This window comes from Bosea vaviloviae (assembly GCF_001741865.1).
In the GTDB taxonomy this organism is placed as follows: domain Bacteria; phylum Pseudomonadota; class Alphaproteobacteria; order Rhizobiales; family Beijerinckiaceae; genus Allobosea; species Allobosea vaviloviae.
In genome coordinates this window covers 228,653-286,323 of the sequence record NZ_CP017148.1, presented here as the reverse complement: position 1 = coordinate 286,323, position 57,671 = coordinate 228,653, and the positions used below count along the sequence as shown (strand labels likewise).

Here is a 57,671-nt window from a genome sequence, read left to right as displayed (position 1 = left end):
AGCCTGGTGCTGTTGTGCATCGGCTATTTTCAGCCGATCACCCGCGCCGAACTCGGCCAAGTGTTCGGCAAGGAGATCAGCCGCGACACTATCGGGCATCTCCGCAAGCGCGGTTTCATCGCCGCCGGACCACGGAGCCCGCAGCCGGGCGCGCCCTATAGCTACGTGACGACGCAAGAATTCCTGTCGCAGTTCGGATTCGAGACCCTGCGGGATCTGCCGGATTTCGAAAAGCTCGAGGATGCTGGGTTACTCAGCAAAGACCGATTGCTAGCTGGCGACCTTCCGATGTCGATTTTTGGTTCGGACTCCGAAACGTCGCCGTCCGAGGACGAAGACGCGGTCTAGGCTGCGCCGCCCAAGATCCTCAGGCGGGCCGCGCAACAGACTCAGGTTTGCTATTCCTTCAAGAGCTCGACGATATCGACATTAAGCGCTTTTGCGGCACGGTCTAACGTGGTGATCGTCGGGTTACGCACGCCGCGTGCGAGACCACTCACATAGGTCTGTTCAACTCCCATGCGGGTTGCGACTTCCTCCTGAGAAAGCTGTGCCGCCGTGCGGAATTTCCGCACGTTTTTTGCCATGATCCGCCGAACGTCCATGGACTGAACGAAGCGGACTGTGCATATCGTCCCTAGGCATTATAGTGTCTAAATTCGATCGTGGTGGGCAATTTAAGCGACGGTTAGCAGTGAACAGCCAACGGCACGTACTCGGAGGTTTTGCTGGCTTGTCATTCGACATTTCCATCGAGTGGCTGGCACCGCTGCCGGCACTGCTGCCGGATTACGAACGCGAAAAGCTGGACGCCCAAATGCCCATCCACAAGGCGGCCTCCGGCGCATGCTTACGAGCCTTGCACGATCACGTCGGACGGCAGGTCGCCAATCGCACCGGCCTTGTTCCCGCGCACTCGAAAATCGGGTGGCCGGAAAGCGAGTGGTAACTCAACCCACTCGTCGTCGGGCTCTCTCTGCGCCAGCCGAGCCATGGCGGCCGGCCTCAAACTGAACGGCCTCCGACAAACCCGAGGCAGTTCACTATGCGGTCCGTTCGAACGCATAAATCTCATTCATAAATGTCGGTACGTAGATAGTGCGGCGGTCCGGGCTGGCGCAGATTGCATTTGTTATTGCATCTGGAAGGGCACTGCTGCGGGCGGTCACGACCAGCGCGCCTTCGCTGTCGTCGACGCCGTCCACCGCCAGCCCAGGCGAGATCAGGGATGCAAAACCGAACCGGCCCGCCATAAGCTGCTCCAGCCGTGAGCGCCACGCCAGCTCGTCACGCAGCAGCGGAAATGGGTCAGAGTCAGCCTCGCACGCCGAATGACGTAGAGTTAATGTACCCCTCTTAGAAATTCTTCTATAAACTCCCAAGCGTGCTCTGATTCTGCTTCGTCATAATTGTGCCGATCAGGAAAAATAAACCCATGCCCCACGCTTGGGCACACCTTCACCTGAGATCCGTTCTTTGCGCGGCGGACCCTCTCCTCTATCGCAGCTACCGACGCGGGTTTGATATACTCATCAGCGCCAGCAAACACAAATAGGCTCGGAATATTCTCCGAAAACAGCCGGTCCACCGGCGATTCACCAGTCTCTCTAACCAATGAAGTGCCTATGACGGACACGCATGCCGCAACTTGCCCAGAATATTGACCGGCCGCCCAAACCGCGAAACGCCCCCCCATGCAGAAGCCCATCGTAATCCATCTGCCGATCGCTCGCCCGCCGAACTCCGTCATCGCGGCCAATATCCGTTGTGTGTCAGACAGAATTGCCCCTTCCGTTAGCGCGCTCGTATGGCGCTGAATCTCAGCAGAAGACTTAGCCGGATACCTTGCGTCAATCTCTATCGGCCCTGTTCGGTAGTAGAGATCTGGCAAAATTACCCAATGTCCGGCCCTGGCGAGTCTACGACTAAATTCCTCCAGACCAGGGCGGATCCCCACAGAATCCATATAGAGTAAAATTGGTGGCTTGTTCCCTGCTCGATCAGGGCCATATGCGACAAAGCTGAGTTCTCCATCATCCGTGACAATCTTACCAGTATCCCTCCGAAGCGCGCTTTCGGAGCCCGGCCACTTTTTTCTCTCTCGCTTGGACATTTTTCCCTGTTGCTCACAGTCCGCGCAGCATTCGATCAACAATGGGACCGACACCGGTAATGAGCGGATCACACGTGGGAAGATCGAATTCCCGCTCGAATTTATCCCTCATAATGTTCGCTTCGGCACGGCTAAGACTCGACGTATTCAAGCATATGCCAGCTGGTTTGACTTCGGGGTTGGTTAAACGGGCTCCATTCAGATGCACATCGAAGCAGGCCTTAAGATCAGGAACCGGATAGTTAGGAAGGCCACGCATATGCGCACGAGCCGGATCGTGACACATCACAAGAAAATCCGGCCGCGCTCCATGCAAGAGACCCAGAGTAACCCCTGCATACGCAGGATGGAAGAGCGAGCCCTGCCCCTCTATTACGTCCCAGCTTCCTTCCGGAATTGCAGGCGACAACCATTCGATGGCACCAGCAATGAAATCGCCTGGAACTGCGTCGATTGCGACTCCCTCTCCGGAAACAAGAATTCCCGTTTGCCCGGTCGCCCTGAAACGCGCATCTCTTCCACATGCTTGCAGCCCGCGGGCTATGTGCAGAGCCGCAAGCATTTTACCGACCGACGCGTCTGTGCCAACCGTAAGAACTCGTTTTCCAGACCGGGGCTTGCCAGTCGCAAGCGCAAACGTTTGAGTCGGATGTCGTACATCGAATAGCCGACGCCCGTACCGGGCGGCGGCTTCTGCAATTGCTGGCGACGACGCCAGTCTTGTGTGCAACCCATTCGCGATGTCCATGCCCAGTTCCATCGCCCTAATGATGACGGGTTCCCAAGACTTGGGAATTTCTCCGCCGCCTATGGCAACCCCAAGAACCATAGTCTTTGTGCCTGCTGCAGCAGCTTGCTCTAGCCCTACGTCAGCAAGCCCACAGTCCGCCCGGCAGTTCTCAAAGCGCATTTGTCCGACGCAGCGTTCACGCTGCCAGTGCGCTATCGCAAATCCCGTCTTTGCAGCAATCTGATCCCGTGCATCGCCGAGAAAGATAAGCCAGGGCAAATGTATTATCATTGCGCTAAGTTCCTTTGAACTACGGCAAGGCGGAACGCCTGGGCGTGCCCTGCTGGTCGAATTGAGGTGGCAGGACACACCGATACGGAACAAAGAGACCCAGATCCATCGTGGCGCCTGAGACATTTCCGAGAGTCAACGTCGCGTCGAGCATCTCCTCGCCGCGGTGCCCCATACCCGCCTCTATGCAGACGCGCACTTTCTGCATTAGAGCCCCCAAACACACCTCCATGGCCTGTATTTCGTGCGCGCTATTCACCATAGTAGAAGTCTCCCTCCCACGACATTCAGGGAATATTCTGTAATAATCCTGCCCCAGGGTGATAGAAATATATGGAGATGGCAGTTGGGATTCCAGGTATTCGATAGTAAATTCTAGCATACGCTCCTGTCGGCATACAGAAATGATTGCAGGAAAATTCTTTTCGCCCCAGTATGTAGGCTTCACTGCGGAGTTCCCACCAACAAGTGGCGTGACACTGCGATCCTCGAACACCAGCGTTTCAATCGCCTCGCCGCTTAATAGTCCACATAACCCGAGAGGTCTAATTAAGAGGTCGGTGACGTCATATTCTCGGCTGACAGAGAAGCCAAAGGCGACGAATAATTCGTATTCGTTTCCATTGTAGTACGGCGCTCCCAGTAATTCGAACAGCCTACGGTTCCCCGTCACTTGAGCCATAATTCTGGCGACTTGCACCATTTCGTTTCGGACCCCATGGGAATCCACATAAACGCGAAACTTGACAGGATCAAAGTCAACGTGCCCGATAAGTTCGTCTAATTCCAAGAGTTCAAACAAGCGCACCAAGGGTCGAAACCGCATCAGCGCGGGATACGCTCGCACGAAGTCGCCATACAAATGCATTGCCGTGATGAACGCGGCAAGCGCGGGTGCCGGCCGAAGAATTGGATGGCCGTCGATGTGAGGGATGTATATCGAGCCCTCTATGATTTCATCGACGCCCAGCGCGACAAGCTCCAGATTGTTGGTACGGAGATTAAGCCCGAAGGCCTGCGAGTTGATTGGAGCAGGAATGGCCCGCTCGCCTCGCGTCATACGAAAGAGTGGAAAATACTTGTGCACGTCAACTAATGTGCCTTGATATCGTATATTTATCTCCTCATGACTTGAGGCCTTCCAGGAGTGCACGTACCCGAGATCGAGCAAGTGGCTGTGCAATGCGTCAGGCTTACTGGAAATCATATCGATATCGCTTGTCTTTCGCAGACGAAACTCTCCACCCAAAAGATCGAATACGGTATTTCCCTTGATCAGTACGAACTGCCCGCCTGCTTGGCGGGCCACCGACAAGAACGACTCGGTCACCTCGCTCTGTAAGCGAGCGGCTGTTTTAATCCGGACGAACTCCTCGCTAAGAAGCTCAACCAGGGACGCGTGTCGCCGGTGCGCGTCCTCTCGTTGCAGGCAAGCTAGCGCACGCCCGACAACGCGATGCTTTTTTGCTAACTCGAAAAGCCTAGCATCATCGAGGTCACGCCAACCGATATGTGCCCCTTCCTCGCCAGAGCGAGCAATCCAAAGTAGGAATTCTGTGGCTCCGCGCTCAGTCATGACAACCTATTCAAATGATAGCCTCGAGCTCTCACTTTAGGATGGATGGAACACTGCTCAAGGTGACCTGCATATCGGACGCTCATTGGCCGACCCTCAGCTGCTGACGCTCTCTCCACGCGACCGCGCTGACCAGCCCGCAAAGTACGGACGCGGCAGCAAACGTGGATGCCATTCCATACTTAGCCGCGACGACACCGATGAAAGCTCCGCTGGCAGCAGGCCCTCCTCGGAAGATCAGCGTATAGATGCTAAGAACCCGACCACGTGAGGAGTCCTCAGCCAGCGAGGCGAGGATAGTCTGTGCGCCAACCCCTCCGATAACCGTTGACATTCCGGCGACCAGTGCCAGTAAGAGCCTTACTGGGAAGGGAGTAGGATAAAAAAGAAAAACTACCGCACATGCCAATGTGATGTTAGAGGCTATCAGAAGAACGTAACGAGCGTAATTAGTAGCCGTGTATACCGTAGGCAGTGTTCCTAGCAAGGCACCAACGGCGATCGCGGCGTTCAGATACCCGAGGAACAGTGCGTGGTCCGTCGAGGATCCATCTACGATTGCGGGCAGGAAGTCTGCGTATGAGCGAATGGTTACTGCGGTTGCGAGGTAGGCAGTCAGCGTCACCGCAATATCTCTTCTCCCTACGGCAATTTGAAATCCTCCTGCGATCCGCTGGTGGCTGCTTTGCTTGTCCACATGGGTTGAGGAAGAGGTAATCGAGCCGACGATGGCAATAGCTGCGAATAACGGAAGATAACTGAGGAAGTTCACAACGAACGCCATCTGGAGCCCGTGCGTACTCAGAATCCACCCACCCAGAAGAGGGCCACTGACGCGTGCGACATATGATCCGACGGTATTTAGTGTTAACGCCTGGCCGAGGAGCCGACGAGGAACCGAGTTGCTGATAAACGCCAAATTCGAGGGTTGGTTGATTCCGTATATCAAACTTTGGACTACGGCCAGCGCAAGGACCAAATTTATCGAGAGCATGTCAAATGGTACGGCAATCACGAGTACAAGGGCCTGGATAGTGAGAACGGCTTTAGACCAAGTAATAATTCGCATTTGGTCGACAGTGTCTGCGAGTAGTCCGCCATATAATAAGGTAATCATTGACGGACCGAAGCTTAGGAGCGCAAATAGCCCTAGAACCGCCGTTGACTTCGCTTCATTCCAGAGAAACCATAGAATGGCGATCCGCTGTATGGAGCTTCCTGTGAGCGAAATCGTATTCCCCAAAATGTAAAGCAAGAACTTAGGCAGCGCAACGAGCTCCAGTACCGCTGACAACCCATTTGTAGTGATTGTCTCGTGATCTGTGTTCGTCATCGCGGTCCCAAAGGCATTACAGATTCTCTTTCAGGTCGAGTTGCGTGCGCTAGGTAGCGGGAGATTTCGGAGACCCCATTCCAGCGCACCGCCTCCGCATGGACATGGCTCATTGACTCCAGCAGGGTTTCCGCTGACGTATCTCTTTGCTTGTAGATTTCCATCCAGTTTGGGACGGGGAGGTCGCGGTCTGCTGTGAGTAACTCTTCTTCAAGTTTCTCGCGCGTCTCCGCAGGGCTAAGGGTGCGACATTCCCATTGTGCCCCGTACTCAGGGAAGACGATCCTCTTAAGCAGGACCTTACTGTGGGAGGGCTGGGCCGCGAAGCGCCCGTAGAGAAGCCGCCACGGCACATGGAATTTCGAGTTCCTCGCCCAGAAGCGTTCAGCAGGTGAACTCTCAGATAAGTCCCGAAGCTCTGGGAACTGTGCGAGCGTTCCGGGCAGAAAATTCACCGCCTCCGGAACTCCCAAGGCCAGGATCCCCTCGTCGGTTAACTTGACTAAGGTGCGGTCGGTAGAGAGCATTCGATAAGATCGCTGTGCGAGTGCCGAGACGAAGAACGTCGTTTTACCGCTTCCACCTTGGCCGACAACGAGGGTTCCATCTCCCAATGTATTTGCAAAGGCAGCGCTATGGATGGCGAAGTATCCTTGCTGCTCCAGCCAGGGAACAAAAAGCTGGTCCCTTATGACTCGCCTCAACTCCTTTCCACCGTCGATTTCATCAGCGTGATAGACGGCAATCTTTGCAGTCTCCCGATCGTATTTGAACGTCCCGGCCTTTGTGGTTCGGATAACATATGTGCTCGACGGCGCCTCAATTTTGATACCATATCGTCGGTGTTTCGGATCCGAAGGCGCATGCATGACTAGTGGAACCCCCTTTGACCGTCGGAACGTCTTCTCGATATCGTCCCTGGCTGCGGGGTCATGATGGAATGTGACTTCACCTACGAGGTTCCCTTCGTGAGGGAGTTCTGCGCCGATTGTGAAGAATCCGCCGAGTTCTGATGCTAATAACTCGCACACAGAAGAAGTCGCTCCGTTGACGATGACGTAGCCACCGCCGTAGGCAATACAGATACGTTCTCCGTTCTTAGCGCTCATTATTGTGTCCTTCTTGGTCAGTACAGCGAAGCAGTATGCTTGAGTTTAAGTCGATGGTGTTGAGCGTTCAAAGAGTGCGTCGAGGAACGCCTCGCTGGAGGTGAGCGCGGAATTTGTTATCGAGGCTATAATCGTGTGGCCATAGTCGTATCCGAGACGGATGTGCCCCTGATCCTGCGCGATCAGGGAGGAGAATACCTTCAAAAGGCCTTCGTGTGTAACCGCGATGACAACACCGGGCGGGAGGTCAATGAGCGCGCGCAGGAAGGACAATATACGGCGCCCCACAGTTATGTAGCTCTCTCCGCCGGGAGGAGTCCATCGCCATAGATCTTCGTCACTCAAATGAGGCCCCCGAATATTGCGCACTACCTGCTTTGTTTCTCCATTATAGATACCGTAATCTTTCGCCGAAAGGCGGCTATCTATTTCGACGGGTATATTGCGACCCGATATGATGGTCGCGGTATCTTTAGCTCTCTGCTGCGGACTGCAGTATATGCGCACAGCACAATACGGTAGCAGTCTTAAGCGCATTTGTTCGGCAGTTGCGATGCCCGCAGTGCTGAGCGGAACCTCTAGGAGTCCCCAGTTGTGACCTGCGTTTGCGGTTTGGCCGTGGCGGGCCATGATGACTATAGGTGACGTATGTAGGCACTCCGACATCTGTTCCGCTCACGCCGGATTTATTTGATTGGGCAGTGGGGGCTTTGATCCATTGAAGTAATCGCGAATTGTGTCGACAACCAAAGCAACCTTCTGCGTGGTAGAGAGGATTGAACGGCTCGAGATGTGTGGCGTAACGAAACTATTGGGATAAGCTGCTAGATCGAATCCGGGGTAGGTGAAATCTGAGACCACGCCTCCCAAATGTCCTGACTCGAGTGCGACTGCCAAGGCTGCTGGGTCAACGAGACCTGCCTGGGACGTGTTGATGAAAAGAGCGCCCGCGCGCATGTGTTTGAATTGCCCGTGACCCATCAAGCCGCGCGTTTCGTCGTTTAGCGTTAGATGCACAGATACTATATCTGAATACTGCAGAACGCGCTCTAAAGTAGTTTGCGTGACTCCTAATTTGTCGCATGTTGGAGATTTATCAGATCGATTATAGATAAGAACCCGTAAGCCGAGTGCCTGCATGGTACGCGCAACACGTTCCCCGATATTTCCAAGTCCGATTACTCCGAACGATTTGTTCGAAAAGTCAGCAAATTTGAATTCCGTCAACTCACGAGAAGGTCGCTTATTTACGTGATTCAACTGCTTGATCATAAGCAAAGAAGTGGCTAGTACATACTCACTTACGGATGTGGTCGCTATCTGTGGACAGTGTGTTACAACGACGTTGTGATCTGCTGCGGCTCGCAGATCAACATTGTGAAAAGTTACGCCATATCGGACTATTATACGCAGGTTCCGGGCAGCACGGAACGACTCGCGGTCGAATGTTTCGTTCCCCAGTATTAGGGCTGAGTAGCGATCGAGGTCTGATGGTAGATGCTGCGCGGAATACTCGATGGAGTGAAAAGCAGCGAGCGGGGATAGTAGGTCGCGATCAGCACAAAGCGAGGCAGGGGTAACCAGAATGCGCTTGGGGACAATCACGGTTCGCTCTCGCAGAGAAGGGCGCAGGGGTGATCTATGGGAAGCACTTAAGCATCAGCTGACGCGAAAGGACTCAACGGTGAGATATGGCCGCATCTGCTCGATGGTGGTCTTCCCAGCCGCATGATTGTCAACCCACGCTTCTGTTTGCGATAGGAGGTCGTCATATATGTTGTCGGGAACGATCCAAAATTCCGAGTGGAGCCGCAAACGTAGATGTGTCAGCGCTTCCCCGTAGGAAATGGTCTTTTCCCAAGCAAGGCCAGATGCATCAAACGGTACTGAAATAGCACCGCAGGACTCAAACGAACCTGCCAACTCGGCGCGATTGTCAATTCCAACATAGCGCCGTTTGTAGCCGCGCTCATTGCATAGAGCCGAAAATTGCTTGCGGACAGCGTTTTTAAAAGCGTCTTTTTCGTTGATATGAAGTACGTAGCCAGAATGTTGGGTTACACGGACAAGCTCTTGGACTGCCTTCTCCCAGGAGCCTACATGCTGAAATAGTTTCGAAACGACGACCGTGAAGTACTCGCCAGATGGTAGTCCCGTCTGTCGGACGTCGAGGAGTTTAAATACAGCGTTGGGGTGCTGTTTGGTTTTTTCGCGTGCTATATCGAGCATTTTTTGGGACACATCTATCCCAAGCACTTGGTACCCTTCTTCGATTAGTGGTAAAGAGAGCTGGGCTGTTCCACAGCCCGCATCTAGGACTTTGGTCCCGGGTAATAGCATACCCGCCGCAACTGCCCGTTGATAAAGGGACTGGAGCAGCTGATGCGGCATATTCCGAGTACTGTCGTAATGCAGGGCGACCGGATCATAATTGCTGGTTTGGGCGAGAGTTTGGCTCATCGTTGCGTAGGTATCCTTCGCGCGTTAACCCAGATTTTGCTCGGCCTGAACGTTAGATTGCAGCGGGCTGCCTAGCTATATGTCATGCTGATGTCATAATACGGATATGTCAATGGGGGAATCATGATTCATACGTTATTAAGCGGAGAAATTTCGTTAATACAAAGGTAACGCGGCAAAAGAGAGCGGCTCCAAGTTGAGCGATTATTAGGTTACTGAAATTCACGATCAGTATCGATGATTTTCCGTTGTGACGTTGCTGCGCGCCATTCTCCCTCAAATCGTCGCCAAGAGACAGGGAAGTCGAATGAGGTTATAGGCTGCGGCCCGGATGGTGAACATCCACCGCACTCTTTCGCGTCCGCGATGTTTTGTTTGCCAGAAGCCTCCGGCGGCCTTCATCGAGCCGAACGGCCCCTCGATGCGCTTGCGGATGCACTGGCTGATGGCGTAGCCGGGGTGTCGGGTGGTGCGGCCGTCGATGGCGGAGCGGCGGTTAGTCTGATTTTGCACCACATGCGGCGTGACGCGCAGCGCGCGCAGGGCGGCCACATGCGCGGCTGTGTAATAGGCCTTGTCGGCCCCGAGCGTCGCGCTCCCCGTCGGCGCGGTGGTCTCGATCATCGCCTCGGCGGCGGCGCGTTCGGCCCAGCCCGTGGCTTGCGTCCGCTCGGCATCGACGATGAGGCCATTGCGGTTTCCTGAGAAACGAAAACGGTCTCAAATCCTCTGACGACGGACTGCGTCAGCCCTCTACCCGTTTTTGCCACGACGCGGGCCTTCTGCGTGCATGCGCCAGTAAGCCTCGAGCAGCGAAGATAGATCAGCTCCCTCTGGCGGGGAGCGCTTCGGTCGTGGCGAGCCCTGTTGCTTCTCTAGGGCGTCTGCGAAGCGAGCGATCAACTCTTGGTGGCCGCCCGCCGCCAGTATCATGCGACGCCAGTACGCGGCGCCAACGTCCTTGTCGGTTATCAGCCAATCATGAGGATCCGATGCGAGCCGCTCGAAACAACGAATTCGCATCGAGGCTGATAGGTTTGTGAGCGACTTCGCCGAGGTGAGATCGGCGGCAACCGGCGCGCCTAGCAGGCGCGAAATCAGGTCACCGACAGACGCCGGTCTCTTTGCCAGTTCGACCCGACATATGTCCTCGATCGAGCGTTCTAGCCGACGCGCCGCTGCTTTGATCTGCGTCTTCGAGGCAGATCGTAGGTCAAAGCCGCATCGTGCGCAGAAATGTTGGGGGATCAGTTCGCCTTGGTTGAAGGATGCGATTCCGCTGCGGCAAGACGGGCAGCGGTCTCGAAGGCCGGTAACGTGCTCGAAGCAGGAGATGCGCGATGCCAGCCGCCAGTGCCGGCGAAAATACGGCACATCATCGTCTGCGAGGCACAGGGGGCAATACTGCATCCAGCTCGAGCGGTTTCTGTCCGAGTTCTCACGCAACGGCAGCAGCAGCGCCGTCAAAGCGTCTCCAGTCATCGACATCGCTGAGATCGATTTATGCGAAACGCCAGTCTGATGGGCGAGCAAAGCGGCGACGTGGCGCGGAAGCCGGAGTTCCAGCCGTGGCGACATCCTCGGGCGCAGCCCAAGGACGTCGGCGAACGAACGTGGCGCGAGCCCGTTCGCAAGCGCAAGACGGTGTAGCCAGCTCGACAGCACCTCGTTCGGAAGCGGATCGACTGAAACGGGCCACCGATCCCGGACGACGTTGCCGTATCGCTCGCGTATCTCGATGGCGAAGCGCGGGCCGTTCATAGCAGTTCGGAGCGTATCGCTGCCCGGCGGCGCTCCGAGAGCGGGATGTAGCGCAGCTTCTGGATTCCTGATTTCGTGATCCGCTCCGCACCCGACCTGACGGCGGCAGCCGCGGCTGTCGAGACAATCGCGATGATTTCTCCGATCAAGCCCTCGGAAAGTTGGAAAACCTTTCGTGCCAACGGCTCATCCGAGAGGTCTGAGGCGTGTGCGAGCGGCAATGCGCCTTCGAGGCTGTCAAGGAGCGTCAGGAACTCCTCATCATACTGCCACCGTGGCACCGCGTGCAGTTCGAACCGGCTCGCCATCTCGCTGGTCTGGTTGATGAAGTCATAGACAGCGACTTCGCCGATCAGAACAGGGGAGATGTCAAACTGGCGGCCGATCCGCCGGAGAAATGCGAAGACTGCCTCGACATCCCGGGTCCGGCCACGCAAGGCATTGTGGAATTCGTCGAAGATCAGGATCCTGGGCCTCATGCTGTCCAGCAAATGATCGATTTGCGCCGTCGTGCGACGAACACTTCGGCTGTTGCCGATCGGAGCGCGGAAAGCCTGCAGGATACTTTCGTAGAAGTGGGCGAGGCCGGCGCCTTCACGGGTTTGTACCACCCACAACCGCTGCTGGTCGGCGTTCCTCACGTGCTCGACGGCAAAACGCTCCGCGATCATCGTCTTGCCGTTGGCATAGGGGCCGACCAGCATTAGACCTCGGGTCCGTAGCGCCGGCGGTCGGGCTAGCAGTTCGGCGAGACGATTATGCGCCTGCATCGCAACCTGATGCCCGATCCATCGCGAAGCTTGAATATAAGCGATCCGCTCCTCCACGTTGCAGTGAAGATACGGGCGAACATGGTCGAGCAGATGGTCCGCCATCTCACCAGTCCTCGACCGGCAGGCGGCGCTTCTGGCGGGCGGGATGCTCGGGTGGCGCGGGCGGCGATTCGCGCATGGCATCGTAGGGTTTGGCCGCTTCTGCCGCGAGTGTCCGGCGCACGGCGTTGCGCAACTCGCCCCTCGACGGTTTTGGCCCGCCGGCGATTTCTGCGATGCGTCGGGGGATTGCCACCTTCTCGACAGCCGTGCGGGCACCCGCGGCGCGCCGACGGAAGCGGTCGGCTTTGTGTTCCCACAACGTCATTGGCACAAGCGTTCCATCGCGTCGCTCGACCGCCCGAAACTCCCGCGTATCAGGATCGCGCACATAGACATGGCTGATGTCGCGAGGGTCGTATCGCACATCGAGCTTGCCCAGCCGATCTCGCTGCGGAACCAGGACACCTAGCCATGGAGAGTAGTACTCCAGTGCAAACATCCTCATCCCTTGCTGCGATAGACACCTTGCCTTTCCCGGAAGGAATGCCAGTAAAATGCGCGAAGGGTCATCATCGAAGCGTGGGAGATCCCGCGCCTGCCGCTCCCATTCGGCCGCTGGCACCTTCAATGTCTTCTCGTTCTGGTGAAGGTTGTGGTCAATGACGGTGAGCGCGATGCACTGTTCTAGATCGGCAAAGCTGAGACGAGCTCGCTGTTCTGCGGGATACTCATCGCGATCCGCCACCGATCGGCCTGTCGAGCCGGGCTGCGTGGCGAGAACGGCGTTGAGCTTTCCAAGCAGCCTCTCGACCACGCCGCCTTGATGGACGCGGCCTCGGTCCCGATAGCGGATGCGAATGCCATAGTCCTCGCATCCACGCTTGAAGGCATGCCCTTTAAACTCCTTGGCAGAATCTGTGACGAGCAGTCGCGGTCGGCCGAACATCGGCCACCTATGGTCAATGCCGCGCGCGGCCAACCATCCGTCTTTCGGACACATCGCCTGGGCGAGACAGAGCGCGACCGACAATGCTGACGGCTTCTCCAACGTGAGGCAGAAGCCCACGATGCAGCGGGTCGCTACGTCGATGAGAATCGTGAGAAATGCCCGACCGACAAAGGCCCCGCCGCCCTCGACGACCTCGACAAAATTGATGTCGGTCGGTGTGTGATCGATCTGGCAGACGTCAAGCGGTCGCGCCGCATGGATGTATCCCGGCCGCGGCTTGAGCCGGTTGAGATGCTTCGGGTTGGCGGATCTTTTCTTGGCGATCTCCTCAGGGCTGAACAGCACAAAAATGCGGCTGGCGATCGTGGGATAGGATGGCGGGGCCAAATTGGCTTCCTCGCATCGGGCGCGTATTTCGTCGACGACAGGTGCAAGCGGCGGCCCCTCCTGCACCAGCCACTGCTGTCGGAGAGTAGCCGCGATTATTGTCTCAACGGCCTCCTGAAGACGTTTCTTCCGGGTCCGGTCACCATCGCGCAGGAGCGACGTCACCGTCCGATCGATACGATACCGTGCCAACAGATTGTAGACTTGGCGGGTCGTCAGGCGCAGCTCCGCGGCCACACGCTCAATTGCCACCCGGCGCGGTCCCTGACCATCGATTATCTTGTCCAGTTCGCGGGCGACACGACGCGCCGTTAACCATGACTCATCAGTGTGTGAGCCGGCGGGCGCCGGTTTTCGAACATGCAATCGATTTGTCAATCGAGCGGACATTGAAATCCGTAACGATAAATCGAGGCCGTCTCTGCTGCTAAGCCCAAACAAAGCATAACTTTTCATCCATTGAAATCGTTAAGTTAAAGCGACAACCTCCGAGACCGCGGCGATCGCGCTCGCCCGTTTTGACGAGCGTTTGGCCCGCGCAAATCCCGTCCTGGCCGAAGGCGCGCGCCAGCGTGGCCACGCCTTTGAAGCCCAGGCGCTGATCGGGCTCACCGGCGGCCTGTGCCCGCTCGAGGATCTCGTCCTGCACGATGCCGGCATGGATGTGCGCAGTCCGACGCGCGAAATCGCCCGCGCCGCCGCCATGCTGGACGAGCGCCGGCGCCTGGCCCGGCGCGAGCCGGCCGAGATTTTGAGCCCAAGTGCCCTGCGACAGCGCCTCGGCATCGAAGGATTTTCGCAATCGGATCAGACGGACGGGGCGACGACCGCCTCGGGGACCGCGAAACAGGTCGCGCCATGGGACCGGATCGGACGGGACGACGACGAGGACCAGGCCGATGAGGATAGCCTGGACCTGGAGGATGAGGACGCACGCGATCATGCCGATCCGGCCTTCGCCGAAATCGACGCGCTTCTGGTGCGGACGCGAAAAAAGCTCGATGCCTGGAACGACCTGACCTCTGACGAAGGCCGCAAGAATCTGACCCTGCGCGATCCCGGCTATGACGCCGCCGGGCGGTTCGCGCGCTGGCACCAAATCCTGGAGGAGGGCAGGGGACTGCCGGCAACCCTCGCCGCCGCGCTTGCGCTCGATGCCTGGCTGTGGCTCGAGCCGTCGGAACGCGCGGGCGAGCTCGGCTTTGCCTTTGCCGCGACGCTGTTGCGGCAGCGGGGGTTGGCCGCGGCGCATTTGCCGGCGCTCGGGTTGGGGCTGAGGCGGGGGAAATTTAGGTGGAGCCCGCATTTGGCGCCCAGTGCCCGGATCACGGGGCTGCTTGGTGCCTTTGCCGAGGCGGCCGCGGTCGGCCAGGCCGATCTCGATCGGTTGACCTTGGCCCGGGCTGTGATGTTGCGGAGGTGTGAAAAGAGAAGGGGGAATTCGAAATTGGCGGAGCTGGTCGATCTGTTCATCACGTCGCCGCTGGTGACGGTGCAACTGGCCGCGGCGCGGCTGCAGGTCTCGCCCCAAGCGGTCGAGGCCATGCTGAGAGAACTCGGCGGCAGCCTGCCGCGCGAACTGACGGGCCGGAAGCGGTATCGCGCCTGGGGGATCATGTGACCAGGCAGATATATGCACTTGACGGCATAATGCCATTCAGGGCATATCAGCTCCATGGCTTGGGCTGTTCAATCGGTTGCTGAGTTCGAGCGCTGGTTCCTGACTCTCGAACGCGGCGTCCGGGTCGAGATCGCAGCCAAAATCAGCCTGTTGCAAGAGGTCGGGCCGACGCTCGGGCGGCCGCATGCCGATACGCTGAAGGGTTCGGTCTATCCGAACATGAAAGAGCTGCGGGTCCAGATCGGCGGCGACCCCTGGCGAATCTTCTTCGCCTTCGACCCAAGACGGTCAGCCATCTTGCTCGTCGGCGGCAACAAGGGCGGCGATAGCCGCTTCTACGAAGTCAATCTGCCGATCGCCGACGAGCGGTATCGCGACCATCTTGCGACGCTGATCGTGCCACCGCAATCGAAGAGAGGGCCGAAACGATGACCACCTCCTGGAACGAGACGCTGGCCAAACTCCCAGTCGCGGAGCAGGCCGCGATCGCAAAGCGTAGCCGCGAGGTGATGGCCGAGTATGTCGGCCTCAAGGAGCTCCGCAAGGCGCGCCGCCTGAGCCAGGCGGCCTTGGCCGCGAGACTGCATACCGATCAGGCCGGGGTCTCAAAACTTGAGAAGCGCGCCGACCTGCTGCTCAGCACGCTCAAGGGCTACGTCGAGGCCGCCGGCGGCAGCCTCGAGATCGTGGCACGGTTTCCGGACGGTCCGACCTTGCGCATCGACCGACTCGGAGATGTCGGGCGGCCAAAGAAGGCTGATGCAGCATAGAACGCGACTTCCCATCGAGGCCCTTTCGCGACGTCTGGAACATCCGCTTTCGGGCAGTCTGGTTGGCGCCGGCCGATGGCAAGAAGGGCCCATGGCTAACTCTGCCAGCTTTCGCTTTTCAGGGCTCCATAGTCCTAGGCCGCGGCCATCGTCACTGCGATGATCTCGCTGCGGTCAATGTCTCGGTCAGCTCCAAAATCATAAATGCGACCGATCCGGCGGCCATCCCATCGAAACCGGTAGTGGGCACCCTGAACACCCTTTTCGACCAGGGTGCCCACGTTGAAGACGCTGATGAACTCGTAACCAGGCAACTCCGTCATCCTGAAAAGAACACCATGCGTGCCGTCCTCATAGAGACGTTGCCCAAGCATTCGCCGGGTCGACAGAGGGGTGTCAGGAGACAGGCCACGCAAGTCGATAAAGCTTCCGACAACCCTGTTGGTGATCATCCTCAGGTCGACGCCGCAAACCGGCTCGTCGGTTTGAGAAAGAAATTCCTCACGGCGAAGAATAGCTTTGGCGAGTGCGCCATGCTCGTCTGTTGCGAGCTCCATGACCGAATAGGGAGGCGGCAGAAAACATGTGCCTTCTGGCATTGGGTAAGCGAATGGAGCATGGTTCCAGTGCTGTAGCCTGACAGAACTCGTATCTGCCGAAATGTCTCCTCCGGTGATACGTGACTTGGCGGCGAGGCGCGGGTTCGTCACTACCTCGAGCTCGGCAGCAAAAGCTTGCATGTCCCGAGATCCGAATTTCTCGTAGATATCGATCGTTGGGAACTTTGACGGGATCAACCGGCGATAGTGCCCGTCGATTTCGATCTGCGGGTACACCGAACTTATCCTCCGCGTTGGGCGTCGACGTACTGTCGCACCCTTATGATGTCGCTCAGGTTCCCAGTGAGCATGACGTCAAGGGCGGACGCTCCCTCGAAGTATCGATTTGGTCGGCGAATCCACCGCACGGCGGCCTCGGGTGAGTCGAGCAGGATCATAAGGGCCTTATAGATCGAGCCCAGATGTGAGATTCGCTCGAGCGTATCCGCAGAAACGTCGCCGCCATCCTTGCGCCAGCGAAAGTACGTCGAGCGAGCCGGCGCCCCGAGCAACTTGATCTGCTGATCGGTGCTCAAGTCCCAGATTTCCGCGAGTTTGAAGAAGAAGTCGAGGGAGGAGGGGTATGCCCCTTGGGGCTGCTCTGCGGCCTGTGTCCGTTTGCTCGTGTCCATAGGTCTCCTCGGATTGTGTCAAATCGGACTTGATTTGCAATTCAAGTCCGATTAGGTACTGTCTCATAACGGACTGGAACAAACTTATCTGTCCCTTTCGGGATTCCGTCAAGCCTTGGCGCGCCCATCCGACGCGCATGGAAATGGAGAGAACTTTATGGAAGCGGTTCTGATGAACACCGACGGAAACCGGAAGCAGGGCAACGGCACATTCGAAGTCCAGATCGGTGACAAGGATTTCGACTTTGTCACGGTCACGTTCGACGATGCCGAGGTTACCGGCGCCCAGGTTGCCATGTCCGTCGGCAAACACCCCGTCGAAAACTACGTGGTGTTGCGGCATCTTAACACGGGCGAGCTGGAAAGCCTCCGCCCCACTGAGACCTCCGAGCTCGATAAGAACAAAGTCAGTCGCTTCTTCGTCGTCGAGGGTGGCGATACGCATCGCTTTTTCGTCGACGGCCTGGCGATGGAGTGGCCCCGCAAGAAGCCCATCGTCTGGCAGATCAAGTTCCTCGCAGGCGCCGGCGACGAGCAGATGCTGACCCTGGAGCGTCGTGGCGTCGACTTGGTCTTCGACGATGACGACGAGGTCGATATCGGCGGTGGCGACGCCGAGCGCTTCAAGCTGCGCAAGCGGAAGAAGACGGTGACGGTGATCTACGGCGGCGACACCGAGTTCGAGCTCGAGCGTCGCGTCTACACTACCGAGGAGTTGATGACGGAGTTCGGCGTTCCCGCCGGCTACAAGCTGGACGTCATCGGTTCCGACGGCGTCTTCCGCGAGATGGCGCCGGGCGAGCGCCTCAAGGTCAGGGACGGCATGGAGTTCGCCTCCCATCCGCCGGTGGGTCAGTCGTCATGACCGCGCAGATCGAGCTTGCCGCCTTGCGGCGGATCAACCGTGTTGCCGAACTCTGGGACGAGGCGGGTCAACCTCTCGTCTTCCTGCCTGGCATGAAGATTCGACACAACGCAGGCACTGTGACGGTAGATGGCCTGCTCTGTCCCAGCAACCATTCCGGCTACACGACGCGGCTCTTCCTGTCACAGCCTTTTCCTAACCGCGGTCAGAACTGGACCGTGCATCACATCATGGGCCGCGCGTGGCACGCCATGTCCTTCAATAATGTGCCGTCGTCGCTGTCCTGGACTGAGATTCTCGCCAACCACTTGGGGCAGCTCAAATGAAGGTGGCGCTCAAGATCACCGGTTCTCTGCTCGACCAGATCCGGCGCGACCTGGCGAGGCCGCACCTCTTCGCCCACGAGCGCGTCGGTTTCCTTATGGCCGGCGCTGCTGCGGCGCCGGATGGCGTGATGCTGCTGGCTCGCGGCTACATGGCGGTCGCCGATGAGGACTACGAAGTCGCGTCCGGCATCGGTGCACAGATCGGCTCTAACGCCATGCGCAAAGCCGCGCAGGCGGCCTATCGACCGGCGTCGACCCTCTTGCATGTCCATACGCATGGCGGTCGCGGGGTTCCTCGTTTCAGCGGGGTGGACCTCAATAGCGGCAAGACGTTCGTGCCGGGCTTTTTTCAGTCCTGTCCGAAGATGCCGCATGGACTGCTGGTGCTGAGCAACGACGCGGCAACGGGCATTCTTTGGCTCAAGCCCGGCAGGCCTTCCGTCCCGATCGACCGATTCATTCGGGTCGACCAACCGATCGTCGAGCAGTGGAGTTCGAAATATGAACTGGCTTGATCGACAGAGCTTTCTGGGCGCGCACAGCGAACGGCGTCTAGCCGAGGTCACCGTCGGCCTAGTGGGAGTCGGCGGCGGCAACTCGCACGTCGCTCAGCAACTAGCGCATGTTGGCATCGGCAACTTCGTCCTGGTGGATGAGGACCGGATTTCGCTGACCAATCTCAATAGACTGATCGGAGGCACCTGGTGGTACGTCCTGAAGCGGACGGTCAAGGTCGAAATCATGAAACGGATGATCAAGGCGATCAATCCGAAGGCGCGGGTCGAGATCCATCGCGAGAAATGGCAGCTCGTGGGCGACACGCTCAAGCGCTGCAACGTCATCGTGGGGGGCCTCGACAACGTACGGGGCAAGGACGAACTCGATGCTTTCTGCAGACGCTTTCTTATCCCGTACATCGACCAGGGTATGGACGTGCATAAGCTGGAGGCTGGGCATGGTCATCTGGTCGCTGGCCAGGTCGTCCTTTCCCAGCCGGGTAGCCCATGCCTGCGCTGCATGGGGGTTGTCACTGACGAGGCATTGGCCGAAGAAGCCCGCAAGTATGGCGCTGCTGGCGGGCGTCCGCAGGTCGTGTGGTCAAACGGCGTGCTTGCGTCACTGGCCGTTGGGTTGGTCGTACAGATGGTCACGCCATGGAGTCGTCGGGCCAGGGCTGGCGCCTATCTCTCCTATGACGGTAATTCCGGCGTCGTTATCGAAGCCGAACGATTTCGGCGCATGGCATCCGCTCCCTGTCCGCACTACCCGCAGGCCGCGGTCGGCGACATGAGCTTCGATGTCCGCAAGCTCGCAGCGGGAGACACGAAAGCCGAGCACCCGCCGTCACGGTGGATGGGAGCGATTTCGGAACGAGTCCGCAAGTGGATGACCGGCAGCTAGAGATGCTCCGGCGAGCGGCGGCGCTGTCGGCGTTATCATGATTTTGTGGTCTGGTTGGCACCTAACGTCGTCAGTGAGATGCGGCTGATCGAGTGCCTTGGCCTACAGCCAGTTCTGTCGGTGCAATCTTGCCGGACTGGCGATCAGCGCTCCTCTCATCAGCGAGGATGATTGCAATGCCCAGCTTCAAGGTCGGAATGATCTCGACGCTCGCTGTCCTTGCGAATGCTGGGTCTTCGCGGCGACGCGCAATCCGAGGAATCACTCCGTTAGCTCAATGCGTGTCATTACCGCGGCGATCGGCTGATGGATCCAATACTCAATGCGCTTTCTGCCAGTGATCCGTTCGATCGCACGAGCGTACTGCGAGACCTGGCCCGCGAACTCGCGCAGCCGATCCTGGTCGATCGTCACCGAGCCGGGGAAGCTTTTGTGGTCGACGATAGCATAGCCGTCGCCCAGGTCGACCAGAAGGTCGAGGCGGCCTACCACGACCTGAAGGCCGTCTTCGGCATGAACCGGCCACTCCTTCAGTTTGGCTGCGCCGTCAAACCTGGTGTCGACGAAACTGCGCAGCCGATCCGAGATCTCGACGAGGTCTGCCGGCGCCACCTGCGGCACGGTCCAGCGGGCGAGGGTTGCGGCCGCACGTGATGTGCGCGTGGTCGTGCCCGTATTAGGATCGTCCGCAGCCAGGAAGCGGTGGATGGCCTCTCCGAGCAACTGTGGGTCGGGATCGCCCACCAGGGGTATGCGGTCGCCGAGCCTCTCGGTGGCCGCAACGACCACGTCCGCCTCTAGTAGGATTGCGTCGCTAGGTCGGATCCGGAGCGGCGGGTGGGCGATCGGCGCCGATGCAGGACGCATATATTCCTGTACTGGATCGCTGGTCGCCTCTGCCGGGTCCAATGCATCCGGGGACGACCGACTTGCGAATGCCTCTGCGCCCACGTTGATCGTCGTCCCGGCGTTCGAAATCAAGGGCGCGCCGCTGTCGGCTTGCAGCTCTTCGAGCCAGGTCTGCGATCCACCGGTAGTGGCGAGAGCCAGGTGGTCCCGGGCGCGCGTCAGCCCCACGTAGAGCAAGCGCGTACGCTCCAGGCGTTCTTCAGCGAGGGCCGCGATGCCTTCCGGACTTGCTGGCGCGGAAACGTCGAGGCCGACGTCCTTTTGCTGTTCGCCGTACGGCCAGGGCCAGAAGCGCAGGACCCGGGCGGCGAGGGGCGAACCCCAGTCCGGTGCCGCCTCGTCCTCGGCGATCATGCCAAAGGGTGAACCCTTCGCGGGCGCGTCGAGCTCGGTCAGAATCACAATCGGCCACTCGAGACCCTTGGCCGCGTGGTAGGTCATGATATTCACCGCATCGGGATGGCGGCTCTGTGGCTGTCGCGCGTTATCGCGCGAGGCGATCCACTCGCACGCCCCAGTTAGGGTCGCGGCCTGTCGCTCGGCATGCTGCTCGTCCTGATATGCCTCGACCATGCCTCGCAGCGCCTCTAGGTTCTGCAGGCGCTGTTCGGCGTTACCCCAGCCTAGCAACGTGGCGAAGACTGTCTCGGCGTGCAGGAGGGCGTCTAATATCTCCGCGGGCGTGAGTTGGTGTGCCCGGTCGCGGATCGCAGCCAGCGCGTCGGCGAACGGCACGCGGGCGATCAGGCCGGCCTTGGCGTCCTCGTCGAACACGGCGGCGAACCATTCGTCGGTCTCCGTCGCAAGGCGTGCCAGCTCGGCGAGCGCGAGCGTGTCGCTCGCGTCGGCAATCCACCTGAATGCGGCGAGCGCGAACTCAATCTCGGGCTGGAAGAGGAGCCCTGACCGCTCAACCGCGACGCGGATGCCGTGCTGGGACAGCGCGAAGGCCAGATCGCCCACCTGGGCATTGCCTCGACACAGCACGGCGATGTCACAGCCGCGCGCCTCTCGGGTGCCGCCGCCCTTCATCGCCACTGTCCACCCGGCCGGATCGGAAAGCAGGCCGGCGATGCGGCCTGCGAGTATCGCGGTTCGAGCTACCTTGTTCTTGCCCGACATGTCCCAAAAGGAGAGGCCCGGCTGTCCGTCCGGATCCTCGGTGCGTTCGCAGCCGTCGAACATGATCTCTTCCGCCGACATGCCAACCCTCAGCATGTTGGGGGCGATCGCTGCATTGACGAAGCCGGCTAGCTGGGGGCGAGCGCGGTACGAGCGGCGAAGGTAGCCCGTCATGCCGCCGGTCGCCGCCGTGATGGCCGCGGACGCGGCGCTGGTGAGAGCCGGATCGGCATCGCGGAACCCATAGATCGACTGCTTGGGGTCGCCGACCCACAGGTTCCGGCCAGCGATGCGCGACAGCGCGGTGAAGATCGCGATTTGGATGGGACTCGAATCTTGGAACTCGTCGACGAATACCGCCCCGATGAGTTCGCGCAGGCGTTCCGTGTTTGCTGGATTGCTGATGATGTCGAGGGCGAGCATTTCCTGATCAACGAAGTCGAGGAGGCCGCGAGCGCGCTTGTACTCCCCGTATGCGGTCATGCAACTGGCGGCACAGTCGAAGATGAGCTCGATGTACCGCTGGAGGTCAGACTTGAGGCCGGGATGCCTCGGATGGGCTGCAGCGGCCGCGACCACGTGGGTAAAGAGCGCTTCGTCCGCTTTCGTCGCGCCGAGCTTCGCGAGTCGAGCCCAGTCTGGCCACGAGATTCGATCGCCGCCGCGGAGCGTCCGCACGGCCTTGTCGACTGTCGGCACGTCCTTGTTGAGCGTTCCGGCCTTGAGCCCGCTCTTGTTTCGGTCAAGCTCCACGGTGCAGGCTTCCAACGCCGATGCCAACGCCGCGTCGAATGCTTCGGCGGCCTGGCCCGTAGCGGCGGGAAGGAGTCCTAGCAACCCAGCGGCCGAACGACCTGCGCAATGCGCGAGACGCTCAGGCGGGATGCCGTTCGAACGAGCGAGATCAACGGCGCGCCTGACGTCGTCCTGCCACCCCCGGACCGTTCGACCGTGCACGGAGTAGCTGCGGGCCTGGACACCGAAGCGCTCAGCGATCTCCGAGATAGCGGGTCCGAATTCCTCGATCACCGGACCTGCCGCGCGGCTGAACACGGACGCCTGCCGGTCCTCGGCGATGACCTCGGCCACTGGTGATCGCCCCAACTCGAAAGCGAACTCTGAGATCAGCGATCCACATACGGAGTTCACCGTGCCAATGCGCGCCGAAAGCATGGCCGCACTGAGGTCCGGTCGACCGGCCTCGATCAGCCTCGCCCTGATGCGGCCGACAAGTTCGGCCGCCGCCTTCTTAGTGAACGTGGTTGCGAGGATACGGTGCGGCGGCAGGCCTGCGCCAACCTCGGCCACGATCTCCTCGACCAGCCGGTACGTCTTGCCCGTACCGGCGCTCGCGATGGTCGTGTCGACCCGGTTCTGCATGGTGCTCGCTTCCGTCATGCCAGCCCCCTGACCCGGCACAACGTTGAGTAGTCGCATCGCTCGCAGTGCACGTCGCGATCGATTGTGAGTTCAGGTGGTAGATGGTCCCCGACGCCCTCGATGCCGGTGGCAAGAATCTGACCCGCCTCCGCCGATGTCCGCCATATCGACCAAGCGGCGACGATAGCTGCCCAAGTGTCGGGGAATGAACGATCCCCGTCGATGAGACGCCCGACGAGACCGCTGCCTTCGAGTGTTGCGAACTGCCTCTGGTTCAGCAGGAAGTAACCCGCCCTATACGGCTGTTCCCCGGAAAAGAGCGCACCGTAGGTGGCTAGCTGCACGGCCCGCCCTTTGGAGAGCTCTTCCATCCGGGCCTTCTCGCTGCGCGTCCATTTGAGGTCGATGATGACCGCATTCCCCGATCTGTCGCGGGCAACTAGGTCGATGGCGCCACGCAGGGCGAGAAGCGGTTCGAATGTCCCACTGACCTGCTGCTCGGTCGACTCCACCGTGAGATGGTTGTCGGAGAGGCAGCGTGCCAGGCTTGCCATCGCACCGGGCAGCCGGCGGCGTGCGAAGTTTAGCTCCTCGGCGAATTCGGGATGCCGCAGCGGCGCAGCGAGCTGATCGATCCGACCTTCTAGCAGGTCCGTCGCGCTTTGCGCGGCCATGTCGGGCTCAGGGGGCGTGCCCGGTGTGAACACCTCGCGCGCGATGGCGTGCGCCAGGTTTCCCAACAGTTGGTTAGCATCGGGGATCGACCGGACGCGACCCGGTCTCAGCCGGGCGACGTGCCGGAGCGCCCACATGAGCTGGCACGACAGAAGGTTCTCGAGCGACGTGGCCGACTCGGTGATCTGCGCGAGCCTCGGCGAGAAACCCGCCGGAGTCTCCCACGAAAAGCGTGCCGTGGGCAGCGACCGCGGTGCGATGGCCTGCCGCTCAATCGTCGTCCCCGCGATCGTGAGCGCGGGTGTGCTGAGCGCAGCCTCCAGCCCGATCCGTGTGCCGACAACGTCCAGCGCCGGCTTCAGCCGGTGCGCAAGCGGATGGAGGCTGTCGTCGGCTTCGCAGTCTAGCCCACCTGCGACCAGCAGAACCTTCCCGCGCGCGTTCAGGATCACGCGCTCCCAGGCGGCGCTAGCTGCGCGCGCGCACACCGTCACCTCGTCTGCGGGGCAGTCGGCTGCCGCCAGCTCCCTCCGCTCTCCATCGGACCATGGCGACCGGGCTGTGCCCTCACGTGTCGTGCCGAAGTTCCACCAGACGACGGAAGTCGTGGGCGCCCAGACCGAACCAGGATGAGGCACGCTTCGCCAGCTCGCGGCTTCAGCCCGCGAGCTGGGGTTCGACTGCCCGAGATCGAGCGCCTGATCGATTACGCGTTCCACCAGCAGCCGCGGAAGCCGGTCACGCCCAATAGCCGCGATTGCTGTCCTCACTTCGCCGGCGAGGGTGGACGTCGCCGCGTAGAGGAGGTCGCTGGTCACGGCGTATCGACGCGCAGCCCACGTTGTGACGCGATCGCATATCTGCAGCGACTGTTCGAGGGGCATGCCCACGATCGGGTTGGCCGTTTCCTGCTCCGCCCATTCCCGCCAGCGAGCCAATCGTGGACCGACCGCTGCAAGCTCGTCCGCATCGTTTCCAGCTCGCTCGCGCTCCTTCTCGGTGATCCTCGCCCATGCCTGCTCCCATTCCGGCCCGCCTCGGCCGGGAGCTTTCTCCAGAGCGGAGGCGAGATGCCATGCCGCGCGGGGCGCCACCGGCGAGTTTGGAAATACCAGGAGCTCCATGAGTGCGTGAGGATCGAAGGGAGCCCACGCGCTTTTGAAGGCGAGCAACAGCAGTTGGAGCGAACCTCGGTGGATAGATGAGCGGCTACGACCAGCCCGTGGCTGTCCGAACCCGCTAAGCCCGTGGTCGAGGAGGTCGGTGTCACCATCCTGCGCAACGAGTGCGATCCCACCGGCGGTCTGCCCCGCGAACCACTGCCCGACGATTTCGGCCGCGAGCGGTTCGCTCACCGAGGACACCACCGTCACGGTTCCGTCCGAACCCTCCAACGCCTCGGGAGCACCGAGCATCCACCTCTGAAGCTTGCCGAGGGATGTTTCGGGAGGGGCCGCAGGCCGAATTTCGATTGTCTCCAGCGCGCTGCCGAGATCCCGAAGACCAACGACGAGACGGCGGATCGGGGAAGGGTGCAAATCTATCGAATCTATGAGCCGGATGCGTTCGATAGGCGGCGCGTTGGTCTCCTCAAACTCTTTCAACACCGCGGCGATGCGGTCGGACAGCCCGGGCGGCAGTTGGCTCGCGGCGCGGCATGCGACCGCAAGGTCAGCAAGCCGAGGCTCGTGCCAGGGCAGATCTTGCCGCCATCCGAGCCCAATCAGCTCGTCGCGCCAGGCGAGTAGCGTGCGGGCTGTGGACCACGGGTCCATTCCGAGCGATCCCGACCAGAAGAACTCGCCCTCGAGACCTTCCAGTGTTGACTGAAATGACGCGATACGCACGACCTGCGGCTTGCGCGGGCCGCCAATACCGAGTGACACCTCAAGGAGGTCGACGAGCCCTGCCGGACCGACGACCGGCTGGCCCATCGAACCGCCCGCGCCGCCGCCGTGGTCGGGGCTAGCGCCACCGTCAGCCCAAAGTCCGAAAACGATGTTCATAGCCCCCCCCCTGATCAGGATGTCAGGGTCCGAGGGGTAATTCAACCTGAGGATGTATGACTTCTCCCATGTCGCGATCGCCGCGCCCTCAGAGTCGGATATGCGGGCTTCAACGCTCCCCAAATCGTCGCCATCGGTAAACGCAAGGATCGCCGACCATCTGTTCGCGACGCTGCAGGGGCAGAACAACCTGGTCTTTGCCCCCGCTCGCAATCTCGTCGAGACGCTCGCGGACGGCCTGCGATCACGCTCCGAAGATGCCGGCCTGCCCAACGAGTTCTTTCCCCATCACGGAAGCCTGTCGAAGGATCTGCGGGAGCCTCTGGAAATCCGCCTCAAGGACGAACATTTGCCAACGACGGCGGTCTGCACATCGACGCTGGAGCTCGGCATCGATATCGGCTCGATCGCGTCATGGACGAGCGATGAGCGAGGGTAGGAGCATGACAGTCTGATCGATCTATCGAGCCGTCACACATAGATTATTCGGTCAGATGGATGCGTAACTCGACCTCGGTCAAGCAGGGCAGGAACACTCTTATGGTTACGGGCTCGAGCGCGCTCTTCGGAAAAAAGTTGAACTCTGCCAGAATTGGCAGCGCGTCGAGACGACGGAAGTAGATCGGCCGGCCGCTGTCAATTTCAAGTTCCGTCGCCAGCCCGAAATGCAGCACGGTCGGGTCATCCAGAGTCACCGCATGGACGAGTGCGCCGATCGCGAGGGGTTCGATGTTTCGCACGAAGAGAGGAAGCCAACCGTCCCGCTCGTACTCTGAGCGACGGTTCCTCAGCTTCGGTTGGCCCTCGGTATTGAAAGGGGAGTATTTTTTCGACGCGTCGGTGCATGGATGCTTCGTCCACGGCGGGCCGAACTGTTCGAAATAAGCTCCTCCGCCACTGCGCGGTGCCACGAAGAAAACGCGGGCGTAGCAATGGGGACAACTCGCGTTCGGCCCGGAAGCTCGCCGTCGAGCGACTGTCGGGCTCCATCGCCTCCATTGTGGCACACGACCGGAAGCCAAGCGGCCGCCTTTGAAGCCGCACTGGCAGTTGAGAGGATGGTTGTGGCCATTGCAAGCCATGGCGGCTTTCTCTGCCGGAAGTGCAACGTGAGACTTATCTGCGAGAGCGTCGCAGCTTTTTGGATCGCGTCATCCCAGCGTTCGAGATGCGCCTACAGAATGCTACGCCGGCCTATAATTTGCCTGGAATGTGTCGACTGTCTGTACGTCCGCAAGCCTCTCCGTGGGATTCGGGGCGGGATCATCGCCTTAAAAATCGGGCTGTGGCTCCGGCTATCGCCTCGTGCTCACGACAATGCCGCGTTCAGGCCGAATCTACCTTCGCCCGCCGTCCGGATTTCCCGAGCCATCTCTGTAACCGGGCCCCTAATCGCGGCAGATCAAATTTGGCTTGCACGAACCTCCATTTCGGTGCCGGGTGTATAATAATTGCGTTGGGAGCATCTTAACAACAATGCACGACTGCGACCCGCCGTCCAAGGCGCTGGACCGATGGCTAACGTCTTATCCAACGGTCAAAGGTACCTATGGTCATCTTCTTCTTGAAGAAAATGACGTCAGAGATCCGAACCTCGCCTCCGCTCTTGCTCCATATTTTGAGTCAGCCCATCGCGACGCCCGCGAGCATTTTGCAGAACAGATTGGGATAGATCTGCATCCTGATGCAGACGAGGACGACGACGCGGCAATGCTATATCCGGGTTGTCTGCCAACGACCGCGAAGCGCGGCCTTTTTGGCGAGGTCATAGCGGGACTTGTCACTGAACAATACGAATTTATTGGCAATCACAAATGGTCGATCCCGGTTTTTCTGTTTCGCTATCATGCCGACGTGGAGAAGTATCTGTTCGATCTTGCCCGTGATGAGACGCGAGCCAGAACTGTCTTTGGGCGTTTCGGTTCTGATTTTCTGGGCATTTCTCTGGGCGACGACGGTGCAGTTGTCCGACTAATCGTGGGAGAAGCGAAATGGCGCGAAACGCTAAATCCGAGCACTATCGACAATCTGATGCTCGGCGAGTGGAAAGTGCGAAGGTCAACTGGAGAGAGACTCCGCAAGGGTGGCGTCTGGTTTGAAATCAACCGCGATCTTCCCGTTCCCCATGGGGTGCGCCAGCTTCAGCGCCTTCTCTCTGAACGCGACCGGGATGGTCATGCAACGGCAATTGTTTCTCTCGACAGGGCATTGGTATTGCGCAACCCAGTGCCCATTCCGCGGACGAACCTGGTTGTGATTGTCGGTGATGGTGCTGCGGCCAGGGAGGCTCGGACGGCTTTGATCGGGTGGGAAGAAACGCCCGCAGAATACACGTCGCCCAATGACCTTCAGGTCGTTGAGTTGATCCTAAACGGCGGTGCTGCGTTGATCGACGAAATTTATGGCCTCCTCTGGGCAGAGGATTGATCGGTGGCCGAACGAGACGAAGAGCGACTCGGCATAGCCAACGAGGTGCGGCTCGAGATTGGCATCGAAAATGCGCTCTCCACCAGGCAGGCACGCTCATTTGTACGCTGTCTCCAGACGGCTTGGCAGGTCCCCGTGAACCAATGGGGTAATCAGGAATCCCGCCTGGAGCTTGCCGACGCCCGACGGTTACTGCATGTCGCTGAAATCTATCGACAAATAGAAGGCAGCGCTTCCGCCGGGGCAATAGAATGCTACCGGCGGGCTGGCGAGCTTCTCGAATGGCTCGCCCGGTCGAATGACAGAACCCGGACTGTGGCGCCTATCGGGCTTTTTGCCGCTGCCGCCTATCAGCTTGGGGGTCTTCCCGCGATGGCGAACGGCCTGCTTGCACAAACAGAGGCCGAGGATGAGGGAACCCGCCTCTATGGTAGCTTCTTGCGCGCTGACTTTGATGACGTCCTGGCTATCGCGGCCTCATTCTGGCAGCGAAATTTCGAACTAACAGACCGCGAGGCGCCTCGAAGACTGCTCGAAGACGAAGGGGAAGGGGAAGGGCGGATCACCTGGTATTTCACTGTCGAACTCGTTCGAACTCTTGGCCTTATTGCCAATGCATTGCGGCGAGGACAGACCGAGCGTCTCGCCCGTGCGATCCAGAAGCTTGACGCGTTGGAAAAAATGTCTACGCGAACCTTCAGCGAGGACACGTCGCTACTGATAACGCTCATGCGCGCGGTCGCCCAGAGCTACGCCGAGGCGTCAATTTACCTGCCGGTCAGTGAGCTCGCCGCGCTTAATCCCGCAACGGCACCGCGACTGGCTCGCTTTGCTCGCGGGCAGTATAGCCGTCGACGCGGAATACTGTGGTCGTCGCAGCGTGCCGGCCTCTCCCGGCTATTAAGCGATTCATCTTTCGCGCTGTGTACGCCAACAGGCTCCGGCAAGACGCTTGTCGCCAACCTTGCGCTCGTAAAAGAGCTCCTTATTCCAACGGGCCTCGCCTCCTCGCCGCTCGCCCTCTACATTGTGCCATCAAGGGCTTTGGCGGGAGAAGTGGAAGCGAAGCTTAAGAGCGAACTTGGTGATGACATGATCATCACAGGTCTCTATGGCGGCACCGACTGGGGAATTACCGACTACTGGCTGGAGGCTGAAACCCCCACCGTCCTCGTTGCGACGGTCGAAAAAGCGGAGGCCCTGATGAGATATGTCGGGCCGCTTTTGGTCGCGCGGCTGCGACTTTTGATCATCGACGAGGCCCATCAAGTCGTTGCCGAAAACGATGCCCGGACGAAAGCAGACCTCGCGGAGCATAGCAATCGCGCGATTCGACTCGAGAGCTTCGTTTCCCGGCTATTGGCACGGGCTCCCGATATTGTTCGTATCGCCCTTACCGCTGTTGCCGGCGGCGCGGCTCTTCCGGTGGCCAAATGGATCGAAAAAAGGAACGATGCCACCGCAATCGGCACACGCTATCGCAGCACGCGTCAGCTGATTGGCGTTCTAGAGACGACCCCGAATGCCTCGGATCGGATATTGCTCGATGTGATGAACGGAAAACCCCTGTTCGTCCGTGGACGAGATGAACCCGTCTATTTGCCTCTGCGCACGCCGGTCATGCCCGAACTCCCCAGGCTGATGCGACAAAGCCTCTACCGCTTCAATCAAACCAGTGTTCTGTGGACCGCCTTGCATCTATTGGACAGGGACCGTCGCTTCCTGATCTCCGTTATGCAGGAGCCAGAGCTGACCATGCGTTGGTATGTCGAGGCATTCCAACTTCCCGAGTGGGCGAATATTCCCGCCTTCACGCCACCCGAAGGTCGAGCTGGCGAGCTTTTTCAGGAGGCGCGCGCGGCAGCCGCCGACTATTGCGGTGCCGAATCCTACGAGGTCGCATTGCTAGACAAAGGTATCGCGACAAGCCACGGGCAGATGCCGCAGCGCCTTAGGCGGTTGATGGTCGAGCTGATCGATAAGCGCATTTGTCCTATTACCGTCGCGACGGCTACGCTGACGGAAGGGGTCAACCTTCCATTCGATATTATTTTTCTGACCTCTCTGAAGAGGCGGTCTTTCGACCCCGTGACAAATCAACCAGTCGTGGCACCACTTCCAACCGCAGAATTTCGTAACTTGGCAGGCCGGGCTGGCAGGCCCGGCGCCTCTAGCGGGATGGAAGGCATGACCCTCATTGCCATCCCCCAGTTTAATTCCAGTAAGACGGCATCGGAGCAACAGTTACAGAGACGGCAACGGCGGGAACTGCAAGACGACTATGATGCCCTGTTGGTCAATGTCTTGCGGGACGAGCAAGAAGCAGCGGCTGTGCAAAGTCCTCTTGCTCTGTTATTGACCGCAATCGCCGAGCGGGCTGCGGCGATTGGGATCGACGAGGACGAATTTCTCGATTGGCTCGACGCGATAACCCCAGACACCATAAGCTCCAACGCCGGCGTCGCGGCGTCTACGTCGCGGGCCCGATTGGCGGACAGCGTGGATGAGCTCGACGGCTTTCTCCTGACAGCGCTGGAAGAACTTGGCCATGGGGGCGTAGACGATATGGATGGACCAGAGGCCGAGGCATATTTGATCGCCCTATGGCAGCGGACTTTCACCAGCGTTGCCGCTGTCCAGGAAGCCTGGATGGAGGATGCCTTTATACGTCGAGGCCGGGCAATTATCGAGACCATCTATCCAGACCCCGATGAACGCGAGCGCCTATATCAATATGGTTTCACGCCTTATGTAGGCCGCCGTTTCGAGGTGATAGCCGGCCGAATTAGGCAGCTTTTGGCCGATGCTACCGAATACGGCGCCGCCGCCGCCGCCGATCGTCTGCAAGTTTTCGAAGAGATAGGGCAACTCATTGCTAACGATCGTGGATACGGCTTCAGGGTCCGTCAGACTCAAACAGACCTGCGCCTGCTGGCAGGCTGGACGGACGTCCTCGCGTGGTGGCTGCAAGGCCCCGCCGCCCCGGCGCCCGATCCTGTCGCCCTTCGTAGCTGGCAGCGATTTGTTGCCGACAACCTCGAATTCCGTCTCGGGACTGCCATCGGCGCCGTTGTCGCTCAAGCATGGTCAAGTGGTGCGGACGACTCTACCGCTGTTCCCTCGCTTGAAGCCTGGCGAGCAACAACCGGCCTACCTTGGTTTGCCTTTTGGGTCCGCGAGTTGCTCCGCTGGGGTACGCTAGATCCATTCGTCGCGTTTGCGCTGGCACAGGGTTTAGCTAAAACCCGTGACGCAGCGGTCGCCCGACGGGTTGAGTTTGATGAGTGGCTGGAAGTTGCAGGCTACGGCGTCGACTCTGAAAACAAGATTGATCCGCAGCTATTCTTGGAATGGCAAAATAGTATTCAGCGCGACGAAAACGACCTCTTTGACGAAGAGCCAGAAGCAGCCACGCTGGTCGGAACTGACGGGAGGAACAGGCGCTACTCAGTCATCCCTGTCCACTCAGATGACGCAATCAATTGGTTGGATCCGGCTGGTTTTGTCCTCGCGAGAACGGAAGGAAGAGACGAAGGCCTGTCCGCCGGTTCCAGCCGCGACGATTTTGAGCTTCTTGTTCGTCCCAAGAAAGTGGCGGTCGTCTCCCGTATCTTCGCCTCGCCGCAGTGACGTCTGAATTTAACACATCGTATTGGGGTCAGAGCGAGAGTTGCTTGGAATCGCACGCTAAGAGCTGGCAGCCCGGGCGATCTGAAGCGTTCGGGCGCCGGTGCTCAGACGCCCAAGTGTAGACGCTCAACTTGATATCTAGCCGGCCCGGGCATCGACCTGCTTTACTCGCAGAATGAGGAGCCTCGATTCACCTCGACCAACGGGCGCGGGTCGAGAGCGGCACCCTGAACGCGCAAAGAGCGGAGCGGGAGTAAGCCTGCCGCCGTCGCATCGTGAAGCTGCTCCACGCCGTTTTTAGGTTATGATCGATGTGGCCCGAGCATCTAGTTTCCGAGCTGGATTCCCCAATGCTGCTCAATCAACTTTCGTCATTTTTCGGCTTTCAGCATTTGCTGAAAATGGACAAACCAATGAAATCGATTTGACATATTTCACTGCGCGGCGCATTTTCAGCAGATGCTGAAGGCCAACGTAAAAGTGAAAAATCTCGAGAATGAGGCAGCCGAGACCATCGGCGCGTTGCTGCGTAGTGTCCCGTTCGTCCAGACGGCAAAGGTCGAACTGAGGCCGCCTGGCTCGAGCTTCGATATCCTCGCAGAATTTAGCTTGGAGGGGGTCCGCCGTCTCCTCGCTTGCGAAGTCAAATCCGTCGGTCAGCCGCGCCATGTGCGTGCAGCGCTTCTTCAACTTCGGAAGGCGGCTGAGAAGTTTGATCCGCCAGCGATGCCGATCTTCATCGCGCCGTACCTGTCTCAGGAAGCGCAGGCGCTTTGCCGCGAGTTCGATGTGGGATACCTCGACTTCGTGGGAAACGCACGGATCACCTTCGATACCGTCTTCATTGAACGGCAGGTCGATACCAAGCCGTCTGCCGTTCAGCGAAACCTGAAATCGATCTTCAAGCCAAAATCCGCGCAGGTGTTGCGGGTACTCCTCCGCGATCCTGATCGCGCATGGCGTGTCGCGGATCTCTCGCAAGCTTCCGACGTGAGCCTCGGCCATGTCAGCAACGTCCGCAGCGAGCTGGTGGATCGTGAATGGGCCGAGGTCACGGATGACGGCCTGCGACTGTCGCAGCCCGCGGCGCTGCTGGACGCCTGGCGTGACGCCTACGAATCGCCGGCCAGCGAACGCATCAGCTTTTACACGACGCTCCACGGCAAATCCCTGGAGGACTCCGCGCGCGGTGCCCTAAGCGCCCAGCGGGAAACACCAAACGCCGTGTTCGCGTCGTTTTCGGCGGCGCATTGGTTGGCGCCATACGGTCGGGTGCCCACTACATATTTCTACGCGGATTCGGCTGGACTTGTGACCCTGCGGGAGGCTCTGAAACTGTCGCCCGCCACATCAGGGGCGAACGTTGTGGTCATGGTGCCGAAGGACCACGGCCTATTCAACGATACCACCGAACCTGCCCCGGGGGTGGTCTGCACGAGCCCCGTCCAGACCTATCTCGACCTAGCTGTCGCCGGAGAACGCGGAGCGGAAGCTGCGGAGCATCTAAGACAGGAACTGCTATCATGGCAAAAATAGTCCCGCCCGAACCTCAGTCCGCAGCCGATTACGAGGACCGGACCACAAAAGCCGTGAAGGGTGTCCTGGTCGAAATCGGGCAGATCCTCGGCAGCTTCAAGGGCAAGTTCGCCGTGATCGGTGGCGCGGTTCCCTGGTTGCTTCTTGATAACGAAGACATGCCTCACGTCGGAACGCTCGACGTCGATCTCGGCCTGGATGCCGAAGCTCTGGGTGACGGTGAGTATGTAACCTTGGTCGAGGCCCTCATGGGCCAAGGCTACAAGCAGCGTGAGGAGCTGCGGCGCTTCCAGCTCGTCCGGGAGGTACCGATTGATGATGGAGGCGCCCCCATCGACATTGTAGTCGATTTCCTCATGCCACGTGATGCGGAAATCGTAAAAAACCGTCCGCCGATCCTGAGTGATTTCGCCGTGCAACGGGCCGATGGCGCGGATCTCGCGCTACGCTTTTATCAACTGGTTGCGATCACCGGCGATATGCCGGATGGCGGCACCAATCGCGTCGAGATTGCTGTCTGCTCGATCCCAGCATTGCTCGCCATGAAAGGCCACGCCCTCAACGGCCGGCATAAGCAGAAAGATTCCTACGACATCTACTACAGTATTCGAAACTATCCTGATGGGATCGAAGCCTTGGCCGAGGCTTGCAGACCCTTGCTCGAACATGAGAGCGGCGCTCAAGGCTATCAATACATCGCGGAAAAGTTCGACGCACTTGAAGGCTATGGCGCGACGAGCGTTCGCAAGTTCGTTGCCGAGACGGACATTCTCGATGGCCGCACGCCGGAACAATGGCAGCAGGACGCGTTCGGCCAGATCGATGCATGGCTGCGGGCGCTCGGCCTGCGAGGATGACGCGGCAGCGATGCGCGTCTCCGCCGGATAGCAATCGACGATTGGGGGGTATGTGGGAAATTCAGGATCGCGTTGGCTTCGATGGGAGCCTCATATTCATGCCCCGGGCACAGTGCTGAACGACCAGTTCAACGGAGCGGATCCCGGCCTATAATCATCGACTCTGGACCCCTGCATGCTGTCGTAAATGCCACGCCTGCTGCAGGTGCCTTTGAAGGAGGCGAGCCATCCATGGGCGTCGAAGACTATCCTTGGCCCTTGCGCCGATAAACGGCCAGTATCGTCGCAGTGTTTGCGTCGATAGTGACATGATTTGCATTGGAGTTCGTATGGCCGAGTATCAGCAATATTACTGGGGGTAACTTGGCAAAACGATCCATCCGGGAGCGGGAAGACAAACCCAAACGTATCATCGAAGCAGCGTTGTTTGAGGGCAACATAGGCCCAGTGACTGCGCGCGAGCTGGTTGCGATGCCATCCGCCGAATGGGGCATGCTGCGCGACCGCATTACGGACTACAGGCAAGGGCGCCCTGTGGGACTGCTTTGTCGATGCGCTATGTGCGGCGATCCGGTGTTCATCCGCGCTCGCAAAAAGAATAACGTGCCGCTCCCCCTTTTTTCCCATTTTCAAGGCGGCGGCTTGCACTGCCCGTGGCATAGCGGATCCAATGCGGACCCGAATGAGCTGCGAGAAGCGCAGTATCAGGGCAAGCAGGAATCGCAAGCTCATCGGCTTTTATGCGAGCAGATCGAGGCGATGGCGAAGCTCGACGAGCGCTACCTTGCCAGCAGTGTAAATGCCTATCGCCCGCCGACCGAAAGCGAATACGGGAGGTTCCCGGATGTCGCGGTCACCTGGCGGGACTTCCCAGAATGCGTCTTCGAGGTGCAGCTATCTCGGACGTTCCAAACCGAGATTTCGGCGCGTTGCACTCACTATGAACGCGAAGGGGTTGCACTGGTCTGGGTGCTGTTCGGTTTCGACCCCCAGCACGACGCCGTTCCTCAGAATTTCATCGACGTAATACGGCGCCATCGCGGCAACGCTTTTATAATCGACCGCGACTCCGTTGCAGCGGCACATGACCAACGCACCCTCGTCCTGAAATGCTACCCCCAGAACGCACATGGCCGGTTTGATCCACCACGGCTCGTTCGGCTCGATGAGCTGGTCTTCCCGAAGGACTCGCTTCCTTACATGGAGGATCGGATATCCAAGGCGCTCTTTGAGCGCATCGACGCAGCTCGCCGCCCGTGTTTCGCGTTCCTGAAGACCATAAACGGGGTTGGCTACGGCGTGGAACGCGACAGTGAGGAGAGGGACGCGCTCATATCCGCTTTGAGAGCCATCGCGCCCCAGTTATCGTATTGGGAGTCCGCGCGAGAGAACGAAGAAAACGCGGTCCTGCGCCTTGTCGCTTGTGTTTTCTCTCTCATTGCGGAAGCCAATGGCAAACGGCGTATCTACGGCACCAAGCAGCCGAATGTCGTGGCCATGCTCAACACTTGGCTTCATACGCGTGAGGACATCCAGCGCTGTGCATTGATCTTTGAGTATCTGCTGCAAAGGAGCCCACTGACTCATCTGCTTGCGGCGACATTAGGCGAGCATATAGCCCGAGCGAAGGGTATCATGGAAGGCAATTTGGTGTTGGAACATGAGCCCGAATGGTCGGTGCTGAGCCATCTGGTGCCCGAAATTTTCCATCCGCTTATTCGCGATGAGCTGCGCTACCTGTCCGCATTGCCGCCTTGGGCGCAAAGCATCGACGGCGTGAGTTAGGTGGTTGCTTGATACCGGGTCACCAAAAAATATAGATCTGCATTTAGCATGTAAACTGGCGACGGAATGCCGATGATTGAAATAGAAACCAGCATATCTCTCGCCTGAATTTTCTCCTGCGCAGTCACCGAACTATCAATTCGAACGATATTTATCCTCTAAACCTTTCTGGCAGCGACTTCGCTTTCAGAGTAAGCGGTGTTCTCAGGCCACGGCCTTGAGCGGCTGAGGCGCATAGGCCCATGGCAGCAGGTCGTCGATCTGGCTCTGCGGATGTCCGGCAACGATGCGGGCGACGACGTCGGCGAGGTAATATTGTGGGTCGACACCGTTGAGCTTGCAGGTTTCGACGAGCGAGGCGATGAGCGCCCAGTGCTCGCCGCCGCCGTCGCTGCCGGCGAAGAGCGCATTCTTGCGGTTCAAGGCGATCGGTCGGATGGCGCGTTCGACGACGTTGGAGTCGATTTCGACGCGGCCGTCGTCGAGGAAGCGACTGAGGCCCGCCCATCGCGAGAGTGCGTAGCGGATGGCCTCGGCGAGTTTGCTCTTCTGGCTGACCAGGCCAAGCTTCGCCTTCAACCACGGTTCGAGCGCATCGACGATCGCGCGGCTTCTCGCCTGGCGGATGTCGCGGCGTTCCTCGGCCGAACGGCCGTGGATCTCACCCTCGATGCGGTAGAGTTCGGCGATCCGCGTGAGCGCTTCCGTGGCGATCGGCGCGGGACCGCCCTGCGCGAGATCGTAGAACTTCCGCCGGACGTGAGACCAGCAGAAGGCCAGGCTCACGGCATTGCGGTCGGCCAGGATCTTGTAGCCAGCGTAGCCGTCGACCTGAAGCGTGCCCATGAAGCCTTGAAGATGCCGGACCGTCTGCTCGGCCTTGCGGTCGGGCGCATAGAGATAGGCCACGCCGGGCGGATCCGATCCGCCCCAGGGACGGTCGTCGCGAGCGTAGGCGAAGAGCTGGCCTGTCTTGGTTCGGCCGCGGCCCGGATCGAGCACCGGCGCCGTGGTCTCGTCTGCGAAGAGCTTGGTCGACGCCTTCAGTCGCTCGAACAGACGTTCATGCACGGGCCGCAGGAGGAAGGCTGCCTTGCCGACCCAGTCAGCGAGGGTCGATCGGTCCAGGTTCACGCCCTGCCGGGCATAGATCTGGGCTTGGCGGTAAAGCGGAAGGTGGTCGGCGTATTTCGAGACGAGGACGTGGGCGACCGTGGCCTCCGTCGGGATCCGCGGCAATCATGACGCGCTGTCGCGGATCAGCAAGGAGCTGACCCTGCCGGAGTCGGTGAAGCTGTTCGGCGGCCGCGCCGAGGCGATTGCGATCGAGCGGAGCAACGGCCAGTTTCCTGTCGCAGTCCACGGTCTTAGTTTCGCGCAGCCCCATGCTCCCGAAAGCCTGTGTCACTGGGCAGGCAATTACAAGAATACGGCCGTTTTGGCCATGGCGGGCACTTAAATACGAGAATGGAACAGTTATGATTCTCAAATTAACTGCTATCGTATCGTCTATAATATGTTGGATTCGTTGAATATCCTGCGCCATCGTCTGCAATGCGATGTCATTACGTTGTTTTACACGAATATTAAATTAAGTGTCTATATTTGAACTTGATTCTCAATTTAATTGTACATTCTCAAATTAAGTGAACGGCTAAGTTACGGAAATCGTTGAAGAGCGATTCTCATATTTAACTGCAAAGCGACAGATCGATCGAGAGGCGACCGATCTCGCTGTAGAACGGACGCAGATGCGCGCGGATATCTGAAGATCAACGAACCGATCGATGGCTCGGCCCCAATGATCGTCCGGCACGTGGCGCTCCAGGCTGAATTCGTAGAACAGCGCCTCCTGCGCCACCCGCCGTTCGCCCATCATCGCGCCGCCCTCCATCCACGAGCACGACTGAATCAGGACTTCACTCCCGCAGCAACAACGACATTTTCAACATGGAGTAACGGTCTGGCTGCTCTTCTTCGGAGGCCGATAGGATTGTCTCCGCTGCAACAGAGGAGATCGATCATGGAGTATTTTGCTGGGCTGGACGTCTCGATGGAGGAGACGCACATCTGCCTCGTTGATCGCGACGGCGCGGTTGTGCACGAGGTCAAAGCCCTCTCGTCCGCGGTGGCGATAGCGGCGGCCCTGGCGCAAGCGCCGCCCTGCACACGGGTGGTGTTCGAGACAGGCCGGATGGCGCCGATGCTCTACCACGGCTTGGCCGAGCTTGGTGTTCCGGTCGTCTGCATCGAGAGCCGACAAGCCTATCAGGCGCTCAAGACCCTGGCGACGCACAAGACCGACCGCAACGATGCGCGTGGGCTGGCGCAGCTGGCGAGAACCGGCTTCTACAAGGCCGTGCATGTGAAGTCGCTGCCGGCCCATGCGATCCGCGCGCTGATCGTCGCCCGCAAGAAGCTCGTCGGCCAACGCGTCACGCTGGAGAACCAGATCCGGGGTCTGGCCGTGGTGTTCGGCATCCGGCTGCCGCGTGGGCTCAGCCCGGCCTTCGTCGACGAGGTCGTGCGGATGAGCGACGGCATCACCGGCCTGGCCGGCGCCATGCGCGGCCTCGTCGCTGCCCGGGACGCGGTTCTTGGCGCGGTCGCTGCCATCGACGCGGATATGAAGCGCCTCGTTCGCGCCTCCGATGCCTGCCGTCGGTTGATGACTATCCCCGGCGTTGGGCAGCTCACCGCGCTGGCCTTCACGGCGGCCGTCGATGATCCTGCACGCTTCCGGCGCTCGCGCGATCTCGGCGCCTATCTCGGCCTTGTGCCTCGTCGCTATCAGTCCGGTGAGACCGACTATGTCGGCAGCATCTCTAAGGTGGGCGACCAGCGCATGCGGACGCTACCTCTACGAGGCCGCCAACGTCATGCTGACCCGCTACAAGGGCGAGCTGAAACTGAAGGACTGGGCACTCGCCATCGCCCGGCGCTCGACAATGCGCAAGGCGCGGATCGCGCTCGCCCGCCGTCTCGCCATCATCATGCACGCCATGTTGCGACATGGCACCGAGTTCCGGCCCGCCTGACAATCAGAGCCAGGCAGAAGCAGACGAGACAGGAGGCCGCAACGAGCTCCCAAGCGGGAGCGACGCCCGAGGGAGGGAGCAGGTGATGGCGCCGATTCCGTAGCATGCCGCCGACCATGTCGGCCGACTGCGCTTTCAACCAAGCCACTTTGCACCCAGCTGACCCCATCAAGTGCCGATGAGCACGTAGAGAACGCAGGCACCCAATGGCATCAACCGCTCAGGACCATGCAGCCAGACCTTGACCCGTTAGAGAACGAAATCGGCGCTAGTCAGCCGGGGTGAATGCGCGACCGGCCGCGTTAACAGCTTTCAATCCCGAGGTGCATTCCGGCATAGCCCCGAGCCACTGGATACTGGCGTCCACCCTCGGCCTGCGTGCGTGGTTATCGGCTTACAACGGACATCAATCAAACTCCTTGCGGAATTTATCGCTGACGACAGCTTCACTTCGGAAGCGCCCGATCGAGAAAGGCTCGAGCGGCGTTGGCGTCGCGCCGTCGATGATCATCTCGCTCAGGCAGAGGCCCACGCCCGGCCCGATCTGGAAGCCGTGGCCACAGAAGCCGAAGGCGTGGAACAGGCCAGGCGCGGTCAGGCTCGGCCCGATCACCGGGATCATGTCCGGCAGATAGCCCTCGATGCCGGACCAGACGCGGATTACATGGGCATGCGCCAAAGCGGGCACGAGCCGCGCCAGCGCTCGCATCGCAGACAGCGTTTTGACCGGCGGTACTGGCGCGCGGTTCGCGACGGCATCGGCTGCCGTGCGCGGATAGCCGGCGAGGATGACGTTGCCGCGCTCGGTCTGCCGGGCGATGACCGAGCCGTCGATGGTCTGGAGCGAGGGCGCGAACAGACAGGGCAGGGGCTCGGTGACGAATTGCGGCGGCCCGGCCGCGAAGATCGGAGCGGTCTCGCCGAAGCACTCCGCCATCTCGACCGCCCATGCGCCGGCCGCGTTGACGAGCGCTCCGCAGCTCAGTTGCCCGCCATCGGCCGTCTGGACGATGAAGCCGTCGCCCTGCCGCGTGAGCGCCGTGACGCGCGTGTTTTCCCGGATCGTGGCGCCGTGGCGTTCGGCGGCGCGCGCCACGGCCGGCGTCACCAGCCTTGGATTGGCGGTCGCGTCGCGCGCCGAGAAGGTCGCGGCCACTGCGGTCTCGCTCAGCCAGGGCCAGCGACGGCGCAACTCCGAGGGGCCGAGCCGCTCGATGGCGAGCCCATAGGATTCCGAAACCTGCGCATAGCCCTCGAGCTTCGCCTGCTCCTCCGCGTTGAAGGCGAGGTAGAGATGGCCGGTCTGCGCGAACTCGCAATCATCGCCGATCAGCGAGCCCATCTCTTCCCACAGCGCCTGCGAGTGCAGTGACAGCGGATATTGCGCGGGAAAGCGGCCCTGGAGCCGCAGATTGCCGAAATTCGTACCGCTCGACTGGGCCCCGACCGCGCCCTTCTCGAACATCACGACGCGCTGCCCGCGCCTTGCCAGGAAGAAGGCGGTCCAGGCCGCGATCAGCCCGCCGCCGATGATGGCGACGTCGGCGCTCCCCGCCGTCATGGCGCGACATCTCTTGCGGCGGACAGCACGATCGGCTTGACCGGGGCCTGGCCGCGCAGGCGGCCCGCTGTCGCGCCGTCCGCCCCGGAAACACCGGCGACGATCTCCTGCAGGGCCGGGCCGCAGACCCGCCCCTGGCAGCGCCCCATGCCGCAGCGGGTCATCGCCTTGACGCGGTTGACCTCGGCTGGACCGAGCGCCCGCGCCATCGCCTGACGCACCGCGCCGATCGTGACGTTCTCGCAGCGGCAGAGGATGGTCTCGTCGGGTTGAGCCCTGATCTGCGCGACCGGCCAGGCGAAGGCGTGCGCGAGGCCGCGCTGGAAGGCGCGTAAGCGCGCGACGCGGCGTGCCAGCGGCCTGATGGCGCTGATGTCCTGCGGCGTGCCGAGATCGGACGCGATCGCATGGGCAGCCAGCGCGCCACTCGACTCGGCCGCATCCGCGCCGCCGATCGTGGCGCCGTCGCCGGCCAGATAGAGCCCCGGACGACTGCGGCCGAAGGCATCCGTCTTCGGCAGGAACAGCCGGAAATCCGCGTCATAGGCGAAGGCGGCACCGGCGAGATCGGCAAGCTGGGTCTCGGGCTTCAGCCCATGGCCGAGCGCGATCGCGTCGCAGGCGAAGCGCCGCTCGCGGCCCTTGCCGTCGCGCAGCCGCAGCGCCTCGACATGGCCGTCGCCCTCGATCGCGAGCGGCGTCACTCCGTGCAGCAGCGGCGTGCCTGCCCGCATCGCCCCAGTCATGTAGGCAAGGCCGCGCAGCAGCGTGCGCGGGGAGCGTGCCAGGGCGGGAAGCGCCGCCGCCTTGGCGTAAAGCGGTGTCGTGTCGGCGATGACAGCCACCTCCGCCCCCATCTCGCGATACTGCTTGGCGGCCAAGGCCAGCAGCGGGGAGGAGCCGAGAAAGGCGACGCGGTGGCCGATCAGGCAGCCCTGGTCCTTGAGTGCGACCTGCGCGCCGCCGAGCGTGAAGACGCCAGGCAGCGTCCAGCCCGGCACCGGCGCGACGCGGTCCATCGCGCCTGTCGCCAGAAGCAGGGTGTCGGCCTCGACGATGTCGGCCTCGCCGTCGCAGACGAGGTACAGCATCTTGCCGTCGATGGCCCAGACCAGCGTGCGCGGGCGATAATCGATCTGCCCCTGGAGCCGGGCGAAGCGCGCATGCAGGGCCTCGTATTTGCCGGCCTCGCTGCCCATCAGCCGGGGCATGTCGAGAGCCAGCCCCTCGGAGGGCCGGCGATAGCCCTGGCCGCCGGCCCGCTGCCCTTCGTCGATCAGGATCGGCCGATGACCGGCGGCGCACAGCACCTCAGCGGCGCTGATTCCGGCCGGGCCGGCTCCGACGATGACGATCCTACCCATGCGAGGGCAACAGCGGCTGCGGCTCGGCGAAGAGGGCCATGCCGTCGCTGACCGGCGTCGTGCAGGCCCGCAGCCTGCCGCCATGGCCGCTCCAGACCCAGCAGTCCTGGCAGGCGCCCATCAGGCAGAAGCCAGCGCGTGGTTCGCCGCCGCATTCATGCCGACGCACCACCAGGCCATGGCTCAGCAGCGCCGCGAGGATGCTGTCGCCCGCTATGGCGGTCAGCGGCGCGCCGTCGAAGCTCAGCGTCACGACCGGCCCGGACCGTGCGGCCACGCGCTTGAACTGGCTGCCGGCAGGGCTCATGCGGCACTCTCAAATATATCGCAATGCGATAGAAGAATTCGGATATTGATAGATTGCGCCGAGGCGCTGTCAAGCCTCGGCCGCCCTGCGCCGTGCGCGGCTCAGACCCTCGAGATGGCGTGGGCGGCGGCGATGATCAGGGCGGAGAAGCGCGTCACGACCTCCTCGCGGGTGTAGCGCGAGCAGGAGGCCGCGACATTGACCGCACCTTCCGGCCGGCCGCGATGGTCGAGGATGGGAGCGGCGATCGAGGCGTCGCCGAGATAGAACTCCTCGAACGCCGTGGCATATCCCTGCGCCGCCGCCTGCCGGATCTTTTCGCGTAGCGCCTCGCGCTGCCAGGTGGTCGAAGGCGTATGGGCCTTGAGATCGGAGGCGTCGATCACCGCCATCGCCTCATCCTCCGGCAGTCGCGACAGCATGGCGATGCCGGGAGCCGTGCAATAGGCCGGCATGCGCGTGCCGATGATGACGTCGGTGTTGAGGACGTGCCGACTGAGAAAACGCGAGACGAAGATGATCTCCGGCCCCTCGCGCATCGTCAGGTTGACCGTCTCCTCGGTCTCCTTGCTGAGATGCATCAGATAGGGCATCGCCCGGTCGACGAGCCGGCTGCTGCGGATGAAGTGGTAGCCGAGATCCAGCGTCTTCGCCGTCAGTTCGAAGCGCTTGGTCTCGGCGTCTTTGTGCAGATAGCCCAACCGCGTCAGCGTATGAGTGAAGCGCTGCGCGGCGCTTAGATCCATGCCGGTCTCCGAGGCGACCTGCGACAGGTTGAGCGTCTGGTGCTGCCGTCCGAAAGCCGAGAGCACCCGAAAGGCCTTCTCGACCGAGTTGACCATCAGCGCGCCGTTCTTGCCGCGCGCTGGCTGGGCGCTGTCGGGCCTGGCGCTGCTGCGCCCGCTCGTCTCGGACATGGACATTGATGGTTCTCCTGCGCCGATCAATGGCTGCGGCCTGCGGCCTTGACAAGGTGATGGATTCCCGATGATCATTCAATAGAATTTATCGCATAACGATAAAAGTGCATCGGAGAGTGCCATGAAGGACTTCATCCTCAGCGAGGTGCGCGGCCCGGTCGGGATCCTGACCCTGAACCGCCCCGACAAGCTGAACGCCTGGAACGCGCCGATGCGGTCGCGCCTGATCGAGGCGCTGGAGGAACTGGAGGCCAACAAGGCCGTGCGGGCGATCATCCTGACCGGCGCGGGTGACCGTGCCTTCGGGGCCGGGCAGGATCTCAACGAGACCAAGACCTTCGACGCCGACAGGGCCGAGGAGTGGATGGGCGAGTGGGAGCGCCTCTATGACCGGCTGCGTTCGCTCTCGAAGCCGATCATCGCGGCGTTGAACGGCGTGGCGGCAGGGTCCGCTTTCCAGGTTTCCCTGCTCTGCGACCTGCGTATCGGCCATGACGGGGTCACCATGGGCCAGCCGGAGATCAATTCCGGCATCGCCTCGGTGACCGGCCCCTGGATCATGCGCGAGATGATCGGCATTGCTCGCACCATCGACCTGACCCTGACCGGGCGGATGATGGATGCCGAGGAGTGCTTCCGGATCGGCCTGATCAACCGGATCGTTGCGAAGGAGAAGGTGATGGAGGCCGCGCTGGCGCTCGCCACCGAACTCGCCGCAAAGCCGCCCGTCGCGATGCGTCTCAACAAGGCCCGCTTCCGCGAGGTCACGGAGGAGAGCTTCCGCGAGTGCCTCAAGGCCGGCATCCGCAACCAGCGCGAGGCCTACGCCACCGGCGAGCCGGCCCGGATGATGGAAGAGTTCCTCGCCAAGCGCGCCGCCAGGAAGACTGCATAGGCGAGAAGAGCACACAGGCGCCCGGCCCAAAGCCGAACAGGATCACCCACGGGGAAATGCGGAAAACCGCTTGAACGGGAGACGATGATGACCAGCAGCAACACGAGACAGCCAAACCGGCGCCAGCTTCTGCAATTGGCAGGCGGCGTGGCCGCCGGCGCGATGTTCGGGCCCGCTTTGATCGGGCGCGCCAGCGCCGCGACGCAGATCATCGTCGCCGATCCCGGCGGCCCCTTCGGGCCCGCCTTCCGCAAGGCCTTCTACGACCCCTTCGAGAAGGCGACCGGCAACAAGGTCGTCAATGTCGCGCGCGAGGCCGAGCCGACGGCGCAGTTCAAGGCGATGGTCGAGACCAAATCCTACACCTGGGACGTCTGCACGCTGACGCTCTCGGCCCGCGATATCCTCGCCGGCCAGGGCTTGCTCGACCCGATCGGCTTCACGCATGCCGACGTGCCGAAGCTGATGCCGGAGGCGATCTCGCCGCTCTATATGGGCACGGATGTCTATTCGACCGTCTTCGCCTACCGCACGGATCGCGTAAAGAACGCCCCTGCGAGCTGGGCCGATTTCTTCAATGTCGAGAAGTTCCCCGGCCGCCGCGCGTTGCGCAAGAACCCGATCGACACGATCGAGCAGGCGCTGCTCGCCGACGGCGTGCCGCTCGACAAGCTCTACCCACTCGATGTCGACCGCGCCTTCAAGGGTCTCGACAAGATCAAGCCGCATGTCGCGGTCTGGTGGACTGGCGGCGCCCAGTCGACGCAGCTGCTCCAGAGCGGCGAGGTCGACATGCTGCCGGGCTGGAACGCCCGCCTGCAGGCGGCGATCGACGGCGGCACGCCGGCCAAGATCGTCTGGAACCAGGGGCTCTACTCGATCGAGGGCTGGGGCCTGCCCAAGGGCGGACCGAAGGCCGATGTCGCGCGCCAGTTCGTCCGTTTCTGCTCGGACCCGAAGGCACAGGCGCTCTTCACCGAAATCCTGGCCTATGGCCCGACCAATCTCGACGCCTACCAGACGATTCCGGCCGAACGCGCCAGGGTGCTGCCGACCTCGCCGGAGAACCTGAAGCAGATGGCGATCGCAGACGAAGCCTGGTGGAGCGCCAACCGCGCCAAGGTCTCCGAGCGCTTCAACGCCTGGCTGCTGACCTGATCGCGATGGCGACGAAGTCCGATACTGCGGCGGCGAAGGCGAAGCTCGTCGTCGAGGGCAAGCTCGTCATTGAGGGATTGTGCAAGCGCTACGGCGCGACCACGGCCCTCGAACCGAGCTCGCTCAGCGTCACTGAGGGCGAATTCCTGACCTTGCTGGGGCCTTCGGGCTCCGGCAAGACGACGCTGCTGCAATTGATCTGCGGCCTCGTTGAGGCGAGCGAGGGCAGGGTGGTGATCGATGGGCGCGACCAGTCGCGCATGCCGGTCCACCAGCGCGACATCGGCCTCGTCTTCCAGCATTACGCGCTGTTTCCGCATCTCACCGTCGCCGAAAACATCGCCTTTCCGCTGAAGATGCGCAGGCGGCCGGCAGCCGAGATCGCCAGGCGCGTCGAAGACGCGCTGGCGATGGTCCATCTCGGTCCTCTCGCCAAGCGCTTCCCGCGCGAACTCTCCGGTGGACAGCAGCAGCGTGTCGCGCTGGCCCGTTGCTTCGTCTACCAGCCCTCGATCATCCTGATGGACGAACCGCTCGGCGCACTCGACAAGAAGCTGCGCGAGCACATGCAGATCGAGATCAAGCGGCTGCATCGCGAGAGCGGCGCCACCATCGTCTATGTCACGCATGACCAGGAGGAGGCGCTGGCGCTGTCCGACCGGATCTGCCTGATGAACCACGCCAGGATCGAGCAGCTCGGCACGCCGCGCGAGATCTACGAGCGGCCGCGCACCGCTTTCGCCGCCGATTTCATCGGCATTTCCAACATCTTCCGCGGCCGCTGGGACGGCAATGGCTCCATCGAGACCGCCCATGGCCGCTTTGCCCTGCCGCAGGGCGCACACAGCCCCGGCGCCGAGCCTGCGCTGGTCATCCGCCCCGAACATCTGCGGCTGGGCTCGGCCGAAAGCAATGCCGTCACGGGCCGCGTCGGCGAGATCGTCTATGCCGGTTCCGAGACCCGCGTGATTGCGACCCTCGCCGACGGCGCCCAGCTCGTGCTGCGGCTCGGCCCCGACGACGCGGTCCCCGTGATCGGAGAGACGATCGTTGCCGGCTGGGCCCGCGAGCGGGCGGTCCTTGTCGCATGAGCGCGGTCGCGACATCGCGTGTAACCGCGCGAAGGGCAGGCGGCTTCCGCTTCGGAGCGCTCTGGCTTGCCGTGCCCGGCCTGCTCTTCCTGGCCGTATTCTTCGTCTGGCCGGTTGCGCAGCTGCTCGGCCTGAGCCTGTTCGATCCCGACAGCGGCAGGCCGTCGCTCGCCACCTACCAGCGGATCGCGGCGACCGATGTCTATCTGCGGGTGCTCGGCATCACCTTCCGCATCGCCGGCTACACCGCGCTGTATTCGCTGCTGATCGGCTATCCGCTGGCCTACTGGCTGGCGCGCCTGCCCGATATCTATCGCGGCCGCATGCTGCTCTTCGTCATGGTGCCGTTCTGGACGAGCTATCTCGTCAAGACCTTCGCCTGGATGATCGTGCTCGGCCGCAGCGGCATCATCAATTCGCTGGCGATCGGTGCTGGCGTCGTCGACCAGCCGCTGCCGCTGCTGCACAACGAATTCGGCGTCATGGTCGGCATGGTCCACGCCATGGTCCCGCTCGCGGTGATGACGATGCTGCCGGTGATGGCCGGGATCGACCGCAGGCTCGTCCAGGCGGCACAGACGCTCGGAGCCTCGCCGGCGCATGCCTTCTGGTTGATCTACTTCAAGCTGTCCCTGCCGGGCGTCGCGGCGGCGGGCCTGCTGGTCTTCATCTCCTCGCTCGGCTTCTTCATCGTGCCGGCCTTCCTAGGAGGGCGCCGCGAGACGATGCTGGCGCAACTCATCATCACCCAGGTGCAGGAACTGCTGAACTGGCCCTTTGCCGGAGCGCTGGCGGCGATGATGCTGGCGGCCGCGCTGGTCTCATGCTGGGTCTACGACCGGGTCTTCGGCCTCTCGACCGTCGCCGGGGGCTCCGCGCAGGTCGGCACTGGCCGCATCCGCGATCTCGGCCTCGCCATCCTCGCGCAGGTAGCAAGGCTCGCGGGCGGACTTTCGGCGCTGACGCAGGGTTTGATCGGGCGGCGCGGCAGCGCGCTTATCCTCCCGGTGTTCTCCTGGCTCGCGATCGGCTTCCTCGTCCTGCCGACGCTGCTCGTTATCCCGCTCGCCTTTACCTCCTCGCAGTTCCTCGAATTCCCGCCGCCCGGCTACGGGTTGTCCTGGTTCAGAACCTATTTCGAATCCCCGCTCTGGATCCAGGCGACCATCCGTTCCTTCCTCGTCGCCTTCGCGACCGCGGTCGCGGCGACCGCCATCGGCGGCTTCACGGCGCTTGCCCTGGCCAACAGCCGCACGCGCTGGAGCGGACTGATCTTCGCCTTCTTCCTTGCGCCGATGATCGTGCCGCGCATCATCATCGCGGTCGGGCTGTTTTACCTCTTCGCGCGGATCGGGCTGGTCGCGACCGATCTCGGCCTCGTCATCGGCCACACCGTGCTCGCCATCCCCTTCACGCTGGTGACGATGGCGGCGGTCCTGAAGGGCTATGACCAAAGGCTGGATCAGGCAGCCGCGACGCTCGGCGCAAACCGGCTGCGGACGCTGACGGGCGTCACGGTTCCGCTGGTCAAGGGCGGCCTCGTCGCCGCCTTCCTGTTCGCCTTCATCACCTCCTTCGACGAACTCTCCATCGCGATCTTCGTCAGCGGCGGTGTGAAGACCACTTTGCCGAAGCAGATGTGGGACGACATGATCCTGCAGCTCAACCCGACGCTGGCGGCGGTCTCCGTCGTCGTCTTCATCGTGGTGACGCTGATGCTGCTCGTGGCGGAACGCTTCCGCTCATCCCCCTCTTCCTGAACCGCGAGCCGAACGACCCGACATGATGCCTACCGACGAAGCCGGCTTTGTTGGCCTCCTGACCGATCGTGCCGCGCGCGAGCCTGAGCGGATCTATGCGCGCTATTGCGGCGAGCCGCTGAGCTATCGCGAGATCGAGGCCCGCTCGGCCGCCTTCTCCGTGCATCTGCGCGAACGCGGCCTGAACGGCGGCGACCGCGTCGCGGTGATGATGCGCAACTCGGTCGCGACGATCGCGGTGGTCTTCGGCCTGGCGCGCGCCGGCATCGCCTGGGTGCCCATCAATGCGCAGCAGCGCGGTGAGGGATTGCGCTATCTCCTGACCCATCCGCGGCCCAAGCTGATCGTCGTCGATGCCGATCTGGCCGCGACGGTCGACGAGGCGCTGGCGGGCAGCTCGGCGCCGCCGATCCTGCGGCAAGGCGTGGAACTCGACGCGATCCTCGCCGGCTCCGCGCCTTTCGACGAGCCCGCGCCTTCGCCCGACGCCGTCTTCGCGATCATGTACACCTCCGGCACGACCGGGCGTCCCAAGGGTGTCGTCGTTTCGCACCGGATGCTGCGCCTGGCCGCCGAAGGGGTCGGCCGCGTCTCGGCCGCCAAGCCCGGCGAGGCGCTGTTCGTCTGGGAGCCGCTCTACCATATCGGCGGCGCTCAGCTCCTGGCCCTGCCGATGATCCGCGACGTCACGCTCGCCATGGTCGACCGCTTCAGCGCCAGCCGCTTCTGGAACCAGGTCAAGGCGGAGGGCGCGAGCCATATCCATTATCTCGGCGGCATCCTGCAGATCCTGCTGAAGCAGCCGGCCAGTCCGCTCGATCGCGAGCATGGCGTACGCATCGCCTGGGGCGGCGGCTGCCCGCCCGACATCTGGCCGCAGTTCCGCGACCGCTTCGGCGTCGAAATCCGGGAATGCTACGGCATGACGGAGGCGTCCAGCATCACCACCTGCAACGATTCAGGCGTGGTCGGCTCGGTCGGCCGTCCGATGCCCTGGTTCGGCCTCCAGCTGCTGGGCGCGGATGGCGCGCCTGTCGCGATCGGGGAACGCGGCGAGATCGTCGTCGATACCGATGTCGAGGGCGCGATCTTCCCGGGCTATCTCGACAATCCCGAGGCGACGGCGAAAGCGCTGCGCAATGGTGCGCTCCATACAGGCGATCTCGGTTCCTTCGACGCGGACGGCAATCTCTATTTCCATGGCCGCATGACCGACAGCGTGCGCTGCAAGGGCGAGAATGTCTCGGCCTGGGAGGTCGAGCATGTCGCTGCCGAGCACGAGGATGTCGAGGACTGCGCCATGATCGGCGTCGCCTCGGATGTCGGCGAGCAGGACATCAAGCTCTTCGTCAAGCCGCGCGAGGGCGCTGCCATCGACGCGGCCGCCCTGTCCGACTGGCTGGCCGCGCGCCTCGCCCCTTACCAGAACCCGCGCTACATCGCCTTCGTCGCGGATTTCGAGCGCACGGCGAGCCAGCGCATCATGAAGCACAAGCTCTCAGCCCAACTCGACGATGCCTGGGATCGGGCAGCTCCGGCGATGGCCCGCTGAGATGGGCTCCTGCGACATCCTGATCTCGGGCACTGGCTCGTTTGCAGCCCGCATCGCCTTCGATATCGCCGCGGTGGCGGCCGAGCCGGTCGAAGTGATCATCGCCGGCCGCAACCGCGACCGTCTCGGCTGGCTGCGCACGGCGGCGAATGCGCGTGTGGCCATGTTCGGCAGCAAGGCGCGCTTCACTGCCCATGCCGTCGACCTGCTGGCTCCCGATGCCTCCGACGCGCTGCTGGCGGCGACGAACCCGCGCATTCTCGTCCAGGCCGCCTCGATTCAGACCTCGCAGATCATCGCCCAGACCGGCAATGCCTGGACGCGGCTGGTGGCCGAGGGGGGCTTGAGCGCCACCGCAATCTTCCAGGCGCTGATCAGCTCGCGCGTGGCGGCGGCGATCAGCCGGCGGGGCCAGCCCGTCACCTTGCTGAACTGCAGCTTTCCCGACGTGGTCGATGGCATGATCACGGCGCAGGGCCACCGGGTCGCCTGCGGCATGGGCAATGTCGCGATCCTGTCGAACGTCTTCGCCGGCTCGGCCTCCGTGCCCCGCGGAGCTGAGGTCAAGGTCATCGCCCACTACCAGAACCTCGCCGCCTGGCGTCAGGCTCCTTCCGCGCGCGGCGGCCGGCCACCGCGTGTCTGGATCGACGGGCAGGAGGTCGAGGACGTCTTCGCGCGCTTCGCCGACATCCAGCTCACGCCCGAGCCGGTCATCGAGATTTCCGGCGCCAGCGGCGTGCCGATGCTGCTCGCTATGGCCAGTGGCCGCGACTGGCTAGGCCATGTGCCGGGGCCCAACGGGCTGCCGGGCGGCTATCCGGTCAGGCTTTCCAAAGGCGAGCTTGCGCTCGACCTGCCGCCGGGCCTTGGCGAGGATGAGGCGGTGCGCTGGAACGCCGCCTTCGAGGCGCAAAATGGCCTGGTCGTCGGCAGCGAGGGAAGGGTCAGCTTCACCGGCGCTCTTTACGACCGCCTCGTCGCATACAGACCGGAGCTTAAAACTGGTTTCCCGGTCTCCGATCTCGAGGCCGTCTGCGACGACCTGCTGGCGCTGCGGGATCAGCTGATTGCTGCGCCGTAATTAATAACCGGTGACCGACTGCGGAGAGAACGGGCGGTTGTTGACATCGTTTCAACCAGCGCCGCGCACGTCAAACTCCTCCCCAACGGACCGCAAGTCAGGCCCGCATAAGAGGGAGAAGCCCGATCGGCCAAATCCAAAACGCGCCGGCGCCGCTCTCAAAGCCGACTTTTTCAACATGGGGTAACGGTCTGGCTGCTCTTCGCGGGATGCCGATAGGGTGTCTCCACAACTGAAGAGGAGAGCACGCCATGGAGTATTTTGCTGGGCTGGACGTGTCGATGGAGGAGACGCATATCTGCGTCGTCGATCGCGACGGCGCGATCGTCTTCGAGACCCAGGCCATTTCATCCGCCGCTGCGATCGCCGAAGCGCTGGGGGCCGCGCCGACTTGCAGGCGCGTCGTGTTCGAGACGGGCCGGATGGCGCCAATGCTCTTTCACGGCCTGGCTGAGCTGAAGGTCCCCGTCATCTGCATCGAGAGCCGTCAGGCCTATCAGGCACTCAAGACGCTGACGACCCACAAGACCGATCGCAACGACGCGCGCGGTTTGGCACAACTGGCCCGGACCGGGTTCTACAAGGCGGTGCATGTGAAGTCGCTGCCCGCCCATGCGGTTCGCGCGCTGATCGTCGCTCGCAAGAAGCTCGTCGGTCAACGTGTCACGCTGGAGAACCAGATCCGAGGCCTGGCGATGGTGTTCGGCGTCCGGTTGCCGCGCGGGCTCAGCCCGGCCTTCGTCGACCAGGTCGTGCAGATGAGCGCCAGTATCCCGGGCCTGTCCGGCGCCATGCGTGGTCTCGTTGCTGCCAGGGCAGCCGTGCTTGAAGCCGTCTCTGCGATCGATGCCGATGTAAAGCGTCTCGTGCGCGTATCCGACGCCTGCCAGCGGCTCATGACCATCCCCGGAGTGGGCCAGCTCACCGCGCTGGCCTTCGCCGCTGCGGTCGATGACCCGTCACGCTTCCGGCGCTCAAGGGATCTCGGAGCCTATCTCGGCCTCGTACCGCGGCGCTATCAATCCGGCGAGATCGACTATGTCGGCAGTATCTCCAAGGTCGGTGACAAGCGCGTGCGAACACTGCTCTACGAAGCTGCCAACGTCATGCTGACCCGTTACAAGGGCGAGCTGAAACTGAAGGACTGGGCACTCGCCATCGCAAGGCGATCGACAATGCGCAAGGCGCGCATCGCACTCGCCCGCCGCCTCGCCATCATCATGCACGCCATGCTGCGCCACGGCACCGAGTTCCGGCCGGCCTGACATCCACGACAGTTACGCGAAGGCAAGACAGGAGGCCGTAACGAGCTCCCGAGCGGGAGCGACGCCCGAGGGAGGGAGCAGGTGATGGCGCCGATTCTGTAGCATGCCGCCGACCAGATCGGCCGACTGCGGTTTCAACCAAGCCACCCCGCACCCAGCTGACCCCATCAAGTGCCCATGAGCACGCAGAGAACGCAGGCACCCAACGGCATTTTCCGCTCAGGATCATGCAGCCAGACCTTGACCCGTTAGAGAACGACATCGGCCCATTGCCGACCTTTGGAAGGTCAGGTTTCGGGCGGTCTGTCTGGATTCGACCAAGGGCCGACGCGCATTCTCGCCCGCTGCTGCGGGGAAGCTTTCACCGGCAAGCCACACTTCGCTGCCATTCCGGCGTACGGCCAAGATCGCGCCCTGATATGACGTCAAGCGACTGATCGGCGGACGGTCAGGTCCGCGCGCTCGAACACAGCGGGCAGGAGTTCGACGCCGAGGCCGACGCCTTCCATCGGCAGGACATAGCCGTCCTTGATGGTCGGCATGGTGTCGACGAGCTCCTTGTACCAGCCGGTGTAGAAGGCCCGCACCGATTCCTGGATCAGCGTGTTGGGCTGGCTGAAGGAGGCGTGGATCGCGGCGATGAAGCCGACCGGGCCGATGCAGTCATGCGGCGCGAAGGGGCGGTGATAGGTCTCCGCCATCGCGGCGATCTTGCGGCCTTCGGTCAGGCCGCCGGTCCAGCACAGATCGGCCATGACGATCTGCATGGCGTCGCGGTCGAGCATCTCCTTGTAGGGGAAACGCGAGCCCAGCGTCTCGCTGGCGCAGACCGGGACCGTGGTCGAGCGCGCGAACTCCGCCAGCGCCTGGGGAGAGTTCATCCGGATCGGGTCCTCGTACCAGCTCGGCTCGTACTGCTCGAGCACGCGCGCGATCTTGATCGCGGTCGGGAGGTTCCAGAGCGAATGGAGCTCGACCATGATCTCCATCTTGTCGCCGACGGCCTTGCGGATCTTCTCGAAGGGCTCGCAGGCCTTGCGCATCTGCTCGGGCGTGATGTGGAGGCCCTGGTTCTCGATCGCGGCGGGATCGAACGGCCAGATCTTCATCGCGGTGATGCCGCTTTCGAGCAGGCTTTCGGCCAAGGCGTCGGCGCGGTTCATGAAACCGTCGAGGTCTTCATAGGGACCTGCGGATTCGCCGAGATTCCAGGTCGAGACCGGCTTGATGTTGTGCGAACGCACATATTTGTAGCCGGCGCAGGTGTTGTAGATGCGCTGTTTGTCGCGGCAAAGGCCGCCCAGCATCTGGTGCACCGGTTGCCCGCAGACCTTGCCGAAGATATCCCAGAGCGCGATGTCGACGGCCGAGGTGGCGCGCGATTCCACGCCGGTCGACGCCTGGGCCATCGGCAGGTTCGACATCTCGCGATGCAGCGCCTCGATATGCAGCGGGTTCTTGCCGAGCAGGCGCATCGATAGCGTGTCGTGCAGGTGCGACTCGACCGCCCCGGCGCCATAAAAGGTCTCGCCCAGGCCGATGATGCCGGCATCGGTGTGGACGCGCACCCACAGCACGTTGGCGAACTCCTCGGTCCGCAGGGTTTCGATGGCCGTGATCTTCATGACGCTCATTCCTGTTCAGTCGGTCGGGGCCTGCGCCGCGGGAGGCGCGTCACCGCTCATTCGCGTTTCTCGGCTCACAGCATCGAGATCATGCCGCCGTCGACATAGATGATCTGGCCGCTGACATAGTCGGACGCTGCCGAGGCGAGGTAGACGCAGGTGCCGGCGAGCTCGTCCGGCCGCCCCCAGCGGCGCGCCGGCGTGCGGCCCTTGACCCAGGCATCGAAGGTCGGATTGTCGATCAGCGCCTGATTCATGTCGGTCAGCATGTAGCCGGGGCCGATCGCGTTGGCCTGGATGCCGAGCTCGCCCCATTCGGCAGCCATCGCCTTGGTCAGCATCTTGATGCCGCCTTTCGCCACCGTGTAGGGCGCCACGGTGGCGCGGGCGAGTTCGCTGGTCAGCGAACCGATATTGATGACCTTGCCCCGGCCGCGCCTGGCCATCCGGCGCGCCGCCTCGCGGCCAATGACGAAGGCGCTGGTCAGGTTCGTGTCGATCACGCGGCGCCAGTCGCTCGTCTCGAGGTCGAGCATCGGCCTGCGGAACTGAATCCCGGCATTGTTGACGAGGATGTCGACCTCGACGCCTTCCGCATCGAGCATCTCGAACGCGGCGATGACGGCCGCCTCGTCGGTCACGTCGAAGCGCAGGCCGCGCGCGTTGTACCCCGCTGCCGTCAGTGCGGCGACGGCCTCGTCGAGCCGGCCCTTGTCGGCGCCGTTGAGGATGATCACAGCTCCCGCGGCGGCGAGCCCTTCAGCCATGGCGCGACCGAGTCCGCGCGACGAGCCGGTCACGAGCGCGGTGCGCCCGGAAAGATCGAACAGGTGATTCACGTTCAGCGCTCCTGGGTCGCCGCCGCCTGAAGCGCGGGATGGATCGGCTTCGGCCCGCCTGTGGTGACCTGCGCGGCGTAGCGGCGATAGGACTCGCCGATATGCTTGCGCATCGCCTCCCCGGCCCCTGCCGGATCGCGCGCACGGATGCGGTCGAGGATTGCGGCGTGATCGGCGCGGCGAATGGCGATGTTCGACGCTTCGCCGAGATCCTTGGCGCGCATGCTCTTGATCGAGTTGAGCAGCGGGCTCGATACGAACTGCAGAACGTTCAGGAACAGCGGGTTCTGCGCAGCGGCGGCAATGGCGAGGTGCAGCGCCAGATCGTGCTGAGAGCTCTCTTCGCCGATGTCGTCCGCAGCGTTCAGCGCGGCATCGGCTGCCTCCATTCGCATGAGGTCCTCAGGCGTGTGGCGCAGGGAAGCGAGTTGCGCCGCCTCGACCTCGAGCCCGAGGCGGAATTCGAGGAACTGCAGGATCGACTGCTCGGACACTTCGATCTCGGCCCGCCGCAGGCGCAGCGAATCCTGCTGGTTGACGAACAGGCCAAGGCCGCGCCGGCTTTCGACGATGCCGTCGGCCTTGAGATAGGCGATGGCCTCGCGAACGACAGGTCGGCTGACACCGAGCTGGCGGGCCAGTTCGGTCTCGGAAGGCAGGCGCGCGCCCGGCTGCAGCGCGCCGGTCCTGATCGATCCAGCCATCGCGGCTGCTGCGTCGGCGGCAAGGTTCGGTCGCGATCCGATTGATGACAGCAGCATGCGGCTCCTCCGAGGTCGCAAGTTTGTCATGCTGTCAGTTGTTTGACAAGCTGACATCCGTGCCGTTATCTAACTGCCGACGGCGCCGCCACCAGAGCGAACAAGGCGCCTCGACAATGGAGGAAGGCATGATCGACGGAACCCGCAGGACAATGCTGCGCGCCATCACTGTGGCGGCTGCGGCCATGGCCGTTATTGGCTCGCCAGCGATCGCTCAGGACGTCAAGACGGCCAAGCTCGGCCACTCATTCACCGACGCTCATCCTCGCGCGGCCGCGATGAAGCGTTTCGCCGAAGAGGTCGCAAAGGCGACCAACGGCAGCGTCAAGGTCGATGTCTTCGGCAATTCGACGCTCGGCTCCGAGGAGAAAATACTCATCGCCGTGCAGTCGGGCACGGTCGATTTCTACATGGGCGCGCTTTCTCCCATCGCGACCCGCAAGAAAGAGCTGCAGATCTTCGACTTTCCGTTCCTGTTCGGAAGCGATGCGGAGGCCGCTGCGGTCCTCGACGGACCGTCCGGGCGACGCCTGCTCGACAGCCTCTCCGACATGAACATGCAGGGCCTGGTCTGGGCGGGCGGCGCCTTCCGCAACCTGTCGAACAGCAAGCGCCCGATTGCGTCGCTGGCCGACATGAAGGGCCTGAAGGTCCGCGTGATGCAAAGCCCGATGGCTCTGGCGAGCTTCAATGCGATGGGTATGAACGCGGTGCCGATGGCCTTCACCGAGGTCTATACCGCTCTGGAGACCAAGGCGCTGGACGGATACGAGCATCCCTTCGTCGATATGTACGCCAACAAGATGTTCGAGGTTCAAAAGCACCTCACCGTCACCAACCATGTCTACACGCCGGTGGCGCTGCTGGCCTCGAAGAAGTTCTGGACGTCCCTGACGCCGCAGCAGCAGGCCGCGGTGCAGGCCGCCGCGGAGACGACCCGTGCCTTCCAGCGCGAGGCCGAGCTGCGCGAGGCGGTCGATGTCCTCAAGGAGCTCAAATCCAAGGGTATGGTCGCGACCGAGATGCCGGCTGCTGAACTGGACGCAATCCGCAAGGCGATCCAGCCGGTCATCGAGAAGAACACCGAGGTGATCGGCGCCTCCTTCGTCAACGACTTCTACGGCGAGATCAAAAAGCACCGGAAATGAGGGGCCTCCGCAGGTAGGCCAGGGGATGCGCTGTATAGCGCTCGCCCATCAAGCAGCGAACTGGGAGATGAACCCGTGAATGACACGACTGTGACGCGATCCGGCTTCATTGCCGCGCTGACCGCTGCCTTGCTCGGCTCCACCGTCGCCTTTGCTCAGGTCAAGGCCAAGATCGGGCATGCGATGCCCGATACCCATCCGCAGTCCGCCGCAGTGAACAAGTTCACCGAGCTGGCGAGCACCTACACGAACGGCAATGTGAAGATCCAGCCGTTCCACTCGGCCATGCTCGGCAGCGACGAAAAGCAGCTCCAGGCCGTCCAGGCCGGCAGCCAGGAATTCTATATCGGCACGCTCGCCCCGCTTTCGACGCGCGTGAAGGAGGTCCAGGTCTGGGATCTTCCGTTCCTCTTCCAGAACGTCAAGGAGGTCTACGCGGTCCTCGATGGCCCGTCGTCCAAGGCGATCTTCGACAAGATCGAGCCGAGCGGACTGGTCGGCCTGACCTGGACCGGCATGGGCTTCCGCAACCTCTCCAACAGCCGTCGCTCGGTGAAGACGGCCGAGGACATCAGCGGGCTGAAGCTGCGCGTGATGGCCAACCCGGTCGCTCTCGACACCTGGAAGACGATCGGCGCGAACGCGGTTCCGATGGCCTTCTCCGAAGTGTTCACCGCTCTCGAGGTGAAGGCGCTCGACGGCCAGGAGAACCCACTGCAGCATATGTGGGCCAACAAGATGCAGGAGGTGCAGAAATACATCTCCGTGACGAACCACGTCTACACGCCGGTCGCCCTCGTCGCCTCGAAGAAATTCTGGGGCACGCTCTCGGCCAGCGACAAGGCCGGCGTCCAGAAGGCGGCCGTCGAGGCCGGCCTGCTGCAGCGCACCTTGCTCGATGCAGGCGACCGCGACGTCATCACCAAGTTCAAGGATGCCGGCGTCACCGTCGATCAGGTCTCGACCGAGGACCTGAAAAAGGTCCAGGACAAGGTCAAGCCGGTGGTGGAGAAGTTCAAGGCCCAGATCGGCGACGAATTCGTCACCGGCTTCATGGCCGAGATCGCCAAGGCCCGCACGGCCAGCACCAACTGATCGCCCAAGACCGCGACGGCCGGCTTTTTGCCGGCCGATCCTGCCGCATGTCCAGCAAGGTCAAGCCAGATGAGCGATTTGCTCGATAGCGCCGTGAGGGGATTTTACCGCCTCATCGAGATCATCCTCGTGCTCTGCATGAG

At 61.7% G+C, this 57,671-nt stretch carries 49 protein-coding genes and 6 pseudogenes (2 of these 55 running past the window's edge); 27 read left to right on the top strand and 28 right to left on the bottom strand.

Annotation, left to right across the window (positions count from 1 at the left end; translation table 11 throughout):
- Positions 1–348 carry the 3' portion of an SMC-Scp complex subunit ScpB gene (gene scpB, locus BHK69_RS30905; RefSeq protein ID WP_069694290.1) on the top strand. The gene continues 336 nt to the left of window position 1, outside the view, so 348 of the gene's 684 nt are visible here — the last part of the coding sequence; the start codon falls outside the window, past its left edge; the stop codon is at positions 346–348.
- A 50-nt stretch (positions 349–398) separates the two neighbouring features.
- On the opposite strand, the gene BHK69_RS30900 is transcribed toward scpB, so the two are convergent.
- Positions 399–587 (bottom strand): helix-turn-helix domain-containing protein, encoded by a 189-nt coding sequence (locus BHK69_RS30900; RefSeq protein ID WP_244548581.1) that lies wholly within the window; start codon positions 585–587, stop codon positions 399–401.
- A gap of 146 nt (positions 588–733) precedes the next feature.
- Between BHK69_RS30900 and BHK69_RS32485 the strand changes: the two genes are divergently transcribed.
- Positions 734–949: a hypothetical protein gene (locus BHK69_RS32485; RefSeq protein ID WP_148663741.1), complete on the top strand. Its 216-nt coding sequence runs from the start codon at positions 734–736 to the stop codon at positions 947–949.
- A 94-nt stretch (positions 950–1,043) separates the two neighbouring features.
- On the opposite strand, the gene BHK69_RS30895 is transcribed toward BHK69_RS32485, so the two are convergent.
- The 13 genes and pseudogenes from BHK69_RS30895 to BHK69_RS30850 form a co-directional block, all read right to left on the bottom strand.
- A complete protein-coding gene (locus BHK69_RS30895; protein WP_069694288.1) occupies positions 1,044–1,253 on the bottom strand; it encodes a hypothetical protein in 210 nt (69 codons plus the stop codon).
- 89 nt (positions 1,254–1,342) lie between these two features.
- The gene (locus BHK69_RS31795) at positions 1,343–2,113 is read right to left on the bottom strand and encodes a dienelactone hydrolase family protein (RefSeq protein WP_083269963.1); all 771 of its coding nucleotides are present in this window, start codon (positions 2,111–2,113) and stop codon (positions 1,343–1,345) included.
- A gap of 13 nt (positions 2,114–2,126) precedes the next feature.
- Complete coding sequence (locus BHK69_RS31790) at positions 2,127–3,134, bottom strand: N-acetyltransferase DgcN family protein (protein WP_083269962.1); 1,008 nt, start codon at positions 3,132–3,134, stop codon at positions 2,127–2,129.
- A gap of 19 nt (positions 3,135–3,153) precedes the next feature.
- Positions 3,154–4,710, bottom strand: coding sequence for a nucleotidyltransferase family protein (locus BHK69_RS30890; RefSeq protein ID WP_069694287.1), 1,557 nt, complete (start codon positions 4,708–4,710; stop codon positions 3,154–3,156).
- A gap of 82 nt (positions 4,711–4,792) precedes the next feature.
- The gene (locus BHK69_RS30885; protein WP_069694286.1) at positions 4,793–6,043 is read right to left on the bottom strand and encodes an MFS transporter; all 1,251 of its coding nucleotides are present in this window, start codon (positions 6,041–6,043) and stop codon (positions 4,793–4,795) included.
- A complete protein-coding gene (locus BHK69_RS32480; RefSeq protein ID WP_148663740.1) occupies positions 6,040–7,152 on the bottom strand; it encodes an ATP-binding protein in 1,113 nt (370 codons plus the stop codon). The genes BHK69_RS30885 and BHK69_RS32480 overlap by 4 nt, the downstream gene beginning before the upstream one ends.
- Before the next feature lie 45 nt (positions 7,153–7,197).
- Positions 7,198–7,782, bottom strand: a complete 585-nt coding sequence (locus BHK69_RS33685) for a histidine phosphatase family protein (RefSeq protein ID WP_158516314.1) — start codon at positions 7,780–7,782, stop codon at positions 7,198–7,200.
- 45 nt (positions 7,783–7,827) lie between these two features.
- Positions 7,828–8,757, bottom strand: coding sequence for an NAD(P)-dependent oxidoreductase (locus BHK69_RS31780; protein WP_158516313.1), 930 nt, complete (start codon positions 8,755–8,757; stop codon positions 7,828–7,830).
- Positions 8,758–8,811: 54 nt separating this feature from the next.
- Positions 8,812–9,612: a class I SAM-dependent methyltransferase gene (locus BHK69_RS30870; RefSeq protein WP_069694283.1), complete on the bottom strand. Its 801-nt coding sequence runs from the start codon at positions 9,610–9,612 to the stop codon at positions 8,812–8,814.
- Between the two features lie 276 nt (positions 9,613–9,888).
- Positions 9,889–10,311: pseudogene (locus tag BHK69_RS30865) on the bottom strand (transposase); the annotation flags it as partial.
- Positions 10,312–10,365: 54 nt separating this feature from the next.
- Positions 10,366–11,373 carry a TniQ family protein gene (locus BHK69_RS30860; protein ID WP_069694281.1) on the bottom strand — a complete coding sequence of 336 codons (1,008 nt, stop codon included), beginning with the start codon at positions 11,371–11,373 and terminating at the stop codon, positions 10,366–10,368.
- Positions 11,370–12,248: a TniB family NTP-binding protein gene (locus BHK69_RS30855; RefSeq protein WP_069694280.1), complete on the bottom strand. Its 879-nt coding sequence runs from the start codon at positions 12,246–12,248 to the stop codon at positions 11,370–11,372. Before BHK69_RS30855 ends, BHK69_RS30860 begins: the two co-directional genes overlap by 4 nt.
- Before the next feature lies 1 nt (position 12,249).
- A complete protein-coding gene (locus BHK69_RS30850; protein WP_069694366.1) occupies positions 12,250–13,914 on the bottom strand; it encodes a TnsB C-terminal domain-containing protein in 1,665 nt (554 codons plus the stop codon).
- 139 nt (positions 13,915–14,053) lie between these two features.
- Here BHK69_RS30850 and BHK69_RS30845 point away from each other — a divergent pair, with 139 nt between their 5' ends.
- From BHK69_RS30845 to BHK69_RS30835, 3 genes are read left to right on the top strand one after another with little or no spacing between them, the layout of a single operon-like run.
- The gene (locus tag BHK69_RS30845; RefSeq protein ID WP_083269958.1) at positions 14,054–15,145 is read left to right on the top strand and encodes an RHE_PE00001 family protein; all 1,092 of its coding nucleotides are present in this window, start codon (positions 14,054–14,056) and stop codon (positions 15,143–15,145) included.
- Between the two features lie 54 nt (positions 15,146–15,199).
- Complete coding sequence (locus tag BHK69_RS30840) at positions 15,200–15,577, top strand: type II toxin-antitoxin system RelE/ParE family toxin (RefSeq protein ID WP_069694279.1); 378 nt, start codon at positions 15,200–15,202, stop codon at positions 15,575–15,577.
- Complete coding sequence (locus BHK69_RS30835) at positions 15,574–15,915, top strand: helix-turn-helix domain-containing protein (protein WP_069694278.1); 342 nt, start codon at positions 15,574–15,576, stop codon at positions 15,913–15,915. The genes BHK69_RS30840 and BHK69_RS30835 overlap by 4 nt, the downstream gene beginning before the upstream one ends.
- A 134-nt stretch (positions 15,916–16,049) precedes the next feature.
- On the opposite strand, the gene BHK69_RS30830 is transcribed toward BHK69_RS30835, so the two are convergent.
- Together BHK69_RS30830 and BHK69_RS30825 are read right to left on the bottom strand one after the other, a co-directional pair.
- A complete protein-coding gene (locus tag BHK69_RS30830; protein ID WP_069694277.1) occupies positions 16,050–16,751 on the bottom strand; it encodes an RES family NAD+ phosphorylase in 702 nt (233 codons plus the stop codon).
- Positions 16,752–16,756: 5 nt separating this feature from the next.
- Positions 16,757–17,146: an antitoxin Xre/MbcA/ParS toxin-binding domain-containing protein gene (locus tag BHK69_RS30825; RefSeq protein ID WP_069694276.1), complete on the bottom strand. Its 390-nt coding sequence runs from the start codon at positions 17,144–17,146 to the stop codon at positions 16,757–16,759.
- 157 nt (positions 17,147–17,303) lie between these two features.
- Here BHK69_RS30825 and BHK69_RS30820 point away from each other — a divergent pair, with 157 nt between their 5' ends.
- The 4 genes from BHK69_RS30820 to BHK69_RS30805 are packed head-to-tail and all read left to right on the top strand — an operon-like array spanning position 17,304 to position 19,738.
- On the top strand, positions 17,304–18,011 hold the full coding sequence (locus BHK69_RS30820) for a multiubiquitin domain-containing protein (protein ID WP_069694275.1): 708 nt from the start codon (positions 17,304–17,306) through the stop codon (positions 18,009–18,011).
- The gene (locus BHK69_RS30815) at positions 18,008–18,337 is read left to right on the top strand and encodes a hypothetical protein (RefSeq protein WP_069694274.1); all 330 of its coding nucleotides are present in this window, start codon (positions 18,008–18,010) and stop codon (positions 18,335–18,337) included. Before BHK69_RS30820 ends, BHK69_RS30815 begins: the two co-directional genes overlap by 4 nt.
- Entirely contained in the window at positions 18,334–18,852 is a 519-nt protein-coding gene (locus BHK69_RS30810) for a hypothetical protein (RefSeq protein WP_069694273.1), read from the top strand. The genes BHK69_RS30815 and BHK69_RS30810 overlap by 4 nt, the downstream gene beginning before the upstream one ends.
- On the top strand, positions 18,839–19,738 hold the full coding sequence (locus BHK69_RS30805; RefSeq protein ID WP_069694272.1) for a HesA/MoeB/ThiF family protein: 900 nt from the start codon (positions 18,839–18,841) through the stop codon (positions 19,736–19,738). Before BHK69_RS30810 ends, BHK69_RS30805 begins: the two co-directional genes overlap by 14 nt.
- Positions 19,739–19,999: 261 nt before the next feature.
- On the opposite strand, the gene BHK69_RS30800 is transcribed toward BHK69_RS30805, so the two are convergent.
- Both BHK69_RS30800 and BHK69_RS30795 read right to left on the bottom strand, forming a co-directional pair.
- Positions 20,000–23,167 carry a UvrD-helicase domain-containing protein gene (locus BHK69_RS30800; RefSeq protein WP_158516312.1) on the bottom strand — a complete coding sequence of 1,056 codons (3,168 nt, stop codon included), beginning with the start codon at positions 23,165–23,167 and terminating at the stop codon, positions 20,000–20,002.
- Complete coding sequence (locus BHK69_RS30795; protein ID WP_148663739.1) at positions 23,164–25,830, bottom strand: PD-(D/E)XK nuclease family protein; 2,667 nt, start codon at positions 25,828–25,830, stop codon at positions 23,164–23,166. Before BHK69_RS30795 ends, BHK69_RS30800 begins: the two co-directional genes overlap by 4 nt.
- Before the next feature lie 148 nt (positions 25,831–25,978).
- On the opposite strand from BHK69_RS30795, the pseudogene BHK69_RS30790 reads away from it, so the two are divergent.
- Positions 25,979–26,245: pseudogene (locus BHK69_RS30790) on the top strand (helicase-related protein); the annotation flags it as partial.
- Positions 26,246–26,312: 67 nt separating this feature from the next.
- On the opposite strand, the gene BHK69_RS32475 reads toward BHK69_RS30790, so the two are convergent.
- Entirely contained in the window at positions 26,313–26,741 is a 429-nt protein-coding gene (locus BHK69_RS32475) for a hypothetical protein (RefSeq protein WP_148663738.1), read from the bottom strand.
- Between the two features lie 565 nt (positions 26,742–27,306).
- Between BHK69_RS32475 and BHK69_RS30780 the strand changes: the two genes are divergently transcribed.
- From BHK69_RS30780 to BHK69_RS30760, 5 genes are all read left to right on the top strand, one after another.
- Entirely contained in the window at positions 27,307–28,257 is a 951-nt protein-coding gene (locus BHK69_RS30780) for an aminotransferase (protein WP_069694268.1), read from the top strand.
- Positions 28,258–28,260: 3 nt separating this feature from the next.
- Positions 28,261–31,887, top strand: a complete 3,627-nt coding sequence (locus BHK69_RS30775) for a DEAD/DEAH box helicase (protein ID WP_069694267.1) — start codon at positions 28,261–28,263, stop codon at positions 31,885–31,887.
- Positions 31,888–32,346: 459 nt separating this feature from the next.
- Positions 32,347–33,423, top strand: coding sequence for a type IV toxin-antitoxin system AbiEi family antitoxin (locus BHK69_RS30770; RefSeq protein WP_069694266.1), 1,077 nt, complete (start codon positions 32,347–32,349; stop codon positions 33,421–33,423).
- The gene (locus tag BHK69_RS30765) at positions 33,411–34,280 is read left to right on the top strand and encodes a nucleotidyl transferase AbiEii/AbiGii toxin family protein (protein ID WP_083269956.1); all 870 of its coding nucleotides are present in this window, start codon (positions 33,411–33,413) and stop codon (positions 34,278–34,280) included. Before BHK69_RS30770 ends, BHK69_RS30765 begins: the two co-directional genes overlap by 13 nt.
- Positions 34,281–34,643: 363 nt before the next feature.
- The gene (locus BHK69_RS30760; protein ID WP_148663737.1) at positions 34,644–36,065 is read left to right on the top strand and encodes a DUF6035 family protein; all 1,422 of its coding nucleotides are present in this window, start codon (positions 34,644–34,646) and stop codon (positions 36,063–36,065) included.
- 204 nt (positions 36,066–36,269) lie between these two features.
- Here BHK69_RS30760 and tnpC read toward each other — a convergent pair.
- Positions 36,270–37,295: pseudogene (tnpC, locus tag BHK69_RS30755) on the bottom strand (IS66 family transposase); the annotation flags it as partial.
- Between tnpC and BHK69_RS31775 the strand changes: the two are divergent.
- Positions 37,294–37,467: pseudogene (locus BHK69_RS31775) on the top strand (DNA repair exonuclease); the annotation flags it as partial. The pseudogenes tnpC and BHK69_RS31775 sit on opposite strands and share 2 nt — an antisense overlap.
- Before the next feature lie 298 nt (positions 37,468–37,765).
- Here the strand turns inward: BHK69_RS31775 and BHK69_RS32470 are convergent.
- Positions 37,766–37,944 (bottom strand): annotated as a pseudogene (locus BHK69_RS32470) (transposase); the annotation flags it as partial.
- Between the two features lie 144 nt (positions 37,945–38,088).
- Between BHK69_RS32470 and BHK69_RS30750 the strand changes: the two are divergent.
- Positions 38,089–39,103 (top strand): annotated as a pseudogene (locus tag BHK69_RS30750) (IS110 family RNA-guided transposase).
- A gap of 406 nt (positions 39,104–39,509) precedes the next feature.
- On the opposite strand, the gene BHK69_RS30745 reads toward BHK69_RS30750, so the two are convergent.
- The 4 genes from BHK69_RS30745 to BHK69_RS30730 all read right to left on the bottom strand — a co-directional run bounded on the left by BHK69_RS30745 (position 39,510) and on the right by BHK69_RS30730 (position 43,258).
- A complete protein-coding gene (locus BHK69_RS30745) occupies positions 39,510–40,664 on the bottom strand; it encodes an NAD(P)/FAD-dependent oxidoreductase (protein WP_069694264.1) in 1,155 nt (384 codons plus the stop codon).
- Positions 40,661–42,028: an FAD/NAD(P)-dependent oxidoreductase gene (locus BHK69_RS30740; protein ID WP_069694263.1), complete on the bottom strand. Its 1,368-nt coding sequence runs from the start codon at positions 42,026–42,028 to the stop codon at positions 40,661–40,663. Before BHK69_RS30740 ends, BHK69_RS30745 begins: the two co-directional genes overlap by 4 nt.
- Positions 42,021–42,335: a (2Fe-2S)-binding protein gene (locus BHK69_RS30735; RefSeq protein WP_069694262.1), complete on the bottom strand. Its 315-nt coding sequence runs from the start codon at positions 42,333–42,335 to the stop codon at positions 42,021–42,023. The genes BHK69_RS30740 and BHK69_RS30735 overlap by 8 nt, the downstream gene beginning before the upstream one ends.
- Positions 42,336–42,436: 101 nt before the next feature.
- Positions 42,437–43,258, bottom strand: a complete 822-nt coding sequence (locus tag BHK69_RS30730; protein ID WP_342029758.1) for an IclR family transcriptional regulator — start codon at positions 43,256–43,258, stop codon at positions 42,437–42,439.
- A gap of 118 nt (positions 43,259–43,376) precedes the next feature.
- Here BHK69_RS30730 and BHK69_RS30725 point away from each other — a divergent pair, with 118 nt between their 5' ends.
- The 7 genes from BHK69_RS30725 (at position 43,377) to BHK69_RS30695 (ending at position 52,060) form a co-directional block, all read left to right on the top strand.
- Positions 43,377–44,150 (top strand): enoyl-CoA hydratase/isomerase family protein, encoded by a 774-nt coding sequence (locus tag BHK69_RS30725; protein ID WP_069694261.1) that lies wholly within the window; start codon positions 43,377–43,379, stop codon positions 44,148–44,150.
- 87 nt (positions 44,151–44,237) lie between these two features.
- Positions 44,238–45,308, top strand: coding sequence for an ABC transporter substrate-binding protein (locus tag BHK69_RS30720; protein ID WP_069694361.1), 1,071 nt, complete (start codon positions 44,238–44,240; stop codon positions 45,306–45,308).
- 5 nt (positions 45,309–45,313) lie between these two features.
- Positions 45,314–46,399 (top strand): ABC transporter ATP-binding protein, encoded by a 1,086-nt coding sequence (locus BHK69_RS30715; protein ID WP_069694260.1) that lies wholly within the window; start codon positions 45,314–45,316, stop codon positions 46,397–46,399.
- The gene (locus BHK69_RS30710) at positions 46,396–48,159 is read left to right on the top strand and encodes an ABC transporter permease subunit (RefSeq protein ID WP_069694259.1); all 1,764 of its coding nucleotides are present in this window, start codon (positions 46,396–46,398) and stop codon (positions 48,157–48,159) included. The genes BHK69_RS30715 and BHK69_RS30710 overlap by 4 nt, the downstream gene beginning before the upstream one ends.
- A 25-nt stretch (positions 48,160–48,184) precedes the next feature.
- Positions 48,185–49,711: a class I adenylate-forming enzyme family protein gene (locus BHK69_RS30705; protein ID WP_069694360.1), complete on the top strand. Its 1,527-nt coding sequence runs from the start codon at positions 48,185–48,187 to the stop codon at positions 49,709–49,711.
- 1 nt (position 49,712) lies between these two features.
- Positions 49,713–50,795: a hypothetical protein gene (locus BHK69_RS30700; protein WP_083269953.1), complete on the top strand. Its 1,083-nt coding sequence runs from the start codon at positions 49,713–49,715 to the stop codon at positions 50,793–50,795.
- A 251-nt stretch (positions 50,796–51,046) separates the two neighbouring features.
- A complete protein-coding gene (locus BHK69_RS30695; protein WP_069694257.1) occupies positions 51,047–52,060 on the top strand; it encodes an IS110 family RNA-guided transposase in 1,014 nt (337 codons plus the stop codon).
- 425 nt (positions 52,061–52,485) lie between these two features.
- On the opposite strand, the gene BHK69_RS30690 is transcribed toward BHK69_RS30695, so the two are convergent.
- The 3 genes from BHK69_RS30690 to BHK69_RS30680 form a co-directional block, all read right to left on the bottom strand.
- Positions 52,486–53,685, bottom strand: coding sequence for a mandelate racemase/muconate lactonizing enzyme family protein (locus BHK69_RS30690; RefSeq protein WP_069694359.1), 1,200 nt, complete (start codon positions 53,683–53,685; stop codon positions 52,486–52,488).
- Between the two features lie 74 nt (positions 53,686–53,759).
- Positions 53,760–54,524 carry an SDR family oxidoreductase gene (locus tag BHK69_RS30685; protein WP_425285586.1) on the bottom strand — a complete coding sequence of 255 codons (765 nt, stop codon included), beginning with the start codon at positions 54,522–54,524 and terminating at the stop codon, positions 53,760–53,762.
- 2 nt (positions 54,525–54,526) lie between these two features.
- Positions 54,527–55,285: a FadR/GntR family transcriptional regulator gene (locus BHK69_RS30680; RefSeq protein ID WP_069694255.1), complete on the bottom strand. Its 759-nt coding sequence runs from the start codon at positions 55,283–55,285 to the stop codon at positions 54,527–54,529.
- 128 nt (positions 55,286–55,413) lie between these two features.
- Between BHK69_RS30680 and BHK69_RS30675 the strand changes: the two genes are divergently transcribed.
- The 3 genes from BHK69_RS30675 to BHK69_RS30665 all read left to right on the top strand — a co-directional run.
- Positions 55,414–56,433, top strand: a complete 1,020-nt coding sequence (locus tag BHK69_RS30675; RefSeq protein WP_069694358.1) for a DctP family TRAP transporter solute-binding subunit — start codon at positions 55,414–55,416, stop codon at positions 56,431–56,433.
- A 75-nt stretch (positions 56,434–56,508) separates the two neighbouring features.
- Positions 56,509–57,528 (top strand): TRAP transporter substrate-binding protein, encoded by a 1,020-nt coding sequence (locus BHK69_RS30670; protein ID WP_069694254.1) that lies wholly within the window; start codon positions 56,509–56,511, stop codon positions 57,526–57,528.
- A gap of 69 nt (positions 57,529–57,597) precedes the next feature.
- Positions 57,598–57,671, top strand: the start of a protein-coding gene (locus BHK69_RS30665; protein WP_069694253.1) for a TRAP transporter small permease. 508 nt of this gene lie beyond the right edge of the window; 74 of the gene's 582 nt are visible here — the first part of the coding sequence; its start codon is at positions 57,598–57,600; its stop codon lies beyond the right edge, outside the window.

Coding starts and splice junctions, on each gene's coding strand:
- BHK69_RS30900 (WP_244548581.1), bottom strand. CDS start 587: ATGGCAAAAAACGTGCGGAAATTCCGCACGGCGGCACAGCTTTCTCAG.
- BHK69_RS30895 (WP_069694288.1), bottom strand. CDS start 1,253: ATGGCGGGCCGGTTCGGTTTTGCATCCCTGATCTCGCCTGGGCTGGCG.
- BHK69_RS31795 (WP_083269963.1), bottom strand. CDS start 2,113: ATGTCCAAGCGAGAGAGAAAAAAGTGGCCGGGCTCCGAAAGCGCGCTT.
- BHK69_RS31790 (WP_083269962.1), bottom strand. CDS start 3,134: ATGATAATACATTTGCCCTGGCTTATCTTTCTCGGCGATGCACGGGAT.
- BHK69_RS30890 (WP_069694287.1), bottom strand. CDS start 4,710: ATGACTGAGCGCGGAGCCACAGAATTCCTACTTTGGATTGCTCGCTCT.
- BHK69_RS30885 (WP_069694286.1), bottom strand. CDS start 6,043: ATGACGAACACAGATCACGAGACAATCACTACAAATGGGTTGTCAGCG.
- BHK69_RS32480 (WP_148663740.1), bottom strand. CDS start 7,152: ATGAGCGCTAAGAACGGAGAACGTATCTGTATTGCCTACGGCGGTGGC.
- BHK69_RS33685 (WP_158516314.1), bottom strand. CDS start 7,782: ATGGCCCGCCACGGCCAAACCGCAAACGCAGGTCACAACTGGGGACTC.
- BHK69_RS30870 (WP_069694283.1), bottom strand. CDS start 9,612: ATGAGCCAAACTCTCGCCCAAACCAGCAATTATGATCCGGTCGCCCTG.
- BHK69_RS30860 (WP_069694281.1), bottom strand. CDS start 11,373: ATGAACGGCCCGCGCTTCGCCATCGAGATACGCGAGCGATACGGCAAC.
- BHK69_RS30855 (WP_069694280.1), bottom strand. CDS start 12,248: ATGGCGGACCATCTGCTCGACCATGTTCGCCCGTATCTTCACTGCAAC.
- BHK69_RS30850 (WP_069694366.1), bottom strand. CDS start 13,914: ATGTCCGCTCGATTGACAAATCGATTGCATGTTCGAAAACCGGCGCCC.
- BHK69_RS30840 (WP_069694279.1), top strand. CDS start 15,200: ATGGCTTGGGCTGTTCAATCGGTTGCTGAGTTCGAGCGCTGGTTCCTG.
- BHK69_RS30835 (WP_069694278.1), top strand. CDS start 15,574: ATGACCACCTCCTGGAACGAGACGCTGGCCAAACTCCCAGTCGCGGAG.
- BHK69_RS30825 (WP_069694276.1), bottom strand. CDS start 17,146: ATGGACACGAGCAAACGGACACAGGCCGCAGAGCAGCCCCAAGGGGCA.
- BHK69_RS30820 (WP_069694275.1), top strand. CDS start 17,304: ATGGAAGCGGTTCTGATGAACACCGACGGAAACCGGAAGCAGGGCAAC.
- BHK69_RS30815 (WP_069694274.1), top strand. CDS start 18,008: ATGACCGCGCAGATCGAGCTTGCCGCCTTGCGGCGGATCAACCGTGTT.
- BHK69_RS30810 (WP_069694273.1), top strand. CDS start 18,334: ATGAAGGTGGCGCTCAAGATCACCGGTTCTCTGCTCGACCAGATCCGG.
- BHK69_RS30805 (WP_069694272.1), top strand. CDS start 18,839: ATGAACTGGCTTGATCGACAGAGCTTTCTGGGCGCGCACAGCGAACGG.
- BHK69_RS30800 (WP_158516312.1), bottom strand. CDS start 23,167: ATGACGGAAGCGAGCACCATGCAGAACCGGGTCGACACGACCATCGCG.
- BHK69_RS30795 (WP_148663739.1), bottom strand. CDS start 25,830: ATGAACATCGTTTTCGGACTTTGGGCTGACGGTGGCGCTAGCCCCGAC.
- BHK69_RS30780 (WP_069694268.1), top strand. CDS start 27,307: ATGCACGACTGCGACCCGCCGTCCAAGGCGCTGGACCGATGGCTAACG.
- BHK69_RS30770 (WP_069694266.1), top strand. CDS start 32,347: ATGCTGAAGGCCAACGTAAAAGTGAAAAATCTCGAGAATGAGGCAGCC.
- BHK69_RS30765 (WP_083269956.1), top strand. CDS start 33,411: ATGGCAAAAATAGTCCCGCCCGAACCTCAGTCCGCAGCCGATTACGAG.
- BHK69_RS30745 (WP_069694264.1), bottom strand. CDS start 40,664: ATGACGGCGGGGAGCGCCGACGTCGCCATCATCGGCGGCGGGCTGATC.
- BHK69_RS30740 (WP_069694263.1), bottom strand. CDS start 42,028: ATGGGTAGGATCGTCATCGTCGGAGCCGGCCCGGCCGGAATCAGCGCC.
- BHK69_RS30735 (WP_069694262.1), bottom strand. CDS start 42,335: ATGAGCCCTGCCGGCAGCCAGTTCAAGCGCGTGGCCGCACGGTCCGGG.
- BHK69_RS30730 (WP_342029758.1), bottom strand. CDS start 43,258: ATGTCCATGTCCGAGACGAGCGGGCGCAGCAGCGCCAGGCCCGACAGC.
- BHK69_RS30725 (WP_069694261.1), top strand. CDS start 43,377: ATGAAGGACTTCATCCTCAGCGAGGTGCGCGGCCCGGTCGGGATCCTG.
- BHK69_RS30720 (WP_069694361.1), top strand. CDS start 44,238: ATGACCAGCAGCAACACGAGACAGCCAAACCGGCGCCAGCTTCTGCAA.
- BHK69_RS30715 (WP_069694260.1), top strand. CDS start 45,314: ATGGCGACGAAGTCCGATACTGCGGCGGCGAAGGCGAAGCTCGTCGTC.
- BHK69_RS30710 (WP_069694259.1), top strand. CDS start 46,396: ATGAGCGCGGTCGCGACATCGCGTGTAACCGCGCGAAGGGCAGGCGGC.
- BHK69_RS30705 (WP_069694360.1), top strand. CDS start 48,185: ATGCCTACCGACGAAGCCGGCTTTGTTGGCCTCCTGACCGATCGTGCC.
- BHK69_RS30700 (WP_083269953.1), top strand. CDS start 49,713: ATGGGCTCCTGCGACATCCTGATCTCGGGCACTGGCTCGTTTGCAGCC.
- BHK69_RS30695 (WP_069694257.1), top strand. CDS start 51,047: ATGGAGTATTTTGCTGGGCTGGACGTGTCGATGGAGGAGACGCATATC.
- BHK69_RS30690 (WP_069694359.1), bottom strand. CDS start 53,685: ATGAAGATCACGGCCATCGAAACCCTGCGGACCGAGGAGTTCGCCAAC.
- BHK69_RS30680 (WP_069694255.1), bottom strand. CDS start 55,285: ATGCTGCTGTCATCAATCGGATCGCGACCGAACCTTGCCGCCGACGCA.
- BHK69_RS30675 (WP_069694358.1), top strand. CDS start 55,414: ATGATCGACGGAACCCGCAGGACAATGCTGCGCGCCATCACTGTGGCG.